55 protein-coding genes and 2 pseudogenes (2 of these 57 running past the window's edge) are annotated in these 57,145 nt (G+C 53.3%); 27 read left to right on the top strand and 30 right to left on the bottom strand.

What is annotated here, in order from left to right; all coding sequences use genetic code 11:
* Nucleotides 1–112: 112 nt before the first annotated feature.
* Nucleotides 113–829, bottom strand: coding sequence for an IclR family transcriptional regulator (locus tag ACRCWW_RS08540; RefSeq protein ID WP_438682024.1), 717 nt, complete (start codon nucleotides 827–829; stop codon nucleotides 113–115).
* A 343-nt stretch (nucleotides 830–1,172) separates the two neighbouring features.
* Nucleotides 1,173–1,265, bottom strand: a pseudogene (locus tag ACRCWW_RS08545) (RNA-guided endonuclease TnpB family protein); the annotation flags it as partial.
* 89 nt (nucleotides 1,266–1,354) lie between these two features.
* Here ACRCWW_RS08545 and ACRCWW_RS08550 point away from each other — a divergent pair.
* The 8 genes from ACRCWW_RS08550 to ACRCWW_RS08585 are packed head-to-tail and all read left to right on the top strand — an operon-like array spanning nucleotide 1,355 to nucleotide 9,690.
* Nucleotides 1,355–2,104 carry a methyltransferase domain-containing protein gene (locus tag ACRCWW_RS08550; RefSeq protein ID WP_438682025.1) on the top strand — a complete coding sequence of 250 codons (750 nt, stop codon included), beginning with the start codon at nucleotides 1,355–1,357 and terminating at the stop codon, nucleotides 2,102–2,104.
* Nucleotides 2,105–2,113: 9 nt separating this feature from the next.
* A complete protein-coding gene (locus ACRCWW_RS08555) occupies nucleotides 2,114–3,025 on the top strand; it encodes a class I SAM-dependent methyltransferase (RefSeq protein WP_438682026.1) in 912 nt (303 codons plus the stop codon).
* Complete coding sequence (locus tag ACRCWW_RS08560; RefSeq protein ID WP_438682027.1) at nucleotides 3,022–4,140, top strand: site-2 protease family protein; 1,119 nt, start codon at nucleotides 3,022–3,024, stop codon at nucleotides 4,138–4,140. Before ACRCWW_RS08555 ends, ACRCWW_RS08560 begins: the two co-directional genes overlap by 4 nt.
* 12 nt (nucleotides 4,141–4,152) lie before the next feature.
* Entirely contained in the window at nucleotides 4,153–4,275 is a 123-nt protein-coding gene (gene tglA, locus ACRCWW_RS08565; protein ID WP_438682028.1) for a 3-thiaglutamate biosynthesis pearlin carrier peptide TglA, read from the top strand.
* A gap of 54 nt (nucleotides 4,276–4,329) precedes the next feature.
* A complete protein-coding gene (locus tag ACRCWW_RS08570; RefSeq protein ID WP_438682081.1) occupies nucleotides 4,330–5,244 on the top strand; it encodes a DUF692 domain-containing protein in 915 nt (304 codons plus the stop codon).
* A complete protein-coding gene (locus ACRCWW_RS08575) occupies nucleotides 5,234–6,019 on the top strand; it encodes a hypothetical protein (protein WP_438682029.1) in 786 nt (261 codons plus the stop codon). Before ACRCWW_RS08570 ends, ACRCWW_RS08575 begins: the two co-directional genes overlap by 11 nt.
* Nucleotides 6,006–8,438, top strand: a complete 2,433-nt coding sequence (locus ACRCWW_RS08580) for a lantibiotic dehydratase (protein ID WP_438682030.1) — start codon at nucleotides 6,006–6,008, stop codon at nucleotides 8,436–8,438. The genes ACRCWW_RS08575 and ACRCWW_RS08580 overlap by 14 nt, the downstream gene beginning before the upstream one ends.
* Nucleotides 8,428–9,690 (top strand): MFS transporter, encoded by a 1,263-nt coding sequence (locus ACRCWW_RS08585; protein ID WP_438682031.1) that lies wholly within the window; start codon nucleotides 8,428–8,430, stop codon nucleotides 9,688–9,690. Before ACRCWW_RS08580 ends, ACRCWW_RS08585 begins: the two co-directional genes overlap by 11 nt.
* Nucleotides 9,691–10,013: 323 nt before the next feature.
* On the opposite strand, the gene ACRCWW_RS08590 is transcribed toward ACRCWW_RS08585, so the two are convergent.
* From ACRCWW_RS08590 to umuD, 5 genes are all read right to left on the bottom strand, one after another.
* Nucleotides 10,014–10,304 carry a hypothetical protein gene (locus ACRCWW_RS08590; protein ID WP_438682032.1) on the bottom strand — a complete coding sequence of 97 codons (291 nt, stop codon included), beginning with the start codon at nucleotides 10,302–10,304 and terminating at the stop codon, nucleotides 10,014–10,016.
* Nucleotides 10,305–10,444: 140 nt separating this feature from the next.
* A complete protein-coding gene (locus ACRCWW_RS08595) occupies nucleotides 10,445–12,721 on the bottom strand; it encodes a DNA cytosine methyltransferase (RefSeq protein WP_438682033.1) in 2,277 nt (758 codons plus the stop codon).
* A gap of 50 nt (nucleotides 12,722–12,771) precedes the next feature.
* Entirely contained in the window at nucleotides 12,772–12,909 is a 138-nt protein-coding gene (locus tag ACRCWW_RS08600) for a Com family DNA-binding transcriptional regulator (protein WP_438682034.1), read from the bottom strand.
* A gap of 356 nt (nucleotides 12,910–13,265) precedes the next feature.
* Entirely contained in the window at nucleotides 13,266–14,522 is a 1,257-nt protein-coding gene (umuC, locus tag ACRCWW_RS08605; protein WP_438682035.1) for a translesion error-prone DNA polymerase V subunit UmuC, read from the bottom strand.
* Nucleotides 14,523–14,529: 7 nt separating this feature from the next.
* A complete protein-coding gene (umuD, locus tag ACRCWW_RS08610) occupies nucleotides 14,530–14,970 on the bottom strand; it encodes a translesion error-prone DNA polymerase V autoproteolytic subunit (protein ID WP_438682082.1) in 441 nt (146 codons plus the stop codon).
* Between the two features lie 603 nt (nucleotides 14,971–15,573).
* Between umuD and ACRCWW_RS08615 the strand changes: the two genes are divergently transcribed.
* On the top strand, nucleotides 15,574–16,005 hold the full coding sequence (locus ACRCWW_RS08615) for a hypothetical protein (protein ID WP_438682036.1): 432 nt from the start codon (nucleotides 15,574–15,576) through the stop codon (nucleotides 16,003–16,005).
* An 88-nt stretch (nucleotides 16,006–16,093) separates the two neighbouring features.
* Here the strand turns inward: ACRCWW_RS08615 and ACRCWW_RS08620 are convergent, their stop codons facing one another.
* From ACRCWW_RS08620 to ACRCWW_RS08715, 20 genes are all read right to left on the bottom strand, one after another.
* Nucleotides 16,094–17,893: a DNA topoisomerase III gene (locus ACRCWW_RS08620; RefSeq protein WP_438682037.1), complete on the bottom strand. Its 1,800-nt coding sequence runs from the start codon at nucleotides 17,891–17,893 to the stop codon at nucleotides 16,094–16,096.
* Nucleotides 17,894–18,048: 155 nt separating this feature from the next.
* On the bottom strand, nucleotides 18,049–18,312 hold the full coding sequence (locus tag ACRCWW_RS08625) for a hypothetical protein (RefSeq protein ID WP_438682038.1): 264 nt from the start codon (nucleotides 18,310–18,312) through the stop codon (nucleotides 18,049–18,051).
* A gap of 116 nt (nucleotides 18,313–18,428) precedes the next feature.
* The gene (locus ACRCWW_RS08630; protein WP_438682039.1) at nucleotides 18,429–20,690 is read right to left on the bottom strand and encodes an SNF2-related protein; all 2,262 of its coding nucleotides are present in this window, start codon (nucleotides 20,688–20,690) and stop codon (nucleotides 18,429–18,431) included.
* A 117-nt stretch (nucleotides 20,691–20,807) separates the two neighbouring features.
* Nucleotides 20,808–21,110, bottom strand: coding sequence for a hypothetical protein (locus ACRCWW_RS08635; RefSeq protein ID WP_438682040.1), 303 nt, complete (start codon nucleotides 21,108–21,110; stop codon nucleotides 20,808–20,810).
* A 35-nt stretch (nucleotides 21,111–21,145) separates the two neighbouring features.
* A complete protein-coding gene (locus ACRCWW_RS08640) occupies nucleotides 21,146–22,249 on the bottom strand; it encodes a DUF6094 domain-containing protein (protein WP_438682041.1) in 1,104 nt (367 codons plus the stop codon).
* Nucleotides 22,250–22,332: 83 nt separating this feature from the next.
* Entirely contained in the window at nucleotides 22,333–22,950 is a 618-nt protein-coding gene (locus ACRCWW_RS08645) for a hypothetical protein (RefSeq protein ID WP_438682042.1), read from the bottom strand.
* On the bottom strand, nucleotides 22,947–23,315 hold the full coding sequence (locus ACRCWW_RS08650) for a hypothetical protein (RefSeq protein WP_438682043.1): 369 nt from the start codon (nucleotides 23,313–23,315) through the stop codon (nucleotides 22,947–22,949). Before ACRCWW_RS08650 ends, ACRCWW_RS08645 begins: the two co-directional genes overlap by 4 nt.
* 76 nt (nucleotides 23,316–23,391) lie before the next feature.
* Nucleotides 23,392–24,045: a DUF3275 family protein gene (locus ACRCWW_RS08655; RefSeq protein WP_438682044.1), complete on the bottom strand. Its 654-nt coding sequence runs from the start codon at nucleotides 24,043–24,045 to the stop codon at nucleotides 23,392–23,394.
* 78 nt (nucleotides 24,046–24,123) lie between these two features.
* Nucleotides 24,124–24,552: a DUF3577 domain-containing protein gene (locus ACRCWW_RS08660; protein ID WP_438682045.1), complete on the bottom strand. Its 429-nt coding sequence runs from the start codon at nucleotides 24,550–24,552 to the stop codon at nucleotides 24,124–24,126.
* A gap of 383 nt (nucleotides 24,553–24,935) precedes the next feature.
* Nucleotides 24,936–25,322 (bottom strand): DUF3085 domain-containing protein, encoded by a 387-nt coding sequence (locus tag ACRCWW_RS08665; protein ID WP_438682046.1) that lies wholly within the window; start codon nucleotides 25,320–25,322, stop codon nucleotides 24,936–24,938.
* Between the two features lie 46 nt (nucleotides 25,323–25,368).
* Entirely contained in the window at nucleotides 25,369–26,019 is a 651-nt protein-coding gene (locus tag ACRCWW_RS08670; RefSeq protein WP_438682047.1) for a hypothetical protein, read from the bottom strand.
* Nucleotides 26,020–26,109: 90 nt separating this feature from the next.
* Nucleotides 26,110–26,331 carry a hypothetical protein gene (locus ACRCWW_RS08675; protein ID WP_438682048.1) on the bottom strand — a complete coding sequence of 74 codons (222 nt, stop codon included), beginning with the start codon at nucleotides 26,329–26,331 and terminating at the stop codon, nucleotides 26,110–26,112.
* A gap of 311 nt (nucleotides 26,332–26,642) precedes the next feature.
* The gene (ssb, locus tag ACRCWW_RS08680; protein WP_438682049.1) at nucleotides 26,643–27,053 is read right to left on the bottom strand and encodes a single-stranded DNA-binding protein; all 411 of its coding nucleotides are present in this window, start codon (nucleotides 27,051–27,053) and stop codon (nucleotides 26,643–26,645) included.
* A gap of 15 nt (nucleotides 27,054–27,068) precedes the next feature.
* The gene (locus ACRCWW_RS08685) at nucleotides 27,069–27,560 is read right to left on the bottom strand and encodes a DUF3158 family protein (protein ID WP_438682050.1); all 492 of its coding nucleotides are present in this window, start codon (nucleotides 27,558–27,560) and stop codon (nucleotides 27,069–27,071) included.
* Complete coding sequence (locus ACRCWW_RS08690; RefSeq protein ID WP_438682051.1) at nucleotides 27,544–28,398, bottom strand: PFL_4669 family integrating conjugative element protein; 855 nt, start codon at nucleotides 28,396–28,398, stop codon at nucleotides 27,544–27,546. The genes ACRCWW_RS08685 and ACRCWW_RS08690 overlap by 17 nt, the downstream gene beginning before the upstream one ends.
* A gap of 554 nt (nucleotides 28,399–28,952) precedes the next feature.
* On the bottom strand, nucleotides 28,953–29,213 hold the full coding sequence (locus ACRCWW_RS08695) for a TraR/DksA family transcriptional regulator (RefSeq protein ID WP_438682052.1): 261 nt from the start codon (nucleotides 29,211–29,213) through the stop codon (nucleotides 28,953–28,955).
* Nucleotides 29,206–29,787, bottom strand: a complete 582-nt coding sequence (locus tag ACRCWW_RS08700; protein WP_438682053.1) for a DUF2857 domain-containing protein — start codon at nucleotides 29,785–29,787, stop codon at nucleotides 29,206–29,208. Before ACRCWW_RS08700 ends, ACRCWW_RS08695 begins: the two co-directional genes overlap by 8 nt.
* The gene (locus ACRCWW_RS08705; RefSeq protein ID WP_438682054.1) at nucleotides 29,772–31,298 is read right to left on the bottom strand and encodes a ParB family protein; all 1,527 of its coding nucleotides are present in this window, start codon (nucleotides 31,296–31,298) and stop codon (nucleotides 29,772–29,774) included. Before ACRCWW_RS08705 ends, ACRCWW_RS08700 begins: the two co-directional genes overlap by 16 nt.
* Nucleotides 31,299–31,337: 39 nt before the next feature.
* A complete protein-coding gene (locus ACRCWW_RS08710) occupies nucleotides 31,338–31,523 on the bottom strand; it encodes an AlpA family transcriptional regulator (RefSeq protein ID WP_438682055.1) in 186 nt (61 codons plus the stop codon).
* Nucleotides 31,524–31,681: 158 nt separating this feature from the next.
* The gene (locus ACRCWW_RS08715; protein ID WP_438682056.1) at nucleotides 31,682–32,101 is read right to left on the bottom strand and encodes a hypothetical protein; all 420 of its coding nucleotides are present in this window, start codon (nucleotides 32,099–32,101) and stop codon (nucleotides 31,682–31,684) included.
* A gap of 688 nt (nucleotides 32,102–32,789) precedes the next feature.
* Here ACRCWW_RS08715 and ACRCWW_RS08720 point away from each other — a divergent pair.
* Nucleotides 32,790–32,834: pseudogene (locus ACRCWW_RS08720) on the top strand (hypothetical protein); the annotation flags it as partial.
* 67 nt (nucleotides 32,835–32,901) lie between these two features.
* On the opposite strand, the gene ACRCWW_RS08725 reads toward ACRCWW_RS08720, so the two are convergent.
* Together ACRCWW_RS08725 and ACRCWW_RS08730 are read right to left on the bottom strand one after the other, a co-directional pair.
* A protein-coding gene (locus ACRCWW_RS08725; protein WP_438682057.1) for an IS3 family transposase occupies nucleotides 32,902–34,130 on the bottom strand; the annotation gives its coding sequence in 2 pieces (ribosomal slippage) (nucleotides 32,902–33,815 and nucleotides 33,815–34,130; 1,230 coding nt in all).
* 205 nt (nucleotides 34,131–34,335) lie between these two features.
* Complete coding sequence (locus tag ACRCWW_RS08730) at nucleotides 34,336–34,905, bottom strand: hypothetical protein (protein ID WP_438682058.1); 570 nt, start codon at nucleotides 34,903–34,905, stop codon at nucleotides 34,336–34,338.
* Nucleotides 34,906–35,764: 859 nt separating this feature from the next.
* Between ACRCWW_RS08730 and ACRCWW_RS08735 the strand changes: the two genes are divergently transcribed.
* The 7 genes from ACRCWW_RS08735 to ACRCWW_RS08765 all read left to right on the top strand — a co-directional run bounded on the left by ACRCWW_RS08735 (nucleotide 35,765) and on the right by ACRCWW_RS08765 (nucleotide 42,764).
* A complete protein-coding gene (locus ACRCWW_RS08735) occupies nucleotides 35,765–36,517 on the top strand; it encodes a FadR/GntR family transcriptional regulator (RefSeq protein WP_438682059.1) in 753 nt (250 codons plus the stop codon).
* A 338-nt stretch (nucleotides 36,518–36,855) separates the two neighbouring features.
* Nucleotides 36,856–37,758 carry an NAD(P)-binding domain-containing protein gene (locus ACRCWW_RS08740; RefSeq protein WP_438682060.1) on the top strand — a complete coding sequence of 301 codons (903 nt, stop codon included), beginning with the start codon at nucleotides 36,856–36,858 and terminating at the stop codon, nucleotides 37,756–37,758.
* Nucleotides 37,759–38,110: 352 nt separating this feature from the next.
* Nucleotides 38,111–39,610, top strand: a complete 1,500-nt coding sequence (locus ACRCWW_RS08745) for a sulfatase-like hydrolase/transferase (protein ID WP_438682061.1) — start codon at nucleotides 38,111–38,113, stop codon at nucleotides 39,608–39,610.
* A gap of 27 nt (nucleotides 39,611–39,637) precedes the next feature.
* Nucleotides 39,638–40,966, top strand: a complete 1,329-nt coding sequence (locus tag ACRCWW_RS08750) for an MFS transporter (RefSeq protein ID WP_438682062.1) — start codon at nucleotides 39,638–39,640, stop codon at nucleotides 40,964–40,966.
* A gap of 103 nt (nucleotides 40,967–41,069) precedes the next feature.
* Nucleotides 41,070–41,975, top strand: coding sequence for a hypothetical protein (locus tag ACRCWW_RS08755; RefSeq protein ID WP_438682063.1), 906 nt, complete (start codon nucleotides 41,070–41,072; stop codon nucleotides 41,973–41,975).
* A gap of 139 nt (nucleotides 41,976–42,114) precedes the next feature.
* Entirely contained in the window at nucleotides 42,115–42,504 is a 390-nt protein-coding gene (locus ACRCWW_RS08760) for a YidH family protein (RefSeq protein WP_438682064.1), read from the top strand.
* Complete coding sequence (locus ACRCWW_RS08765) at nucleotides 42,504–42,764, top strand: DUF202 domain-containing protein (RefSeq protein WP_438682065.1); 261 nt, start codon at nucleotides 42,504–42,506, stop codon at nucleotides 42,762–42,764. Before ACRCWW_RS08760 ends, ACRCWW_RS08765 begins: the two co-directional genes overlap by 1 nt.
* Before the next feature lie 102 nt (nucleotides 42,765–42,866).
* Here ACRCWW_RS08765 and ACRCWW_RS08770 read toward each other — a convergent pair whose 3' ends face one another.
* Nucleotides 42,867–44,768, bottom strand: a complete 1,902-nt coding sequence (locus tag ACRCWW_RS08770) for an aryl-sulfate sulfotransferase (protein ID WP_438682066.1) — start codon at nucleotides 44,766–44,768, stop codon at nucleotides 42,867–42,869.
* Between the two features lie 363 nt (nucleotides 44,769–45,131).
* Between ACRCWW_RS08770 and ACRCWW_RS08775 the strand changes: the two genes are divergently transcribed.
* Nucleotides 45,132–46,859: an FAD-binding protein gene (locus ACRCWW_RS08775; protein ID WP_438682067.1), complete on the top strand. Its 1,728-nt coding sequence runs from the start codon at nucleotides 45,132–45,134 to the stop codon at nucleotides 46,857–46,859.
* Between the two features lie 522 nt (nucleotides 46,860–47,381).
* The gene (tssB, locus tag ACRCWW_RS08780; protein ID WP_438682068.1) at nucleotides 47,382–47,879 is read left to right on the top strand and encodes a type VI secretion system contractile sheath small subunit; all 498 of its coding nucleotides are present in this window, start codon (nucleotides 47,382–47,384) and stop codon (nucleotides 47,877–47,879) included.
* A 56-nt stretch (nucleotides 47,880–47,935) separates the two neighbouring features.
* On the top strand, nucleotides 47,936–49,486 hold the full coding sequence (tssC, locus tag ACRCWW_RS08785) for a type VI secretion system contractile sheath large subunit (RefSeq protein ID WP_438682069.1): 1,551 nt from the start codon (nucleotides 47,936–47,938) through the stop codon (nucleotides 49,484–49,486).
* 16 nt (nucleotides 49,487–49,502) lie between these two features.
* Nucleotides 49,503–50,840 (top strand): type VI secretion system baseplate subunit TssK, encoded by a 1,338-nt coding sequence (gene tssK, locus ACRCWW_RS08790; protein WP_438682070.1) that lies wholly within the window; start codon nucleotides 49,503–49,505, stop codon nucleotides 50,838–50,840.
* The gene (gene tssL, locus ACRCWW_RS08795) at nucleotides 50,837–51,490 is read left to right on the top strand and encodes a type VI secretion system protein TssL, short form (protein WP_438682071.1); all 654 of its coding nucleotides are present in this window, start codon (nucleotides 50,837–50,839) and stop codon (nucleotides 51,488–51,490) included. The genes tssK and tssL overlap by 4 nt, the downstream gene beginning before the upstream one ends.
* Nucleotides 51,491–51,493: 3 nt before the next feature.
* Nucleotides 51,494–53,218 carry an OmpA family protein gene (locus ACRCWW_RS08800; RefSeq protein WP_438682072.1) on the top strand — a complete coding sequence of 575 codons (1,725 nt, stop codon included), beginning with the start codon at nucleotides 51,494–51,496 and terminating at the stop codon, nucleotides 53,216–53,218.
* 4 nt (nucleotides 53,219–53,222) lie between these two features.
* Nucleotides 53,223–53,714, top strand: a complete 492-nt coding sequence (gene hcp, locus ACRCWW_RS08805) for a type VI secretion system effector Hcp (protein WP_045781831.1) — start codon at nucleotides 53,223–53,225, stop codon at nucleotides 53,712–53,714.
* 177 nt (nucleotides 53,715–53,891) lie between these two features.
* Complete coding sequence (gene tssH, locus ACRCWW_RS08810; protein ID WP_438682073.1) at nucleotides 53,892–56,540, top strand: type VI secretion system ATPase TssH; 2,649 nt, start codon at nucleotides 53,892–53,894, stop codon at nucleotides 56,538–56,540.
* Nucleotide 56,541: 1 nt separating this feature from the next.
* A protein-coding gene (locus ACRCWW_RS08815; protein ID WP_438682074.1) for a DUF2778 domain-containing protein crosses the window boundary here: on the top strand, nucleotides 56,542–57,145 show its 5' portion. Its footprint extends 2 nt past the window's final position; only the first 604 of its 606 coding nucleotides appear in the window; the start codon lies at nucleotides 56,542–56,544; only part of the stop codon is in view: it crosses the right edge, with 1 base visible at nucleotide 57,145.
* Nucleotides 57,144–57,145, top strand: a 2-nt sliver of a protein-coding gene (locus ACRCWW_RS08820; protein WP_075183683.1) for a hypothetical protein. The gene runs 226 nt beyond the window's last position; just 2 of its 228 coding nucleotides fall inside the window; the start codon is cut by the window's right edge — 2 of its three bases fall inside, at nucleotides 57,144–57,145; its stop codon lies beyond the right edge, outside the window. Before ACRCWW_RS08815 ends, ACRCWW_RS08820 begins: the two co-directional genes overlap by 4 nt.

Below are 57,145 nucleotides of genomic sequence, written 5' to 3' on the forward strand. Positions count from 1 at the left end.
ATACCAGAGTGGCTCTCAATGGAGCCTGCCGGAATATCTGAAGCCATATCAGTCCCCTGTCAGAGTTTTATTTTTATGCTTTCCCCTCCTGAGACGGGTAACAGCGTATTGACTACATCACATTTTTTAACTGTTTCGCGGCTGTCAGCAGCAGTTCTTTATAAACGGTAAGCGCTTCCCGCTGGCTGGATGCAGCGATGCATAAAGAACCGGCAGCCTGTTCCTGCTGGTTAAAGAGCGGGACAGAAATCCCCTGGGTATGTGGCTGCCATGCCTCACTTGAGCTAGCAAAACCCTGCTCAGCCCAACACGTCAGTTTTTCTTGCAGCTCGTTATCGGCCTGAAGACAGTGACGTTCTAAATAGGCCTGCTGCTCTTCATCGGACATAAACGCCAGCGTGATTTGGGTAAAAGGTGCCTGATGCAGATAAATCCTGTCCCCCACTGTCGCGGTAAAGCGAATATGCTTCTGGCTTTCGAGGATGAAACTACAGACCGAAAAATCATCCCGGCGGCGATAGATGAAAACGGTCTCTCCGCACTCTTCCACAACAGGTCGAAGGCACTGCTCAGCAACATGTGAAAACGACAATGTTGCATTGGCTAACTGACCCAGTTCGATACAGCGATAACCCAGCTGATAGGTACGGCTGAGCGTGTTTTTTAGCAGGAACCCTTCCTGCTCCAGCACATTAATCGCCCGCTGAATGACCGACGGGCTGCGATTCATTTCACGGGCCAGCTCCCTGACTCCCCACGAAGGTTTTTGCAGGGTGAAATAATTCAGCAGTGAAAATACCACCCCGGTAGATTGCAACACGTTGGTCATCAGGATTCTCTTAACGGGTTATAAATTGATGTTCCATATATCGGCACATCGTTCCATATAATGTATTTATATGAGTATCAGGAACTGCCAGCGCTGCAAAAACAATCAGATCAAAAATGCAACATATGTCACAATGCCAAAACAAAAACACAACTATCACAGGCGTAATGCCTTTGCACAGCAATCAATATGTCGTGTGGCAGACAGGAAAAAGCGAAAGGGCAAAGTGGTGTTGTGCTGTTGGATGCGTAAAACGAAACGATCAGGAAGAAGGCTCATTAAGTCGCTTCAGAGCGAGGAGCAGAAGTTAGAACTTATCGGCTGGTAATTAAAATTGCGACAACTTTTTCTTGCGCGATAGTGCCTTTTGCTTTCGACGCAGATTGCGACTTGCGTTTATAAGGTGGCGTGGGTTGGCAATCTTTTTGCCGCTCGACTAAAAATTGTCATTGCTTATGCGAATTTAAACTGATAAACAATTACCGATGATTTTTAACAATTTATTAACCTCATTACGGAGGCGTCATGGCAGGCATGGAGAGTACGGTTGAAACATCTTTAGACAGCGTCGGTGATGGCATAGATTCATTAAATGCGGCCTGGAGTTTTGGCGGTAACACCCCAAAAAATTTTGACTCCCATGTATCAAAATCAGTGCCTAAGTATAAAGACGGGCACGATATCATTCTCTCTTTGAGTGATTTCTTTATTAATAAACAGTCCACCGTTTATGAATTAGGCAGCTCAACCGGGTCATTAACCCGCAAGCTGGCCGAGCGTCATGTTCACGGCGGTAAGTTTATTGGAATAGATATTGAAGAGGCGATGACGCAGCAGGCTACGACGCAGCTCAGCGCTCATCCGGCTCATAAAAATATCACCTTCCTGACCGATGACATTCTCAATTTCCCCTATGACAAAAGTGACTTTATCGTCGCCTACTACACCGTGCAGTTTATCCCGCCTCGGGTTCGCCAGCAGCTCTTTGATCATATCTATCAGAGTCTTAACTGGGGCGGCGCTTTTGTCTTATTTGAAAAAGTGCGCGGTCCGGATGCCCGTTTTCAGGACATCATCAGCAGCCTGTACGTCGACTACAAGTTTGAGCAGGGCTATGCCGCCCACGAGATCCTGGCGAAGTCCCGCTCGCTGAAAGGCGTGCTGGAACCCTTCTCTACGGCTGGAAATCTGGACATGCTCAATCGTGCCGGATTTGTTGATGTGATGACTATTTTTAAGCACATCTGTTTTGAAGGATTCTTCTGCATTAAATAATGGGGACCTATGGATTCAAAATCTGTTCGCCACTACCTGAGCTTATTGCAAATGGACCCGGCATATCCGGCGACGTCTATAGACTGCGAGATTTGCGATTCAAATAATAAACTAACGTTATTATCTTGCGTTCAGGGGCCACATGACAGCCAGGTCGAATTGCCCGTGATGGGATGCAGGCAATGCGGGCATATTTATCAGTCATATCGTTTTAGCGGTCAGTTTTATCAGGACTACTACGATAAGTTTTATCGACTGAATTTGTTTGGCGACAGCGAACCCGAAAAAAGTTTCTTTCTCGATCAGATTAAACGCGGGGATTACCTTTATAAAAGCTTGGCCGCCTGGCTGCCTGAAAAAGGCCAACTGATCGATGTGGGATGTTCTGCCGGCGGATTAATGATCCCCTTTGCGAAAAGAGGCTGGCGGGTAAAGGGTAACGATCCGGACGTGGCCTATGCGCATTACGGCAAAACGCTGGGATTAAATATCGATACGGTCAGCGCAGAAGAAATGGAGACGGACGAACCCGCGGACCTGATTATTATCAACGGCTCACTGGAGCATGTTTATGACGTCAATAAGGTGCTGGAAAAATGTCGGCTGATGGCCTCAGAGCAGGGCCTGCTGCTGATCGAAGGCCGTGCGCTGGGTCACGGCATGCAGCAGGGCTATTTGACTCATAATCATCGGCGCTTCCTGACTCCACAAAGCATTGAACTGCTGATGATTAAGCATGGCTGGACGCCATTCCTGACCACCGAAGAGCCGTTGTGTGGACCCACGCGACCGGGGGCCGTGTTCGTGCTCGCACGGGCGACACAGGTTGATGATACCGCCTTCGAAACGCTTTGTGCGACGGGGCGTGACAGGCTCGAACAGGTTTATCGCCCGTGGTTTGACGCTGTGGTGAACGCATGAGCGAAAGCGTTTTACCCATCGCCGCAGACACCAGTCTGGTCCGATACCGTTCGGAGCTGGTTTGTGAGCCTGTCGATAGCGGAGCAAAGCCGAAATTTCGTATCTACGATCCCGGCACCGACATCGCCTATGAGCTCGGCCAGGCCGAACTAGCGTTGGCGCGACTTTTCGACGGCAAGCGTTCGCTGGAACAGGTTCAGCTGTCGGCCAAAACCGAGCTGCGGGCGATCGTCAGCCTGCCAAAACTGGCCGCGTTTCAGGCCCGGCTGTTGCAATTGGGGCTGCTGACCCAACACGGACTAGAGGGCGGTCTGAAGCGGGATCCTGCCACAGGTATCACCTATGGCCCTTTAAAGCGTTTCCTGCTGATCAATTTGGTCAAGATGAACCCTCAGTCCGGGCTGGATCGTCTGTATCAGCTGGCTCCCTGGCTGTGTGCTCCGCTAATTAACGGCGTTCTGCTCCTCGCGGCAGGCGTTGCCTTTAGCTATTTATTCCTTCACTGGCAGGCGTTTAGCCACGATGTGGCCGCTACTTATACTCAAAGCTGGGCGTGGCTGGGGTGGCATTACCCGGTGATCCTCAGCTCAATAGCGATTCATGAGCTGGGGCATGCTCTGAGCTGCCGCCACTATCGTGTGCGCGTAACAGACTTTGGCATTGGCGTTTACACCCTGCTGGCAACCGGCTGGGTCAGGCCTGAACAACGAGCCTGGTCCTCTCTCAGCGCCGGAAAACGAGCGATAACCATTTTGATGGGCCCGACCGCCAGCCTGTACTACGCCGCGGTAGGGATCGCCGTCTGGGCTTCCATGCCGGTCAGTTCTGGCTTCCACGATTTAGGCGTGGTGATGGTGGTGGCTTCCTGCCTGTCGCTCATCCCTACCCTGCTGCCGGTGTTTAACGGCGATACCTATCTGGCGCTAACTGAATTCTTTAATCAGCCCCGATTGCGTCAGCGCGCCCTACGCTACTGCCGTTTGCGCCTTACGGGGAAACACCCGGAAGAGGAGCAGAATCACCGTCTTTACTGGCTTGTCAGCCTGTTAACCGTGTCCGGCTGGGCTCTTGCCTGGTGCGGAATTGCCATGATGATCGCCCGATTATTACCCTGAGGAGAGAATGTGATGACACCTGAAGTACCAGAAGAAAACCAGCCAGTCCAGGCAGCTGAAGAGCAAGCCGACACGCTGTTTGAAGAGTTCGATCTCGACGATATCGAAGTCATCGAGAGCAAAGTTTTTGCTTAACAGACACTGCCCTGGAAACAGGGCATTTTTATCCTGAAGGGGATAGTGGACGATATGACAGTGATGGCAAAACCCGCTACGGTAGGCGTCGGTATTCAATATAACCCAGAGATCCTGGACTGGTTTCCCTTCGAAACGCTACATGTCGACCTGCTGGAAATTCTGCTCGACAACATCATGGCCCCGCTTGACGGACCGCATATCGTCCGCCCGGAAGTGAAAGCCACGCTGGAGAAACTCGGCGAGCGCTTCACGCTGCTGGCGCACTCCAACTACGGCTGCGACTTTGGCTTTAATCCGCTGGAAAGCACCGCTGCCGTGCAACGCCACATTCCACTGGCGAAGATGATCGGCAGCCCGTGGGTGGCCAACCACTGTTTTTACGGCGATGACTCCTGGCTTGATATCTGGAGCAGCCCGCTGCAATTTTCTCAGTCTGAGGTGATCCGCTGCGCCGACCGCGCCGCCGAACTGCAGCAGCGCTACGGCATGCCGCTGGCTCATGAAAATGCAGCCTACTATCTGCCCTGCCCTGGAGCTGAAATGCGGGAAGCCGAGTTTCTGGCACGTTTAGTCCAGCGCTCCGGTTCTTTTTTACATCTCGACCTGCACAACATCTATACCAACTCAATCAACCTGCCGAATTTCGATCTGGCTGATTATCTTGATACTTTGCCATTGGAACGGGTGATTTCTGTGCATCTGGCCGGAGGAAGCTGGGCGGATGGCCTATATCACGACTGGCATGACTCCGCCGTGCCTGAGCCCGTCTGGGATCTGTATGAAGATCTGCTTTCCCGGACGCTGCCCTCCGCCATTGTGCTGGAATATCAGGGCCAAGCGCACCACGCCCTGACCAGGGTGATGGAAGCCAGCGATGAATCGATGATTGTCAAAGACGTCAAACGAGCCCAGGCCATCTGGCAGCGCGCGCTGAACGAGCGAAAGGTGGTGAACAATGGACGCTAAAATTGCCTGGCACACCTGGCGCAAGATCCTGCGCAATGAAGCGCTGCAACAGCAGCTTTTCGACCACCGCTGGCAGGCCGGAGAGTGTGAGGATTTCACGCCAGAAGAACAGGAAGTGATCGCTACCTATGCCGAAAACATCGACCGCGCCAAATGGTTTATCGAGAACTACCAGTTCCGCCTGGTAAATTCATTCATCAACGCACTGGAAAATGGCGCCCCGCTGACGCTGCGCGCTTTGCTCAATAGCGGCGTCGATATCTCAACGCTTTCCCGCGCCTTCCTGAAAGCACATCAGTGGCATGATTACGGCCCGCAGGTGTACAGCTACTGTCGGGACATTCTGCTATGGCTGCGTTCAGAACCTCTGCCGCTGGCACTTCCCGAGCCGGTGCTGGACTTAATGGGCCTGGAAGGTGAAGGCGTGGCACTGTATTTGTCGTTAAAAGAGGGGATTCCCGACTCAGGCTCAGATGACGGTTATACGCAGACCGGCATGGCTCGCCTGTATCAGAGCCGTTTTCGCCTGTCGCAGTGGCTGCGGGATAAGAAAAGCCTCGGGCTAACGATGCCGCCTGAAGGAAAAGAGTCGCTGCTGATCGCACTTCCCGATATCACCAGCCGCCATAAATACCTGCTGTTGCCGGAGCGGAGCGCCACGCTGTTTGCTCAACCGGAACTGGCTGGTCAATCAGAAGGGGATCCTTTGCATCTGGCGCGGCTGGTTGCCGCTAATGCTCTGAAACTGAGGGAGCAAACCGATGCAGTGCGCTAATTACTTTTGGCTCCGGTCGGCGGGTTTCCCGGCGGAGAGTCTGCTTCATGCCGCGCCGTTTAGTCAAAATCCGGCCCTGAACACCCTGCTGGATTTCTACCAGCGCCGCACGCAGCTAGGGCAGCACTTTGGGCGGCATATTACCGCCGTCGGCGAAGAGCACTGCCGGAAGTTCGTCCGCAAGCTGAACGAACAGCAGCCCGTCAGCGTCAGTGATTTGCCGCTGGCGCTGCGTGAGGTGTTAGCGCAACCCCTGGCCGAATGGCAGCAGCTGACGTTAACCATCGCCGAACAGGAAGACCTGCTGCGCCCGGAGTTTGCGGAATTCAGCGAACAGACCCGTCAGCAGCTCATTGATTTCCTGCTTCAGGATGAAGTGGCAGAAGCCATTTTTATTTCGAACCCGGATGCGGCAGAGCGAATCGAGGCATTAATCGCCGAACGCCATGCGCCAAATGACAGCCGTAAAAAACAGAAAATTCGCCTGGGCTGGAGCTACGCCCAACGATTCTGCACCAAAAACGATACCTGCAGCTTTTTTGGCCCGATAGCCTGGGGACGCTTCGATCCGCAACAAGCCGAGCTGGTTCAGATCCATCGCCATGAAGGACACTGGCTGTCACAGCGGGAGACTTTTTTTGAAAGCTGGGTCATGCAGCGGTTGACAGCGCAGATTAACCAGCAATGCCCGACGCCCGAACATCTGCCCTTGATCCTGAACCCGGGCTGTCACCTGCACGGCGAGACATTGCACTATCCGCTGAATAAATCACGACAGCTCAACGGCACGCTGCTTGAGATAGTCGGCATGCTCGCGCGCAGGCACAGCAGCGAAAACGCCTTGTGCGAACATCTGAACAGCAACGTCAAGGCAGCGATTGAACACCTGGTGGCAAGCGGGATTGTGCAGCGTGGTTTTGCCCTCTCCCCGCGCGATCCTGATGCGCTCAACACCTTATTACAGAGTATGCGAGCCACGAAGCTGCCCGCTGACTTTATCGCGCTGTGGTCGGAACGATTTTCTCATCTGGAAGCCCTGCGGGAAACCTACGCAGGCGGCGATTTACCACAGCGCCAGCGGGCTCTGGCAGCCCTTAATGAAGCGCTGAGAGCGGCGGGCGTGTCCTTGCAGCGCGAAAGCGGAAAAATGTACGTCGGACGCTACCCGGTCTATGAGGACTGTGCCCGCAGCAGCAGCGTCACCTTTAGCCGCGACTTACAGCGCCAGCTGGATAGCGATTTAGCCCCGCTAATGGCGCTTTACCAATGGCTGACGCGTAGCTGTGCCTTCCTGCTACATCAGGCATGGCTGACGATTTATCAGGAACTCGCCGCGGCAAAACAACAGAACGCCATCAGCCTGTTGGCTTTTTTGCACGCTCTTCAGCCGCGTCAGGCCGCCACCCAGCAACAGATCTGTTCGCAGATCCGCGCCATGCTGGATGAGGCCTGGCAGCCGTTGCTGACCAGTATGCGGGACGAAGAACTGCGGCTGACTCCGGAGCCACTGACGCAGGTGCTGAGAGCCTTGCAGCAGCAGAGCACCGCAGCCGCTGCGTTTCAGGTATTTGGCGATAACTTCCACTCACCGGACCTGATGCTGTCGGCCGCCAGCCAGGCCGCGCTAAACCGGGGCGAGTATCAGATTGTGTTGGGAGAAACTCACCCCGGCGTGCACACCCTCAGCCAGCCCGTCGCCGCGCCGTTTTGCCCATTCACCAGGGAAATTGAAGCGGCGCTCAACGAGCTGCTGGGCCGCGAACGCATGATGCTGGCCGATTCCCCTGAAGGCTACCAGCGCTCCCATATCGACTGGCCGCTGGTCAGCAACTACGCACAGCTGATTTTACCCGGCGGGGGCGGCACCGTTGCCACCTCCCGGCGTTATCCCGTCGGGCGCGCGCTGCTGTTTTGCCGCGAAGGACGCCTGATCGTGGGCGACAGAGAAGAACGGTTTGAAGAGGACCTGCTGTGCGTTAACGCCACCGCACTGCATCAGCTGCTGTTCACGCTGGCGGGCGACGTCGTTCCTCGCCACGATCCGCGCCGCATACTGCTCAATCGCTGCGTATTAAAACGCCGAACCTGGGTATTCCACGGCGAAGGCTGGCCGGAAAGCGCTGCCGACGAATTTGCCAGCTTCCTGCAATGGCAATGCTGGCGACAGCAAAACCAGCTGCCACGCTGGATATTTGTGAAATGTGACAGTGAGCCAAAACCGCTGTTTGCCGATTTCGACAACCCGCTGTCACTCGATGCGCTGGCGACCGCGTTAAAGAAAGCGAAAACGATTAACGTATCAGAAATGCTGCCCGCGCCGGACGCCCTCTGGCTCGAGGATCAGCGGGGTCGGGTTTGCTGCGAGATCCGTACTACTTTCTCACCCAAAAGCCAGGAGATTGCTGAGAATGTCGAATGAACCGATTTCAGTCGCGGCCGTACAGGAAGCGAAAAAAAGCTTTGGCATGCTGTTCTTAACCATTTTTATTCCGTTCGGGATGGGGCATTTCATCTCTTACCTGTATCGCACGGTTAACGCGGTGATTTATAACGATCTGGCCACCGAGCTGCATCTGCCGGCAGAGAGCCTGGGAGTGTTAACCGGGGTCTATTTCCTGACCTTTGCGGCGGCGCAGCTGCCGTTAGGCGTCATGCTCGACCGCTACGGCCCCCGCTCGGTGCAGAGCCCGATGCTGCTGATTGCCGCACTGGGCTCGGTGATATTTGCCCTTTCGCACAGCGAAGCCGGACTGCTGATTGGCCGGGGATTGATTGGCCTGGGAGTTGCGGGCTCGCTGATGAGCGCCATCAAAGCCTGCTCCATCTGGCTCCCGGTGGAGAGACTACCACTGAGCACGGCCTGCCTGCTGTCGGTGGGCGGCCTGGGCGCGATGGCCTCCACCTCGCCGCTGCATGCCGCCCTGCACTGGATCAGCTGGCGCGAAGCGTTCCTGATCCTGGCGGGATTAACCGTGGCCATCAGCGCAGTCATTCACTTCTCCGTGCGCGGCCCCTTCACTCCGAAGAACACCCGCTTCAGCGACATGTGCCGCGAAGTGGGACGTCTGTATCGTTCGTGGACATTCTGGCGCTTAGGGCTCTATTCGGTGTTTGCTCACGCAACCTACATGGCGATTCTGGCCTTGTGGATGGGCCCGTGGCTGCACGATGTTGCAGGCCTCAGCAGCTCGCAAATGGCGACCGCGCTGATGGCGGGAACCGTGGCAATGGTCGCAGGTTCGCTCTTTTTTGGCTGGCTGACTGACTACCTGCGCCGCTACGGCGTGCAGCCAATCATGATCTGCGGCGGTGGCGTGGCGATTTTCGTGCTGTTGCAGGTGCTGATGCTAAGCGGCATTGCGGTATCTCCGCTGGCGATCACCATGGGGTTCAGCTTCTTTGGCACCGCCGCAACCATGAACTATGCCATCGTGGCGCAGTCCGTTGAGCCGACGCTGGCAGGCCGGGTAAGCGCCTCGTTCAACCTGCTAGTGTTCGTGCTAGCCTTCGTAGTGCAGTGGCTGATGGGCGCGGTGATCAGCCACTGGGGCAGCACTGACGGGCATTTCCCGGTAGTCGCTTATCAGTGGTCGCTGGGGCTGTTGATTGCCTTGCAGGTGCCGGGGCTGCTGCTTTGGCTGACGTTCAGGCCCTGGAAGCGCGTCGCTTAACAAAGGCGCAGGCTTTCCTGGCCTGCGAGCTTAGCATAAGACGTTGATTTTGTAGGTCTGATAGGTGAAGCACCCTTAAGCAAAAGCTTTGGTGAGGGGTTTGTCATCAGTCTCAGCCCCGCTACACCCCGGGGCTATTGCCATCTAATTAGATAACGGTGTTATAGCTGACTGAAGTGGTTTACTGAATTTAGCCGCCTGAATAGAGAGACAAAATGTCCGCCTCTGGCACATAGCCGCCATTAATACTATCTTCAGTGACAAGATATGTCCGCAAAGCCTCACAGCCCTTTGAGGCTACGATCAGAAGAAGCGGATCTGGATTACTGATACCACCAGGTCCCAAATCCCTCTGCAAAATCAAATGCATCCTGATAATGAAGGCCAAAGTTACGTCTGTCGTAGCCCTCAGCCGTGGCATAATTCACAACACACTCGCCATTACGGTACTCCAGCATCGCGGCGCTTGCGTTATACACAGATGCCAGTAGCAACAGGTCATTAAGCTGAAAACCGTGTTCAAGCGCCGTCAGCAGCATCCCCTGCACTGCCTGTTTCTCCGCGTTATGCAAAAAGCTGAGCTGCAGCTGTATATCTGTATTCTCATCTATCATTTTATTCTCCGGTAGCAAAACGCCTGCGGCCAACAGCAGGACACTGTTGCAGTAGAGCAAAGCGGGTCGCTGCTGATGAGGGATAACTCAGTTTGCAAAACAGAAGAAAAACCGCCTGTGGCACGCAGACGGTTGTGACACTACCGATGTGGAAAACAGGCCTGACTTATCCGTTCGCCTAGCCAGCGCACCACCGGCACCGCCATCGAATTACCCAGAGCCTTGTAGCGCGGGCCATCCGGACAATCGATGTCACATTTACCGCGCCAGGGGATTTGCGTATATCCTTTTCGCAGTTCAAGGGTGAACGCCCATCCTGGCGGCAGGCGCACAGACGTCGGGAAAAGTGAGGTCACAATCGTTGCCACCAGACTGAACAGGTCAGGCAAATCTGATACTGTGGGCCGGTGTTGCTTTTGTTTTCGGGCCGCAGCGGTGAGCGCCTTTTTCACTCTTTCCGCCAACATACTGTTGTCGCAGGACACCCAGGCCTTCGTTGCCCCGTTCAGTGCTGCGCTATAGTGGTCAGCGCAACGGCACAACGTGATATCAGCATCGGTCAGCACGACTTCGGCATTATCCGTCAGCGCCACCTCTGCCACCGACAGCATGACCGCAATCAACCTCACCAGATCGCCCATAGGTACAACTGATGGGTACTCACTGTTCGTGTCGGCAAAAGGTATCGTCAGGCACTCTCCTCCCAATGGGTACACGCTCAACACCTTCAGCTCTGCATCAATGCTCAGATGCATCAGCACCGGTAGCGGCATTACTGATTCAGGGTCAATCTCTGACGACATCTGCGTAATGGTACAAGTCTGGTTTGCAGGAGGAAATCCCTGAAGCCGCTCGCACTCCAGCGGGATAAGGCGGCGGACCGCCATATCCACGCCACACCAGTGGGTGGTCTGTTTTACACCAGACACCGCACAGACAGCTCCGGCAATCTGTCCGTCGCCCCCCAGCACTCTCACTTCATTGCGGGTATTCTGTGCAAAAGCGGAGCCCTGCAACAGTTCTGTCGCCTGTATCAACGCAGCAGGAGCCAGACAGGAGCCACTGATGGCGCTGGTCAGCGTCGGGGACTGCTCCACCGCAAAACCGATACTGCGGGCTTTTGCGCCTTGCCCGGCTTTGAAAGCACAGGCCACGCCGTGTCGGTCTGTTTTCGTCTGGCACGGAGAAAGGTTTACCATTGGTGCAGTGGCATTGCCGCCGTTTTCCGGTGAGCGACCAATCCAGTTGCCCGGAATGCCGTATGTTGTCTCTGCCCCACGATGTTCAGACACCACCATCAGGTCGGTCGCCCCCCTGCCATCACGGGCCTTGCAGGTGGAAGCTGTTTCATCGTTGCTGTATTCGCCAAAAGACAGCATCCTGTACGTGCTGATGATCGGCGTTCCCCGGCCCGTGCCGTCTTCACTGGCACCCTTTGCCGTTGCCGTCAGCGCATGCGCGATATCGCCTCTGACGGACGAACAGGCCACTGCCCCCTCAAAGCCCCCGCTCCCGTGTGCCTTAAGCGTTCCGAATAACTCATCGCCGACATTGTGCTCTTCATCAATACCGAGGCTCGCCATCACTATCCCGGCCCCGCGCTGGCTGAAGAGCTCCTGCCCGGACTGACCGATACCGCCAGTATTAAACGCCTGACTCAGGGTTGGATGGGGGAGGTCTGCACCATCCCAGTGGCTACAAAGCGCAGTGCCTGCTCCAGACGCTCCGGAAGCGTCTTGCCCCGCTTTTCGGCACGGCGGAGAATGCCGGCGCACGCCACCGGACTCAAAAAGTATTTCGACGGGACTGATGTCTGTTCGAGCACTTGCGATAACAAACAGACGCCGGCGTCGTTGTGCCAGACGGAAAAATTGTGCATCGAGCAGTCTCCAGGCAACAGTGCGCGCGGGGCCAGACACAATACCTGCGTCTGACCAGCGCTTCCCTGGAGACTGTAATGGAACGCTTTCGCCGGCAAGTGCGCCCGTAAAGCAGCCAAATGCGTTGTCACGGGAGCACAGAACACCGGGGACGTTTTCCCAGAGGATAATGCAGGCGGGTTCTCCGCGTTCGCGGCGTTTTTCATCAATGGCATCGGCAAGCTCCACAAAAGCAAGGGTCAGTTGTCCGCGCAGATCACCAAGACCCTGACGCAGACCGGCAATGCTGAAGGACTGGCAAGGGGTTCCCCCGACGAGAATATCGGGAGCGGAGATAGCCCCTTTCGCTATCTGCGCTGCAAGCAACGTCATATCGCCAGGGTTGGGCACAGTCGGCCAGTGCTGCGCCAGCACCGCAGACGGGAACGCCTCGATTTCACTGAACCAGACGGGCCTGAATGGCAAATTTCGCCAGGCCACGCTGACGGCTTCAATGCCGCTACAGACGGAACCATAGGTTAAAATTTTTTGGGTCACGATTCCCCTCCCGGAAGGCGGGGATGCTCAGAGGCATTCGGTCAGGCAGCTCAGTGGCTGTGGGTGAAGTTGTTCAGGGTTTTACAGCGTGGGCATTTGATGTGCAGGGTGGTAAACGTACCGGCTATCGCCAGCAGTCGCTGGCAATGGCCGCAGCGCAGCGGCTGTTCAGCTTTTTTGTCGGGCATGGCACCTCTCGTCTCTCGCAGGGAACATCCGGGCAGCATGATGCTTCGTCGCCCAGGCGCAAACCGAAAACTCAGATAAGAGAAGAAAAGGAAAGCGCCGCATAACGACGCTTGCAGGCACAGCCTGAACGTATGAAAAATCAGTAGAGACAATTCCCTGGTATGACCGTCAGGCCAGACCGATCCGCTTACGGGAATACGGATCCATAGCATGGCGCTTTCGCACAAAAGGCTCCGTTTGGTTGCCGGTCGGCACCGGCGCAGGGCAAAATTGCATAAGCCATGTCCGGCTATTTTGACTGAAAACTCCGGACAGAAAAAAATAAACTCAATACCGCATGCTGAAGAAAAACGAGCTACTTAACCGTGGCAACCGGCAGCGCTTTCCAGTTGGTGGTGTACGCCGGTGAAAGCCATTCTCGTTTCATCTTCCAGTCCTTGCTGATGCCCTGCCCGGCGAACCAGACCTGATTGCCATACCGGTTGAGTCTGTCCAGCGTTTGCATCAGCGCTTCACTGTTGGCCTGTGGAGGTGTGTCGTCGAACAGGTCGATTTGCCCGGCTCTGTCGGTAAAATCGTTCAGCATGATGCCTCCCTTCTGATAGCGATAGCCATCACGCCAGATCTCATCCAGTCCACGCATCGCCGCGGCAATAATATCGCGGGTATCCTGTGTGGCAGTCATCAGCGTTTTGCTGGCAGCATTGCTGTAATAAGGATCGCCAGAAAAAGGACTGGTCCGGATAAACACCGTGATATGTCGGCAATAGCGGCGCTCACCGCGAAGTTTTTGTGCAGCCCTTTCGGCATACTGGCAAATGGCTTCATGCATCTGTTGTTTATCGGTAATGCGCTCACCAAAGCTGCGGCTCGAAATGATCTGCTCTTTTGCCGGCAGGCTTTCGACAGAGATACAGGATATGCCGTTAAGCTCTCTGACTGTTCGCTCCACCGTCACACCGAAAGTTTTGCGGACAAACGGCAGATGCGTATCCGCGAGGTCGAGCGCTGTTTTGATACCCATCGCCTCAAGCCTGGCGCTAAGTTTACGCCCAATACCCCAGACTTCAGAGACCGGAAGCAGCGACATCAGTTTCCTCTGTCGCTGGCGTTCAGTCAGCACCACGATACCTCTGGTGCCAGGCCAGGTCTTTGCTGCATGGTTGGCAAGCTTTGCAAGCGTATGAGTCTGGCTCACCCCAATACCGCAGGTCAGCCCCGTGTGCTGAAATACCGTGTCACGTACCCGCATACCGAATGACTCAAACGATTCACAGGCATCGATACCATCCACCCTCAAAAAAGATTCGTCTATACTGTAAACAGTTAATTCCGGGGCCAGGCTCTCCAGCACGGCACTGACTCTCTGACTTAAGTCGCCGTACAGGGCATAATTCGAGCTGAACACCGCCACATTATGCTGTTTAATCAGGCCACTGACCTGAAAGTACGGCACCCCACGTTTGATCCCCACAGCCTTTGCCTGCGCGTTTAACGCCACGCAGGCGCCATCGTTATTCGACAGGACGACAACAGGTTTTCCTTTGAGATCAGGGCGAAACAACTGCTCGCAACTGGCATACATCGCATTGATATCACAGAGTAGGTACATGGCTGATTTACTGAAAGCTGTGGACGCTGTGCGTCACCACGCCAAAAATATCCAGCTCATCGGTGTCGTTGATGTAAATGGGGCTGTAAGCCGGATTCATGGGCATCAGCGCGGGCCTCGGGTGCAGCACCAGCTTTTTAACGGTGAACTCGTTATCAATAGCAGCGATCACGATGCTGCCATGCACCGGTTTCACCGCTCTGTCCACCACCAGCAGATCGCCGGAGAGGATCCCTCCTTCCGACATGGAATCACCGGACGCCCGTACAAAATACGACGCAGAAGGATGCCGGATGCAGTAAGTATTTAAATCCAGCGTTGCTTCAACGTAGTCCGCCGCCGGGCTCGGGAACCCTGCCGCACAGGTATGTCCAAAGAGAGGTAATGCGATAGTAGTTGCCAGTTCCGGCACAAAACCACTTACCCCTTCACGGTCAGAGGCATACATCAGGGATTTGTTGGCAGGATCCATACACAACTCCAGGTTACAATTAATACTGTTCATGCATACAGTATAATTATCAGAATACGTTTTTCAATCTTCATGACAAAGATCCAGAACAAAAACCATATCCATCTGATCGGGCTACGATTTCTGTTACCTCCTTGAAACGAGTCATCAGAATATAAAGGCAGGGCAAACCTCAGTTTTCGCGATGAAGAAAAGCTGCCCCACAGCGACGAAGGGCAGCCTGAGTATTTCCCGGAGACGTGGTTTTACTACGATCCTGCCTGTGCGCCGGGACGATTACTGTTGAGGTGTTGCGGGGTACGGTTGTGCTCTCTGAGCAGCCGCCTGTTTTCACAGGTAATGCCCCCAGGCCCAGCGGGCCTGCCATCGGCATGGAACATGCTCATAGTGAAACAATGTAATAACGGGCGTAATGGTAAACTCAAATTCACTTAACCATATTTATTTCACTTTGACCGCAACAAATCGCTGTATTTATAAAGCACAGTCAGCAACCAGTCAGAAATGATAGACTCTACAGTCATCCTGAACCCTTCATGTAGTCACATGAGAAATGCAAACAATACGACTGGAGAAAAAATGGACCTGCTACCTAAAATATCTGATATAAAAAACCTGAAAGATTTATGCAAAGTGATTGTCTTACCCCTGCTCTGCGCTTGTTATATTGTTCAGAGCCCATTTTCATTAGATTTTGATGGCCACGTATTATCACTGCATGCAGATGATAATGAAGCATTAAAAATAATAAAAACAGTCATAATCTTTGCCGGAAAAACGTTCTTTGCCACAGCGACTGCATTTATTATCTATTTCCTGCTTGCTCTCCTGCAGGCCGGGACAAATGAATTCATCACCCTGGTCAGCATAGTATTACTCCTGACCTTCGGGTTCACCGGGATTTTTGCCGGAGACCGAATGTCGTCAGTTATTCATATTGAAGCAATATGGTATTATGCCAGCTTTGTTACCGCATTTTTCTTACTCTCTGTACTGGAAAAGAATAAATAGAGCCCTGTGTGCCAGATGAATATCCGGCACACGCCTTTCGTAGACAGAAGTAATATTCAGGAAACGACGGACTATCAGCAACCACGTCTCAGATGTTCTGTGACACCATCGCTCCTATCCAGGTGGACTGTTTTTGCAGGAATATGGCCAGAGGTAATTTTCCGACAGCAACATCATCCAATGCCTGTTCCCACAGTGCAGTCATACCGGGATCTTTGATGATAGCCGGCAGCATGTCCATCAGCGTTCTGGCGCTGTCCGTCGCCACTAAATGGCGCTTCTGTTTACGAATATAACCCCGTCTGAGGAGTGTCTCGATAATCCCCGCCCGGGTTGCTTCGGTGCCAAGCCCGGCGCTTTCTTTCAGCCGCTGTTTAAGCCGTTCATCGGTCACAAAGCGAGAGGCATTCTTCATCGCCGCAATCAGTGTTCCTTCGGTGTAATGCTCCGGCGGGCGGGTCTGCAATGGCGTGATGGTCACTCCGCTGACAGCGCACTGTTCTCCCTTCACCAGCGCGGGTAGCACCTGTGTGTCATCACCGGCGGCATCATTATCGCCAAACGCCTGTTTCCAGCCCGGTACAATGACCACGTTCCCCTGCGCCAGCAGCTGCTGAATGCCACAACTCAGCTGTATCCGGGTTTTATCCGCTTCATGGAGTGGCAAAAACTGCGCGAGATAGTGCCGACAGATAAGGTCGTATACCCGGCGCTCATCGTCACTCATCCTGCTGGTATCAGCAGATTGCATCGTGGGAATAATGCCGTGGTGCGCGGTGATTTTACTGTCATTCCAGGCCCGGCTCTTTTGTTGCAGATTGCAGGCGGCAAGTAACCGGGTAAAAGCCGGGACACTCGCCGATAAAGCACGGAGCACCTGTGGTACGTCAGCGAGCATCGACAGTGGCAGATAGCCGCAGTCTGTGCGCGGGTAGGTCGTGGCTTTGTGGGTCTCGTACAGGCTCTGGGCAATATCCAGCACCTGCTGTGCGCCCATGCCCCACTTTTTCGAGCAATGCTGCTGCAGGGTACCGAGGTCAAATGGCAGCGGCGCGGCAGTTTTCACACGCTTTGTTTCCGTGGCGGTTACGATGGCCTGCCCGCTCTGTTTTATTTCACGGGCAGCCTGCTGTGCCACCGCCTCACGAATACAGCGCCCTTCTTCATCGCTGGCACTTTCCGGTGCCAGCCACTGCGCCTGAAACCCGCTGTTTTTGCCACGCAGCTGCACCACCAGCGTCCAGTAATCGTGAGGCACAAAGTTCGCTATTTCCCGGTCCCTGTCCACAATCAGCCTGAGCGTCGGTGTCTGAACACGCCCGACAGAGTACACGCCTTTTTCACCGGGTTTGCGGCCTTTGAGCGTAAACAAGCGGGTCAGATTCATGCCACACAGCCAGTCGGCTCGCGCACGTCCCAGACCAGCCTGATACAGCGCTTCGGTGCTCTCACCGGGTCGGAGTGTCGCCAGTCCCTTGCGGATACTGGCTTCATCCAAAGCAGATAGCCACAGGCGGGAAAGTGGCCCCCGATACTGGCAGGCATCCAGAATTTCACGGGCAATCATTTCCCCCTCACGGTCAGCATCCGTGGCAATCACCACCGCCTGTGCTTTTTTGAGGTGCCTGCGGATAACCGCAAACTGCTTTTTCGCCTCAGGTTTAACGGCCAGTTGCCATTGCGCCGGAATAACGGGTAAATCACTCAGCGTCCATTTTTTATATTTCGCGTCGTAATATTCAGGCGGAACCATTTCCATCAGATGACCAAAGCCCCAGGTCACGATTATTTCGTTACCACTCAGGCATCCTTCGCCTTTTTTTGTTGCCCCCAGCACACGGGCAATATCACGCCCCTGTGAGGGTTTCTCACATAAAAACAGTTTCATCGACACTCCGGTAAAAAAACGGGCATCAGAAGATGATGCCCGAACGGGTTGAGAGCCCATGTATGACGGGAGAGAAATACCGCGCCATCATAGAAAGTGGGTGTCGAAAGAAATACCGTAAACTCTGTTATGAAGTGAGAGATTAAATACTCGCTTCAGATATGGGTCCATGCCACCTTACGGGCAAATGCCACCAGCGACGGGTGATATAAATGGCGCGCCATAGCGCCGACTTCAGGCCAGCGAAAGCGCTTGATTTCGCCTTCATCATAACCGCAGTCCACCATCCAGAATGTCACCAGTTCATCAAAGTCCGTAATCAGTTCGTCAATAATATACGACTGGTATTCAGCCAGTATTTTATTACGTTCACGCCCATCGTTCATTGCATCAGGCTGGTTAACATGATGAGTCTGCATAATAATGCCTCGTAAAAGTAAAGGTGGGTGAAGGAGGTTTCTGCTGTCGCAGAAACCTCCCGTTGAGTTGGAAATAAAAGAAGGAAGTAAGAAAGAAAGTCAGGAGTGCGAGGGGACTACGCGACCAGTTGTTTAGCCAGCGCGATTTCCACCGAATCTCCGTCTGAGTTGAGAATGTCCAGCCCCGATTCCGGCACATCGCCGGCGGTGCTCTGGGCTACAGCGATTTTGCGTGCCATCAGATCCAGGCAGGTCATCTGTGAACTTCCGGCATAACCGAGATAGATAACCCTGACCGCTTCCGTCTGACCAATGCGCCAGGAACGGCGCGCCGCCTGTAACAGCGTAAAGACGTTGTAGCCCGTCTGCATAAACACGATGGTCGGAAACTCCAGCAGATCAAGCCCGGTTTTAACCAGTTCAGGGTTGGTGACAATGACGTCCACGCCCTGCTCCAGTTGCTCAGCCACCCAGTCCTCCCGTTGCTCCGGGGGAACGCTGGCACGCAGTACGGCAGTTCGAAGCCCGGCCTGTGTCAGCAACGCTTTCAGGCGTGAAGTGGTGTCACGGGTCCCGCTGTAAGTGGAGTACGCCAGCACCTTACGGCCTGCGGCTTTCTCCTCCAGACACAGCGTGGTCAGCTCCTCTTCCTTCGGCGTCGCCTGCATGTCGTCAAACAATGCAGGAACAAAAGCCAGCAATTCACGGGTACGCGGGTGCTTCACGGTTTCATTGCGAAAACAACACTCGGGCCAGGCGAGCAGCGCATTGAGCACCACTCCGGTCAGGGTGTTATCCCGTTTCGCCAGCGCCTGTCGCAGTGTCGTTGTCAGCGTCTGCGTCAGTTCGCCGTATGCCGTCTGCTGCGCATCCGTCATCGCCACTTCCCGGAACTCTTCCTCGTAAGGCGGCAGAATGCCGCTGCCAAGATCGGCGAGTTTGAGAAACACCGTGAACGGCAACAGACAGCGCAGCACACCAACCGGCCCAAAGCCCGGTGCCTTTGATACGCGTACCGACATCTTCTTACCTTTCGCTGTCTTATGCGCATCACCGCTGCGTTCGGAAAACACTTCCCGCAGCACGCCGTGATCGCGCATAAACTGCATGGCAGCAGTGTTCAGACTGCCGTTGCGCCCCGGCTGATACCCGTCTTCCAGCATGCGTGCAGTAAGAATACGAAACAGCAGGAAGAACAGATCATCACCATAGCCCCCCATCAGCGTGCCGGTCAGCAACAGTACTTTGCGGGCCTGTGAAGCCAGAACCCCCATCGCCTGCCCCTGTGCCGAACTGCCACCTTTGTATTCATGGCCTTCATCCACCACCATGAGATCAAAGGTGTTTCGGGGGAGATAGCGCTTGATGAACTCACTGGCCTGATAAGCCCCTTCACCAAATCCGAACTCCATGTTTGCCATTGCGCGCTCCATGCGCTGTGCCTGGCGGTCGGAGAACACCATTTCACCGTGCCCGTCCATCAGGTTGATGAACTCATAGAGGTTATCGCCCAGCATGGACGCGAGGAACGTATCACCAAAGGTGGATTTAAGCCGCTTTGCCGTGGCGTCACCGACCGTTGGAATACGCTTCAGCGCTTTACTGACCATTGCTGACTGCAAATCACCCGACACGGCTGTCGGTCGCATCAGCGTCCACAGTGGCGTATTGCACGCCGTACACTTGCGGGGTCTGTCTTCGTGACGAAGCACCTCGGCCGTCATCCAGTTACCGTCTGCATCCTGAATGCGGGTACCGCAGTCAGGGCAGACACCAAAGTGAAAACCGCCATGCTGGCGTAGCGCAAACGCCGGCTGCCAGTGATACCCCATCCGCATGCGTACCCGCCCCAGAATATAAAACTCGGGACCGGTGGCCGGCAGATGAAGCTGTTCACGCAGCAACATCAGTTTGAGCAGGGTATCGGGGCCGTTCAGCACCCAGACCCGGGCCTCGGGAACCGTCTGCATAATTTCACGTCGCCACTTATAGACCAGGTGAGGCGGCGAGAGCACCAGCGTGCGCCGGTAACCTTCATGGTAGAGAACTGCCGCGGTGGCAATGGCTAACAGTGTTTTGCCGCAGCCCATTTCGCCGTTGACGATGGCAGCATGCTCGTTACGTTCAATGAGCAGTTTTGTCACCGCCTGCACCACTTCCGCCTGTGCGGGGAAGGGTTTACGTGAGAGTGAGTCCATGATGACCTGACGCCGCAGATCCGGTGTGCCGTCATACACTGGCGGCAGCGCACTGTTCAGGTTGTCCAGCAGGCTGCTGCCAAACTCGTCGATAAACGCGTTCAGCGACATATCGCCCGCGGCAATGTCCGGGAAAGCGTCGGTTTCTGGTTCAGTGAGAACAACAGTTTCATCAGTCATGGTCGTATTCCTTAAAAAAGGGACAGACCTGCCCCGGTGGGAGGTTGTCCCACGAGGGTGATGAAGCGAGTAAGGTGATTTATGCCAGTCGCAGCATAATCATGAGGGTGCTGCTGATCAGGAGCCGAGGTGCCGGTAACGAAGTCGGCGATCGGTGAGTTCATCCGACAGTTTCAGCGTGGTTGACCCACTCAGTGTCTCTATCAGAAGCGTGGTACAGGGTGTGACGAGGTACGCCGAGCGGATGTGTTTTCCATGGCGAATCGCATGGTGGTTCGCCACCTTCTGCTCAGTGCCAATGTTTCCCCAGTCCCCCAGGGTATGACGTTGCAGAAAAGGCATCAGTTTCATGCCACGGCGGATCAGCGCGTGAATACCCGGCGTCACATACAGGCAGCCCGGTGAAAATAGTGGTGTCATCAGTATTTCCTCAGTTGAAAATTACGCAGTAACGCTCAGCGAATGGACAGCAGTTCGCCGTAGGTCTTTGCATCAGGCGTCATGTCCCAGGCAGAAATCGCCGGTACAAAGCGGTCGGTCATCGTGATGACTTCAGTGATGTTGCCCTCGTCATCTTCGGTGAAGTCGGTCTTGCGCTGTTTTACCTTCCAGGTCGTGCCACGGACAACCAGCGTGCGACCAGAAGGTGAAGTGATAACTCCGCTGACAGCACCAGCCGCCAGGGCCAGCGCCAGATGCCAGCGCGATAAGCGACGGGCTGGCGGTCTGGGTACCTGCGGGGCGATACTCAGAAGCGTTGTAAAGGAAGGCCAGAGCCCCTGAATTTGCTGAATATCTTCAGCAAGCTGAACAGGATCGGGGGTGACCCGGTAGAAGTGTTTCAGCTCCTGGCGAACAGAAGGGATACGGTAAGGTGCAGACCAGCATTCAGGCAGTGATACCGCTTTTTCATCCCCTTTACCGACTGCGAAAAGGGTCTGAAATACGCTCTGTACTGCCGCCATTTTTTGCTGATGCCGGCGCACACGCCGACCCATGAACACGACCTGTTTAAACTGTTCGGTGGCCGCTGAGAACAACTGCACATCGGTGAAGCTGTTGGCAAGCCAGCCGCAGAAGGCTTTATCCAGGGTGTAAAACGGCACAATCAGGATGAGGATCCCGTCATACATCAGGGTGTCCACGGTGCGCTGATAAAAGAGCTTCTCCAGACGCTGGCGTCCGCTTTTCTCTTCAGAGGGAGCATCATCCTTCACCTGGTCGCCATAGGGCGGGTTCAGGAACAGCAGCGAAAAGCTCTGCTGCGAGATGACGGTATCCATCAGATCAGCGTGCAGTGACACATCAACGAGCGTCGCGCAATGCGCCGCTCGTTCAGCATCAAACTCAACAGCGTACGCCTGTGCCCGCTCACCGAGATGGCAGGCAAACTCCGTCACCGCCACACCTTCACCCGCACAGGGATCAAGCAGGCGGATTGGGCCGTTGCCATCGTCAGGATCGAGCGCGCCGAGAAGATGCTCCAGCGTCACTTCATCGGTAGGGAAATAGCCGTTGCGGACAAAATTACGCGCAAGGCGGGGAAACATCAGGGACATAGCGAGTACTCCTGAACAGAGTGAATAAAGAAAGGTGTACCCGGTAACCGGGTACTGCCTTTGGGAGGGGTTGAGGATGGCGGTCAGGCGGCATAGCGTGATGACACCACGGCACTGTTCTGCCCCGAGTCCACTGTGAGGATCCCGGCCACAATAGCCTTGCGGATCTGCTCTGTGAGCCGTGGGGTATCCAGTGCCAGCTGCCAGCCCGACACATCGCCGTAGCCGCCAACCGGGGTCAGCATGTCGCCTGTCTGCAACATCTCAAGAATGACACCCTGCCAGTGCGGCAGCAGCGGCAGCGAGGAGGTCTCCTGAAGCAGTACCCAGACGCGCTCGCGCCAGTGCGGGTCATCGCGTTTAAGCAGCAAAAAAGCGAGACCATTAGCCCGGTCAGGCTCAAGACAGCGTTTGTCGAACAGCCAGAGGTTGATAAGCTCGCCAAAACGGGTGCGTGGATGACGTGAGGAGCGTTTATCGAGACTATCGCCCGGAAACAGCAGGTGTTCATGAAGTGCGTCACTGACAAGCGTCAGCTGGCTCAGTCCCTCTTCATTTTTCAGCGTCAGACGGGCGAGCAGTTCCTGGATAGCAGTATCCCGTCCCCAGAGAGAGAGGAAAAGCAACCCGCGGCGCTCATCGCAGAGATAGCCATCGGACATGATGTGCGGGATGTCAGTGAGTTTCAGCAGCGTGTTCATGACTGTGCTCCCTGCGCTAAATGATACAAACGCACCCGGGTACGCCACAGTGTGGACATCGCGTGCGTCCGCTCAAGATAGTCCAGTGGACAGTCGAAATGGCGGAGTTCATTCGCTTCGATGAAGCTCTGATTACCCCACATCCCTGCGGATTGCAGCAGTAAATCACAGAAGATAAACGTCGCTGACAGCCCGGCAGAACGCTCGGGTGTATCAATCAGCATGGTTACCCGAACAAGAGACCACAGCACATCACCTTGCAGCGAGTGCGCCAGGGGCTGGTGAAGACTGTCCCCGTCACATGTTGGCCGGTTCAGAGCCCGAATCAATTCCTCGCGGGATGAATATTGGAAGTCACCGTTCATAGAAAACTCCTTCATTAAATGGCGAGTTTTCCCTGTCGGGAAAACCCGACAGTGGGTGAGTTAAATGTCGAAAAGATCAGTGCAGAACGGGTTCTGCTGTTTTCACAAACTGCTGTTCCTGGGCGTTGAAGTCATAACCCAGTTGTGTCAGACGGGCTTTCTGCTGGCGCAGCACCTGTCGGGGAGAAGTGGCATCAAGTTTCACCATCTCGCCCAGCGGCCAGAGTTCACCGAAGAGTGCCTTATCGCCAGCATCCTGCTCAGCAGGTGACGGGACGGTAAACTGTGGGCGTAGTGCTTCACCTGATGTCGCTTTCGCAGCAGGCGTTGTGGGTGCCTTTTCAGGCGCTGGCTCAGGCATCGCTGCAGACGTAACTGACACAGCAGCATCGCCTTCTTCATCCAGCGGATCGTTGACCGGCGGTGAAAGTTTCTGCTCATCGCCAGGGTTCAGCGCATCGTTGGTCTCGATACACATTTCATCAAGCCGGGCCCGAATTTCCGTACCGGAATTCGCGCCGTAGCTCCATGAATGCATAAAGATACGCCCGATAATGAACTGTCCCTGGTAGACGCCAGCGGTGTACTGCTCAAGCTCCCTGTCCTTGACAGAAAAGCTCCCGATGGCGGTTTCCAGCAGGCCCACGTTAAATTCACCGTTACGCCCGTTGATGGTTTTGATAACCAGTTTGCCGGTCACAATGACCGGAGAGTGTGTGGAAGGATTCATGTTGATATTCCTGAGTGGGGGTAAGAGGCGGAGAAAAGAGCCTGGCGGCCCTGTTCTCCGTTACGATAATGAAAAAAATCAGGCATCAGCCTCAGCAGGCTGAGGCTCCTGTGGCTCCTGCGTTTTTTCGTTGTAGACCTCGTGCCCGTCAATTTTGACAAGAGAGATTCGGATCAGACGGCCCTTAATACTGCAGCCTGCCTTCCCTTTTTTATCGCCCTTCTCATAGGTGAAACATTCGGGGTAAATATCGCCAACGGTAAATGCGATAAGGACCTTTTGCTTATTGCCCAGCGCTTCCTGGCATTGTTCAAGCAGCACGCAGGCTTTGTCGTTATACACACGGACATCGATGTACGTGTATTCCGCTTCATCGGCATTGCCGCGAAGCGCTGCAATCGTACAGGCCATAAAAGGATTGCCCTTATTTGGCGTGACAGTGCGCAGACGATTAACGTAGCCAATGCCGCGGGTATGCAGGTCGAAATAACGTTGTTCAGTATTCATGATGTGTCTCCATCAGAAAATAATGGCGGAGACAACCCGGACGGGAATGTCTCCCGCAGGGGTGAAGTGCAATGTGATATCAGTGAAGGTCAACGACGTTGTGCCGGAGCACAGTACCTGATTACAGTCGTTACAGGCATCTAAGGGAAGGCATGGCACCAGAAGTGCGGATCGCTTTCAGCCCGGCGATCATAAGGCCCATCACACGGATGGATATTGCAGGTTCAGTGAACACCATCAGAAAGCGATAAAACAGGGGAAACTGATAATGCCGAAAAAAGGAAAAATGCGGTGAAAGATGAACTTCATGAAAGTCGGCATGCCTGATTTCATGACGACAGGTACAAAAAAATCCCCCGCCAGACTGCACAGGGGATTTAACGTTATGTTTGTTCTTCTTTGGGTTTATCCGGTATGACCGGCGTCACCAGAAATGACGATGCGGTAAATTCAACCCGAAGGTTAACGCTGTTATTCACTACCCTGTCAAAGAGCGGTGAATCCGCCTCCAGCGTTTCGACAAAATCATCACCGCCGCAGATATCATGCAGCGGGTGATACCACTCATCAAACACCACAAGCGACGGGTCAAAGCCTTCAGCATAGGCCACCAGACGACGCCGCGTTGCCGGGTTTATCGGCCCTTTTTCAGACAGCATATACAGCCCGTCATCTTTGACGAGTGCAATATTACAGCCGTGCTGACGGGCTTCCTGAATAACAGGCACCAGGAGTGCTGCTTTAAAAAGCACACTATTTTTATGAGACATCGTTAATTCCTCAATGGTTTTGGGTCAGGGATAAAAATGACGGGAGTTAGCATGCGCGGTATAACTGAAACTCAGCCTCTGCTATCGCTTCCCAGCGGTCCTGGGACAAATCGATACCCAGACTCAGCGTCAGACTGTGTGTCATCAGTTGTTCGACAAGCCAGGCATGCCTGTGGGTAAACGCCTGTGAATATCTCACCTTGTCGGGCGCAACCCAGCCGCAAAAATCAGGGGTATGCATGTTCAGCAACGCCAGCGGCAGCCCCCATGAACAGGCGCTTGCTGTGGAATGCACCTGAAAATATTCGCCACACACATTGTGCAGCGCCAGTAAGACCTGTCGGGTAAACAAATCTACCGACATCTGGTGCTCTGAAACGATGATGTCTGCATCCAGGGTGTCGCACCGATTTTCACGGGTTATTGTGATAATCCGCGCAGCACAGCCTTCATCCGGCAAACCTCTGAACACCAGTTCATCAGACGACGAGCCTGAACCACCAGGAGCAAAAAGGCCAAATACCCCGGTCCGTTTATTCCCGCAACGGGGATTAACCGGGCGAAAGCAGAATGGCAACCGGTGGTAAATATTCGCCACTGACGAGATAAACATATTCCACGCTTCGGGCGGAACGGTACGTATCTGCTCGATGGTATATTCGACGTTGTAGTCATCGGATAAATAGCGGGAAGTCATAGGGTTATCCTCTTAATCAGAAATGAAAAAGGGATTTATCCCGCCGGGAGTAAATCCCCTGCAGGGTGGTGTCATATTCAAAGAAAAATATTAATCTGAGAAAATCAGATCCATTTCCCATATCTGTCGATGGATTTCATGGCACTGACTGGTGGCCTGTCGTAATAACTGTCCGGCCAGTGCCTTTAATAAATCATCGCTGTTCCAGCGATACTTCTTTTCAAGTGCCAGACATTGTTTATACAGCGCCTCAGCGGCATTATTGAGGCAGGCAATATCCTGCCGTAATTCTTCATTACCGGAATAGTTCATAGAGACAATCCTGTTTGTTTCACGTGTAGAGGAAACGGCTGTGCAATCAACGTTGCACCATCTGATTTCAGCCGTTACAGATGTCAAAGGGCTCAGGCATCGCAAGTGTATTGCGGGTAATTTGCAGCCTGTATTACCGGGCGCCATAAAGGCCATCGTGCCCGGCCATCAAATAAGAAACAGTTTCACCGGGAAAGCGTTAACTCTTTTTCAGTAATGAAGATTTAATTAACGGAAAAAATAAAAATGGCGCAGGGGTCATCTGCGCCATTGGGCTATGAATAATACAATATTAAGGGGCAAGCGATATTTTACTCAGACGTTCCGGTTTCCCCCTCCGTCTCAGTCGGTTCTGCAGACTTATCTGCAACAGGTTTACTGCCAAGCAATTGCAGCATGCCGTTCATGTCCACCACCACTTCGGTGGACTGACGTTCAGCACCCAGATTGTCGGTCCATTTTCGGGTTTGCAGTCTCCCCTCCAGATAGACCTGCGTGCCCTTCTTCAGATGGGCTGCCGCCACTTCCGCCAGCTTGTTGTACACCACAATCCGGTGCCACTGCGTTTTCTCCTTCGTCTCACCGCTCTCCTTATCCTTCCACGACTCCCCTGTCGCCACCGAAAAGACCACCACCGGATTTTTGTCCTGGGTATAGCGTACTTCCGGATCCTGTCCGACATGACCAATCAGACAAATTTTATTCAGACCGCGCTGGGCCATAATGCGTACCTCCGGTTACTGGGTTGTTGCAGGGAAAACCGATGCGGCAATGAGTCTGGCATCGGTGAGTTTTTCGGCGCATTCGCGGGTCTGGCGCAGAAGATACGTCATCACGGACATCTGCATGTTGAACATCACCCTGTCCCGCTCAATGACAAGCAGCGCATCCCGCACCGCCTGCGGTTGTGAGGTGTCCTGCACCAGCGCCTGCCAGGCCGCCAGACCTGAAAGGTTCAGCGGATAACTGCGCCAGCGCAGATAAACTGCACCAGAGCGGGCTGGCCCACGACAGAGCATCAGAGGAAGGTGTTGCAGGGGCCAGCGCCAGGATCGATGAAGTAACAACGTCATTATCTGGTGCAGGGTCGCCTCCGCCTCTGCCGCATACCGCGTCAGAGCCTGCGGCTCCCTTACCCTTAAAAGGCCTTTTAGCGAGCTTTCGTAAGCAAGCCAGTCTTTAGAGCAAAGTGGCCGGTAACCCGGCCCGGCATCAGGTGGCTGATTCATCTTCTTCTTCCCCGTCATCCACCGTAGAGCTGGTGTCATCCTCCAGCGCCAGAGCTTGCCCATTGCCGATGGACACCGGTATCACCACTGATGCGTCCTCTTCAGTTTCGGTTGTGGATTTTGTGGCGTCCTCGCCATCGACTGTCGGTTCTTCATCAGGCTGGCGCAGCGGCGGGGCATAAGATGAACGGCGGGTGCCATCAAAGATATCGTCCGGCACGACGCCCACCAGTGCTTCCGCTTCCTTTGCCCGTCCGTTGCCATTGCGAATATCCTGCCGGGTCACCGGGAGACGGCGATACACCTGCGCCCGGGTCAGCACACTGCGGATGATGCGTCCCGCCTGCACGCGCAGTTCATTCTTCTGTGTACTGGTCAGCAGCGCCATATGATGGGCCAGCAACGCCTTACGGAGCAGCGTGTCGTAATCCGTCAGCATGTAGACCGCAATAAAGCCCAGCGGCGTTGACGCGAACACAGGAAAACGGGCCGGCTGAATACTGACGGTGCCTTCCACGGTCATCATCTCCGGCAACTGGCTGAACACGGTCTCCATAGCGGCAACCAGAACATTGAGTTCATCGCGGGCCGCCAGTAGGCGCTCTTCCATATGCAGCATCCACATATCGGCATAGGGGTTATCCGCCAGCGCATCCAGACGCAGCGTGTTCATCAGGGAAATAAAACGGGGAAACCCGATGATGTACTGAATATTTTCATCCGGTCGACCCTTACGCCCGGTCCATATTCGTGTGGCGTGGTGGGTATGAAGTTCAATGATGACGGTACTGCGCAGCGGACCGCTGTTGAAGCGGTATTGTGAGTCGGTATCACTCATGGTATATACACTCCGGTTGTTTTGCCTGGAGCGGAAAGAATGATAAGAAGCCCACGGGCCAACAACCGGAAACCAGAATCTGCGGATGAACGTTAATACCAGGAAGAGTTGCAACCTTATTGATAGTTAAAACCTATCAATGGTGATTAATCAATAGGCATCACTCCAATCCTTCCCGACCTCGGGAAAAATCAGACGAACACCTATCAATCAAAAAAACTTAATAGATAAAAACTATCAATAAAGTTATAAGTACCCCCTCTGAAAGGCGCTATCAATATTACTCACTGATAATCAATACGTTATAAATATGATGTGCAGCGAACAAAGCAAATTACTACAGACCAGGGTTGAATGGTTATAGGGTGAACAGAAAAGCGATGCCAGCGGCGGGGGGGCGCGAATGATAAAATGAGAGAGTGTTATTCTATTCTGATCCCGGAAGCATCGCCGAAGATAGAACGTCCGGGGGTATTTATTGGGGAGCAGGACCAGCCGTTTGCGGACATACTGCAGTGATCAGCCTGAAAAATACCGATCACCGCAGGTCAGGGTTAAAAATGAACGCCGGTACCAATGCGCATAGTAAAACCGCGCACTGGTGTGTCGGAGGGCTTACCATGTTCTACCCGACACTGGCAATCAATGCACAGGAACACGCCCGGTATCAGTTGCTGCCGCTTTTCAGGAATGTCTGCGCCACACACCTGACAGGTGGCACGCGAGGCCGCGTGCCGGATAGCCGAACGATTTCGGGCAATCATCGTCTCAAGCAACAGGTCATTGCCGGCCTGGTCACGATCAATTTCATCCATTAATAACCCTCCCCGGACGATGGCCCTCGTTTAGCACAATGCGGTTCCAGACAACATTCAACAGGATCACTGCTTCCCGGTCAGCAGACAGTCCCTCGGTGATATCCATCATCACGTCAATGGCTTCCATCGTATCCAGCGCCCCCGGATGCCGTGCCTGCCATAACTGCCAGATTTGCGTATCCGTTTCTTCATCCGGCATCGGGTTCCGGCCCTGGGCGACATTCAAACCGACAAAGCGCCTGCGAGAACACACCTCCCCCGATGACAGGCCAAAAAACTGGCTCAGCATCTCAATAGAACCTCCGAGCGCAACAGCGCGGGAGATTCGAATTTGCCATTCGGTCTCATCACGTACCTTGCTCAGCAACCGACGTAACGTATCGTGATCGATATGAATATTCAGGAAGCCTGCGGAATCCCGGCACAGCTGAAAAAGCGCCTCCAGCGACAGATTGTTAATGGTCTCAAGTTCGGTGTATGTAAACCCCATCGCTTCACAGCGGCGAATTTCACCGTCTTTCAGGGCATTCAGGGCTTCGGTTAAAAAGGCATAATTCAGTGACTTGAACATGTGCTCTCTTCCTCATTTCGTTTTACATACAGACGACGAATGCTGCGAATAAGCAGAAAAAGCTGCTCCAGTGAGGTATCGCTGAACCCCGCCGGGGCATTCTCAGAGCCCAGCAGCATCTGACGCCAGACAATGGCGCGGCCAGGGAGTTTGCCGGCCAGAAAGGCCAGCATCTGCCAGTAGAGTTTTCCTTCGTTAGTCAGCTCCTCTTCTGGACCAGCAATATCAAACACACCGGATTCCGTCTGGGTCACCAAAAACTCCAGACCAGCGTGCCCAGCCAGTTCCCAGGCGGTTTGGTCGATAATGGAAGCCAGTGATTCAGGTGTATCAAACTGCGGATCGTTATCGGGATAAAAACCATGAGCCCCGGCTAACAGAGGCCGGGTGGAGGGTTGGCGGGAGGAAACCGTATCGGATCCGGCAGAGAAAGACAGCTTGTCATTCACTACCTGACCAGGCTCACCACCAGACGATGCTCCCGTAACCTCATCGACAAGAAAGGTGTCGGTACTTCCCGGTTCTTCTTGCGGGAGAATACCGTCGCTGGAGTGGTTTTCTGTTGTACCTGCAGGCGCAGCTTTTTCAGCATTCGCAGGTTTGCTCTGGTATTTGGGTTCAACATGTCGCTGCTCACTGTAGGGGGGGATCACCATCTCAGCCTCCCCCATCATCTCAATCCGCTTCTGGCTTTTCAGGTCCGTTTCCAGTGTCACCAGGTTGAAACTCACATTGAGTTGCTGACTGACCACATGGCTGACTTCATCCTGTAACAGCCTCAGCGAGAAAGCCGGATCCAGGCCACCAAAGGGCAACAGCGCCAGTGAAAACACATCGTCAAATAACGGGAGCCGTTGCTCTTCCTCGGGTGGCAGCTCACGGCAGTGCTTTTCCCAGAATTTATTAGCCGCAGATCGAACTGCCAGTATTTGCTCTACCGTTTTACGTGACAATCCGCCATAGAGCAGTTCAGGAATATGGGGCAGCAAATAGCTAATGGCCGACAGCATAGAACTCAGCACGTTTTTAGATATTGCATACCCCTCTTCTTCAAACATCCGAAGCAATGTCTGTTGATTACAAGCCGGCTGAATCCCCTGATAAATATCGGCAGCACTCTGAACGCCCAAAGCCCGTTCGATAAATGTCAGTGAGCCCCGCTGTTCGTTCTCAACAAGATGCCCCAACAGACAGTGCAAATCGCCCTCCTCGACACTTTTGCTCTCCTCCCATGGCCGGTAGATGCAGACCAGATCCCAGTATTTTTTATCGTGTGTCTCAAGCCACAAATCATTCATAACAGCCAGACGGGTATTGCCGCCACTGGCGATGACATAAAACGCATCGCCGGGCCTTTTGGTAATCTGCAACAGATGCTCCAGACCACGCTGGCGAACAGATTCCTTGATCGCGTCATAATTTCTGTTTTGGGTAAGTCGGGGATTCAGTCCAAATGCACGCAGTTGATCCAGCGTGACGGGCATGAGAACGCCCTGTTGTTCCGCTTTCATAATGACAACCTCGTTTGTGTAGTAAAAGAAAGTCCCGACTCAGCGCCGGTCTGATTTATGACGGATCCAGTCATCTATTTCCGACTCCAGCCAGGCCACAGATGCAGGCCCGATTTTGATGGATTTCGGAAAGGTTCCCTTTTTCATATAAAGGTAAATCTGTGAACGTCCGATCCCGGTTTTCCCGATAACCTGACGCAGCCGCAGTAATTTATCGCCACTCATCACATTCCCCTGTATTAGCCAGCCTGACAGCGGTGCAATATGCGAGAACCCGCTGATGCAGAAGCGAAGCCATTTTTCAGGTGACGCAATATCAGTGCGATAAAAAACTCAATATGTGCAAAAAAAGGTTATTTTGGGTAAACAGACTGAAGTATTTATTAGCCCTGTAAAATAGGCTCAGTGTCGAGATGAAGGCGGCGAAACCCGCGTCGGGTCCAATACGGGCTCTCGACGTAAAGAAAGGATAAATCGGGGAAGAGAGCAACAATAGAATATCGCCCTGAACTGGCGGAGAAATACACCATTAGCAGCAAAACGGAAGAAGAGTGAAACAGCAACGTCGTCAACGGTGAATAAAATGTATAGGCATAAACAATATCCGGATGTGACAATACGTTTTCAACCAGACTGTAAGCACTTTTAAAGCCTACAGAAAGTAGCATCAGCACCGCCATCACGCTGAAAAGCATCCACCACCAGACCGACAATTGTCGGGAGTGACAGTACCGCTCCGATACCACTTTTTGACCTGTATCAGCGACATCACGTTTTAATCGCCTGGTATTGCGATAAGTCATATCCTTACTCTTGGGTTACAGGGTGGAGTTAGTGTCTGTCGCGGGGCCGACCGTGCCTGCCCGTTACAGCTGTGCTTATCTGTTTCTGGCTGATTGCAGACAGCAAACCTTTACAACCTGTTGCTTACGTTTGAAGCTATCAACTCAATTTATTAAAACCTATAGTCAACTAATTAAATATCACCAATAGTAACCACACAAAATCTGCGCCAAATCGCATAAACACATACTTACATAAGCATAAATGAGAACCTCCTCACTAATTACTCTTTTTCCACCAATATAATTGCCCTCCTGTTTTATGAGCCAGATTTAACTAAAACACGGAAATATCGCTTCCGCTTTACATTCAGTTACCCATGTTAAAATCACAAAAGTAAATCATTATTTACCGCCACCGACACATAAACAAAGCACAATTATTGAATATTCCCGTTCAGCAACATTTGCATCCGGGCAGGTTTTGTCGTTTATTTTCATTGACTCAGACTGTCGGGTGCTTTAAATATATACAGGATGACTCTTCATCTTTGCCTGTCGCTAATATCTGAGAGCACAGATATTCCTGTACGAATGATAATTCCACCTGCAAACACCACCCGGAGTAAAAATGAAAACGAAGATGGATTACGTGCGCCAGCTGCGTCGCCTGAGCGACGCATTCAATCTGGAAAAGGTGATTGAACATATGACTGAGAAATTATCAAGGGAGGAGAGCTATACCCTGCACGAAGCCGCCGATCACCGGCGGGCTGAAATGGCGATGAACCGCTATTTTGATAAAGTGCCTGGATTTGCCCCTATATTTCCATACACCTTTTATCATTTAACTTATTACTGGGCCGACGCCGCAGATATTCCCGTGGCGAGCGATATCCCAGTGCACTGTGCGGATGCCATTCGTTGTAATGTTCGAACGCCATCGCAAGGTTCTTTACTGCTGTCAGACCATCAGGCTTCGGCATGACGCTGATGTAATCTCGTTTCATCGTCTTCACGAAGCTCTCTGCCATTCCGTTACTTTCAGGGCTACGCACCGCTGTCGTTTTTGGCTCCAGACCCAGCATCCTCGCGAACGTCCGTGTTTCATGCGCACGATACGCTGAACCATTATCTGTCAGCCACTCCACCGGCGAGGAAGGGAGTGTACTCCCGAAGCGCCGCTCCACTGCGCCCAGCATTACATCCTGAACGGTTTCACTGTCGAACCCACCTGTACCGGCTGCCCAGTACAGAGCTTCACGATCACAACAGTCCAGTGCGAACGTGACCCGCAGTTTTTCGCCATTATCGCAGCGGAACTCGAACCCATCGGAGCACCATCGCTGGTTGCTTTCACCCACAGCCACTTTACCTGTATGTGCCCGCTGTAAAGGCGTCAGAACAGGTTTCCTGCCCAGCAATAACCCATGCTGTCGCATGATCCTGTAGACACGTTTGGCATTGATAACTGCCAGCCCTTTATTTTCCGATTGCCTGCGTAACAGGGCCCATATCCGGCGATAACCGTAGGTTGGCAAGTCTCCGGCGACGTCCCGGATACGTTCGAGAGCTTCACTATCATCGGATTTAAGACTGCACCGGCGATCCCGCCAGTGGTGAGTCCGTCGGGCAAGCGCGTGAAGATGCGCACGTGACACACGCAGGCAGCGACTGACGAGACTTACTCGCCATCCTCCGGCAATAAGGGCACGTGCGCTGTCCACTTTTTTTGGCGACCATATTCAACGGCTTCTTTTAGCAGCTCATTTTCCATGGTTTTCTTGCCCAACAGGCGCTGAAGCTCTTTTATCTGCTTCATTGCTGATGCCAGCTCAGAGGCTGGAACGACTTGCTCACCCGCAGCTACTGCGGTGAGACTGCCGTCCTGATACTGCTTACGCCAAAGGAACAGTTGGCTTGCTGCCACACCGTACTGGCGGGCAACCATTGAGACAGTCATACCCGGTTCAAAGCTCTGCTGAACCATAGTGATCTTTTCCTGCACGGTACGCCGTCTGCGCTTTTCAGGGCCTAAGACATCAATCATCTGAACTCCTACGACTAGCCTAAAAACTAGTATTAAGACTATCACCTATTTAAGTGATGCCAGATGTCTGGAGATTCAGGGGGCCAGTCTAGTGCCGAAAGAAGCCTGGCGGTATGTCAGATAAGACTTACCGGAGTGTTGTGGCTGAGCGTCGCCTGTCGTGATGCAGGCAGGCCCATCATTTATGATGAGCCTCCCAAGTGGTTCAGTGAGCGAAAGTACGTTCCCCGCCGCAGCACAGACAAATCATCGGCGCATTATCATCGTCACTGAGATGATGGCGCGAACAATCCCCCAGTACCAGACTGATTTCCCATGCCACCTCAGTGAGGGTATCAAGATGAACTTTCATCTTCTCCTCAGAACGTTGGGATATTTCGTCAACGAACCCCATCATTATCCTGTTATACCCTGCTACCTGCCCTGTCCGTTCAGGGGTATTTTCAAAAACAGGCCTTTCGTGCTCAAAGGCAGCCTGTTTGCTCGCTGAATCGCAATGGCAGGGCGGATTTTCTCTGGCCTTTCGCTGGTCGGCGAGAAAACCATTTACGCATTTATCCAGAACATCGCTGATTTCACAGGTAATACTGAGCAAAACCGGCACGTACTCCTTCAGCGGATCATGCCTGCGCAGGTTGAGGGTATACACACACTCCAGCAGGGTGGAAATAAATTCGGTCGCCCGGATCGCCCGCGTGGGTGATTCGATCGTCACCAGCGGATCCGGAAAAACGCAACGTCTGTCGATAACCGGGAGAGGAAGCGTGTTATCCATGAGACACCTCCGTGCTCCACTGGAACATAAAACACGGAAATCCGCGATCTTCGGGACGAGTTTGGGTATGCTGTTTCTCAGCCATAACAGTTAGTCTCCTTAACGGTTTGTGGTCAGGCCCCTGGTGTGTGCTACCACATCAGTGGGCCGTCTGTTTTGTGGTATCAGTCCACAATGAACGCCTAATAACTAACCACTCTCTGCTCTGACGTCAACCCTTTCCCGACATCTTTCCCGTATACGATCACGGTTTCGCAAATGGCCGACAGCTCTTTAGCTTAATCGCTTCAGCCAGAAACGTCCGTGCCACCTGCCCTGAGCACAATATGAGCAAAATATCGCTGATTTTTTCTCAGCGGCAAGCTCGTGGCTTCTCCGCTACGATTTTCGTTTACCCTTCTTCCGGTTTCTGACTTCACCGTAAAGAGTGCCGAAAGAACAAGCAACTCCCACACAGGGGTGTACCCAATGAAACCACTTCCACGAGTATGAAAATGATTAATTTATAATACATATCAATACATTAACTAACGCACGTCCTGCTTCGCAGCACCGATACAACAAATTAAAACCGAGACATTCATCACGAATAACAACATGCCATGTTGCGGATAACATAACTATTAACTTACCTTTACCGTGGTTGTTCGAACAACAAGAAAAGAAATAATGGAACCTGTCCATTCCGGGCGGTGGCAGGGGAAATACAGGGTTTTGTTTCTCACCGGGAGTGTTCTCTCGTCCTGTATTTCCCGCTTTTTACAAGGCACACTTCAGCTAATAACCGGTAGAAAACGCGGTACGGTGCTTTCAGGTCTTTGATTTCTGTGGTGCCGTCGCTTTTACCTGCTGGTGTTAAATGCTATACAGTGAAGGATCACTGACATGGCACTGGATGGGTGTTTTGAACGCACGATACAAAAACGAAGAAAGCGCGCCGGGCAAGGCTTACCGGCAAATGCGGGAACTTTTACTTAACGGGGGCTGGCCTCCGGGGTTCGTGCTCCCCGGTGAAAACGTTCTGAAGGACATGCTGGATGTAGGCAGGCCCGCGCTTCGTGAAGCGATGATACATATAGAACTGTACGGTGCGCTGATAAAGGTGCACGGGCACAAAACGGTCATCGCCCCTGATTTTAAACCAGAGATGCTCCGGACCAATCCGTTTGCAACGGGTCCACTCAGCCCGAAGGAGTTCCAGGACATGCAGGTTTTCAGGCAGATTGTCGAAGTAAAATGTGCAGAGCTGGCGGCTACAAATGTGACGGCGACGAACCTGGAAGCGCTGGAGCGGGCGCTAAATGCCATGACGGAAAACGTGAATGATCTGCAACAGTTTTCCGCGGCAGACTGTGAATTTCATTTCACCCTAATCAAAGCAAGCGGCAATATCGCATTTATCGCAGCAGGCCATGCACTCAGGGGAATGTATGAGTCATACCTGAACGAAATAAACCAGAGTTGTACGTCCCTGCCTGAATGTGTGACCGCACATGCTCAGGTCTACACCGCCATTAAAAATGGCGATCCGGATGCGGCTGGCAGGGCGATGACATCCCTGATAGCGATGTCTTTGCAGCAAACGCATAAGCAACCAGGCGATAGCGAGTAACCATCAGCCAGTAACATCAGTGAGAGAAGTGGGGATATGCCTGTATCCCCGGAAAAGGGCATAAGGGGCGAATATACGTGCATTCGCCAGATAAACAGCCTGTTGATGAATTCAGGCCCGATGTCGATTTTATCTTTACGTGTAAATACCATGAGTAAAGAACAGCCGGATAAATAATTCAGCAAGCTCAAACCTGAAGTGACGTTATCAATTCCGTGGCTATGTTATGGCACCAGAAACCATAGCACTGGCTTTTCGCGCCATGAATAATTTCAGCCACGCAATAAAATAATGTCACGACCTACATTCATATTCATGAACAATACACAGGAGCAGGTATGGAAATCGTATTTATTGGCTTTGGCGATACCGCCAGTCATATTGCCAACGACCTGAAGGTGAATCACTCGCTCAGACTTGGGGCATTTGACACTGATTACGACCATCCGCTGCGCGGACAGCAACTTCATACCCGTTCACTGATCGCTGGCGTGCGGTTATATCGAAAGCTGTCAGATGCTGTGGCCACCGCACGCTACATCATCTGCCTGACTCCCGGCAGCCGCGCATTAGCAGTGGCGCAGCAGGTTCTCCCGCTTCTGGGCAAGGGCCAGTATTACATTGATATGACCTCCGCCTCTCCCGCTGTCAAACAGGCCATTAACATCCTGCCGCGAGCCAGCGACGTTGGTTTCTGTGATGCCGCCATTATGGGCTCCACACCTGAGCAGGGTCATCAGGTACCGCTTATTCTGGCTGGCAATGCAGCTCAACAATTTACGGATGACCTTACGCCTTACGGAATGGTCTTTACTGTGCTGGAGGCTGAGCCAGGTGTCGCCTCCACTATACGGACGCTACGCAATATCGTGGTGATGGGGCTACCACAGTTACTGCTGGAAGCCCTCTGTGCTGCCGAAAAAATTGGCGCAAAGGATATTCTGATCAGTTCACTTGGACATACTCTCAAGGGCAAAACTGTTGAACAACTGGCGGAAACCTTCTGTACCGAAGCAGTGGTTCACGCCGCCCAGTATTGCGGTGACATGGCCAGCACCGTTGCCACATTGCGGGCGATTGATGCGGATGCAACCATGTCGGTGGCAACCCTGACAAAGCTGCATTCACTGGTCAACAGTGGCCTGTCAGCAGCAATCGCCGAAAAAGAACCTCTCCCGAATTTCAGGGAAGCTGTCAAATTACTGACCTTCCATAGCGAAGAGAAACACAACTATCACTGAGCACAACCCTCTGCAGAGTGGCTATCGCTGAACAAATAACGAATTTATTTATCAAGGCCATGGCATCTGATATTGAATAAGTCCTTTTTAAATACCCCTGCACATAAATAGCCAGTAAAGCACAAAGGATGTATAAATTTTCATATCAGAAAAGATTGCGCCATATATTTAATGAAGGAGGTAAAAAACCAGCAAATAAATGAATAACGACAATTGTCTGCGATGCACCTACGCAGTATTCACTACATCGCACTTTAGTCACTTTTGAAAAGAAACTGTCGCAACTGTGATGCTGAATTGCCATCACAGGAAACAGCTTTTGTATTTTTAGAGCAACTGATGAGACTACGTTATGAATCAGAAAAATAAGAATCAGAATAACCGTCCCAACGTGTTATTTATTTCCGTGGATCAGTGGCCTGCGCACCTGTTCGGCTGCGCCGGGAATGAGGTGATTGAAACCCCGACAATCGACAGTCTGGCAAAGGCGGGGATCCGCTATACCTCCGCCTTTACCGAGTGCCCCATTTGCATTCCTGCTCGTCGCAGCATGATGACCGGCACCTCGCCTCGCACCCACGGTGACCGCATTTTCCAGCCCGCCCTGCCCATGCCAGCATTCCCGACGCTTGCCGGCGCATTTACCGCAGCGGGCTACCAGACTCAGGCCATCGGCAAGCTACATGCCTATCCGCCCCGCGCCCGCATCGGTTTTGAGGAAGCAATGATTGCCGAAGAAGGTCGCAGCCATCTCGGCGGCGTGGACGACTATGAAATCTTCCTCGCCGAAAATGGTCAGGCCGGGCAGCAGTTTATGCACGGCATGAGCAACAACCAGTACATCTGGCGCACCTGGCATCTTGATGAGCGACTGCACGTGACAAACTGGACAACCGCAACGGCGGCAAAGAGCATTCGTCGCCGCGACCCCACCCGCCCGGCATTCTGGCATGTCTCCTACACCCACCCTCACCCACCGATTACCCCGCTAACATCTTATCTTGATCGCTATCGCTCGCGTACCATGGACACTCCCGCAGTCAGCGAATGGTCACAACGGGTGTCCACGCCGTGGGCTGTTCAGGCTGCACAGCATCTATGGGGTGAACTCACCGACGAACAGTATGCCGATATGCGCCGCGCCTTTTACGCGCAATGTACCCACGTTGACCACCAGATCCGTCTGCTGATTGGCTCCCTGCGTGAAGAAGGGATCCTCGACAATACCATCATCCTGTTTGTCAGCGATCACGGCGACATGCTGGGCGATCACGGTATGTATGCCAAACGTTTCCTCTATCAGGGCTCGGTCAAAGTGCCGATGATCCTGGTCAACCGTACCGGGGTGGATGAGCACCGCCAGGACTCTGTCGATGAACGACTGGTTGCCCTGCAGGACATCATGCCAACGCTGTTGACGATGTGTGACATTGAGGTTCCTGATTCCTGTGACGGGCTTTCCATGCTCGGGGAAGCAAAACGCGACACCCTGTACTGTGAAGCGATGGAAGGCCCACGTGCCACACGCATGGTCACAGACGGACGCTACAAACTGTTCTGGTATCCGGCGGGTAATCAGTTCCAGCTTTTCGACCTGACTCACGATCCTCGCGAGTTGCATGACCTTTTTTATGACCCTGACATGTTACCGGTAACTCACCTATTGCACGCGCAATTGCTGAAAGAGCTGTATGGCAGCGATCTGGAATGGATTGCTGACGGCACGTTTGTGGGCTGCGAAGCGCCCGATCAGATGGCTCCGGCAAACCGTGACCTCTCAGGGCAGCGAGGGATTCACTTTCCGCCGCTCGCCACCGCTACCGATCCGGGCCACGTTGTCGGCTTTGGCTGATTCATCCCCTTATTACGGAGACTAACCATGAATAATGAATCTCTGCTTTCGCAACCTCAGTCCATCACCGACGAAAAAACAACAAGTGATGCGGTGTTTAAAAAGGTCGCTTTCCGGCTGCTACCGCTGCTGGTGCTGTGCTATTTCGCCGCCTTTCTTGACCGGGTGAATGTCGGCTTTGCGGCCCTGACCATGCGGGATGATATCGGGCTGTCTGCCACTGCCTACGGGCTTGGCAGCGGGATTTTCTTTCTCAGCTACTTCATCTTTGAAGTACCGAGTAACCTGCTGCTAGCCCGTTTTGGTGCCCGGCGCTGGATAGCCCGCATCATGATAACCTGGGCAGTTATCTCGGCCTGCACGGCGTTTGTGCAGGGAAGCACGTCGTTCCTGTTCTTCCGTTTTCTTTTGGGAGCGGCAGAAGCCGGTTTCTATCCGGGGATCCTCTATTACCTGAGTACCTGGTTCCCCAACCGTAAACGGGCGCAGATTATCTCGCTGCTGCTGCTCTCCAACCCCTTTGCGACCATTATCGGCGCTCCGCTGTCGGGCTTTATCCTCTCGATGAATCCACATGGTGGGCTGCATGACTGGCAGTGGCTGTTCCTGCTCGAAGCCATTCCGTCGATGGTGCTCGGCGTGCTGGTACTGTTCCTGTTGCCGGAAAAAGTCGCAGATGTTCGCTGGCTGACACCACACGAGAAGGCGGTGGTGAAACAGGAGCTGGATGCGGACATCGCACAGCGTAAGAGCAAAACCACCATGAAGGTCTCCGGGATATTCCACCATCCGTGGATCCTCGGGCTGGCACTGGTGTTCCTCGGCATTGCCATGACCAACGCCACCATCAACTTCTGGTTGCCCCAGATTATCCATCGCTCCGGCTTCTCCATCATGGCGACCGGGTTTATCTCAATGATCCCCTATATCGCCGCCGTTATCGCCCTGTTGTGGTGGGGGAAACGCAGCGACAGGAAGAATGAGCGCTTTTTCCACATGATAGCCCCGCTGGTCGTTGCCATCATCGGGATAAGCCTTACCGCGCTCAGCAGCCAGCAGTTGCTGCAAATCACCGGACTGACAATGGCCTCTGCCGGGCTGTTTGCGCTGCTACCTGTGTTCTGGTCGCTGCCTCCGATGTTTATGACGGGTGCCGCGGCAGCAGGCGGTATTGCGGTGATCAACTCCATCGGCAATTTGGGGGGATTTTTTGGTCCCTCAGCAATGGGATTTATCAAGGATTTGACGGGCAGTTTCTCTGCAGGATTGCTTGTTAACATCACGATGCTGTCTGTCAGCCTTCTCACCATCGTGATTTTTGCGACCAGAACGACGCTGGGGAAACGGGAAACCTGATAGCAGAATCTGTTACTCCTGATTATGGTCAGGTCATATTCACGACCAGACCATAATTTTAAAGTTGTTTGCTCAGAGTGATGCTGTCAACAGATGCTCAAATATGCTAAACAGACTAACGGGCAGGAAGCAAGGTAATCCAAATAATCGTTTTCAATTGCATATCGGGGTGATGGCTATGTCTCACGATAATAGTGTTAAAAAAATAGAAGATGCTGTATTTACAACCAAAGTTTCGTTGAGGGATAACGTACCTGCAGGTCAATATCCATTAACATGGCTGGATGCAAGAAATGCTTTCCAGCGTGTCTCATTTAATTCAATTGATGACATTTCATTGTGTACCATGCTTTATCAAAAACTCATTATGGAAGAAATCCCTCAATGTAAACATTACCAGGAATGCCTGGATGCTTTCACACACTTTCTGTATTCCACAGATGAAGACAAGTCTCAAAACAATATAATAAGACAGCGAGCAGAATTAGCCACCTCAATTTTTGAGAGCTACAATAAAATCAGGAGTTATTTAATCACAGAGGGCTTCATCTGTGTACAGACCGATAACAGAATCGAGCTTGGCAGCAAGGGAATCACCCTTAAAGCACAAAAAAACATTCCACCTGTTAGTCGTGAAAGAGCCAACGAACTTCTGAACAAAGTCAAAGACCGAGCAAGAATGATAAATGGTGATGACCTGTCACCTTACTTTGTTAAAAGCATTCATGTTTATGGTAGTTTTCTGACAGAGAAACTATTACTTGGAGACCTTGATTTAGCATTTGAACTTAGCAGAAAAGGAAAAGTAAATGAAAGCAGGGACGTCATTCGCAAAAATGAACTGGCTTTTAACAAAAAACATGGTGTTAAAGATAGTCTCAAGGCGATATATAAAATACTTCGTATTAATAACAGTATCTCATTATGTGAAATAGAAAGTTTGAAAGAATTAATTGAGACAGGCAAAGCTAAAAGTCTTTGCGTATATCAGCTTCACCTCCCCGAGTAACACAACGTCTGATGTATCAGGTTGAGGAACTCTCATATCCCGCTGCTTTAGCCGTTTTTCATATTGGAACTTTTCGGCACAGAGTATGCACGACAGCACATCAATCAGACTGAATTACCGATAAAAGAAAGGATTAAACGTGAGCCTACAGGATAATACTCAGCCAACGCGTACGAAGGGTAAGTGGTGGCTTGCGGGCAAAACCCCCGATTACCGTTTTACACTCGCCAATGAACGTACATTTCTGGCCTGGATACGCACAGCGCTGGCACTGATGGCTGGCGCTGTAGGGATTGACCAGTTCTCTCCTCAACTGTCATCTGCAACATTGCGTATCAGCATATCAACATTATTGCTCCTCGCCGCTTCCTCCATGGGGTTTATGGCCTGGCGACGCTGGCGGAGTAATGAATATGCCATGCGCCTTGAAAATAATTTACCCTACACCCGCGCGCTGGTTATTCTGGCGGTATTTATGGTCGCTCTCGCAGTATTGCTGGGAATACTACTCTGGCAGGGTCAGCCATAATGCAAAGGGATAGAGGGTTACAACCAGAGCGGACATATCTGTCCTGGCACAGAACCGGCTGGTCGATGCTGGTACCGGGACTGCTCTGCCTGCGTGGCTGGAGCCATTCCGGGGAGATTCTTTACGCTGTAGCTGGCGGGTTGTTACTCTGTGGATCTTTAACATTATTTTGTGGTGCAGGATATCAACGGCATCAATTCATATCATTACTGATTGTCATCAGTAGCTTATTACTAATAATGGCCCCAATGACCGCCTGATTTGTCCCTTCAATACTGAAGCAATAATGTTAAATACATAAATGCCCCGGTGATAATAACATCACCGGAGCACCGGATGCTCTTCAGAGGCGAGTGACTGGCTTAGCTGTAGAGTGACATTTTATAAGCGCGGAACGAATACAGATCGACGCGACGGATATCGGTTTCATCACCATCCGGCAACTTGTAAGCACCAGACGTTAGCTCGATCTCAAACAGCGGTGTCGTTGTCGTCAAATCAATTTCCTGCAAAATCATCCTCCCCTGGAATGTTTCGGGCAAATCATCTGCCGGATCAATCCGATCAGAATATCCCGGCTCCAGAGTGACCGGCAACCCGGTCGGGTAATCCGCATTCTGCTGGAAATTACTGCCGCCAAAGTTCGCCAGCAAACGCGATGCAGCACTGTCTTCCTGAAAATTGAAGAAATCGGCTGTTGAGACATACGGGCTGTAACCTGTAGCGCCGACCTCAGATTCACCGTATTCGAACAGTTTTCGGACTTCCCGGCTGTCCAGATCCACCTGATAGCGGGCGCAGCGGGAGGCATTTTCAGACGCCACCACGCCATGAGACATATCGCGGGTTCTGAAATTACCGTTGTTGAAAATGGAAAACTCAATGATGCCGGAGCCTGCGGCTGAATTTGTCACCTGAACATTGTGCTGTCCCCAGGTCCAGAATGTTCTGTTGGCTTCAGCTTTTTGTACCGGTTCGCTCAAATCATACGGTAGCCCGGTATCGGAATTGACTGGTGTCAGCAGTAAATCAGACCAGTCGGTGGTGATGTCGCCTGTTTCTGTTTCCTGCCAGTCATCATGGTTTGCTGAAATGAAGCGCAGTTCACCGGTTTCACGCTCAATCCCAACGACAGCGCCCTGATGGCGGCAGGAGGCAATCAGCAGTCCGGTGTTATTGTCGAATACCACCTGATTCAGATGCACCCAGTCATAGGTGTTCGGGATGGACAAATCCAGTGGCACCGGGGTACGCCAGAAATTCATGATGATGCGCAAGTCGTAATAGACGCTCTCAAACCCGGTCGCCAGGTTCAGAATGGCGATGCAGTCCTCTGAGGTTGGTCCCTGATTAGCATTATCAGGGTTTGGGCCCTCACCACTGTGGCGGGTACTGATGTAATCAGACGCATAGAGCAGCGCATTTTCACCCGGCAGTTCATACAGAGAATGATGTGCCCTGTCGCGAATAAAATAGATACCGTGGACACGGCCGGTCATATCAAAACGCCAGAGTTCACGCTGCCCCAGCGGTTCATCCAGAGCCAGATCAGCTGGCGTGTAGTATTGCTGAAGATGATCGTCGGAGCCGATAAAGGTGCCATCAGACAGGCGCACAGTGTTGTAGGTCGGCAGGCATAATTCAGGGGCATTATCCGGATCGCCCGCCAGCACATACCAGCGGACATAGGCCTGCCGATCAAATGCGATAAAAGCGCGTGACGGAGAAACAACTGAGAAGTACAGAGCATCCCCTACATCGGCCTGCTCTGCGGTCTGATTAACCTGAATCTCCGGGAAGCCGTTGGTAATGCCGGCTTCAGTGTCTGTTGGTGGGAGTGCCGCGATAGTTACCGATGTTTCGAAAGTATTGATACCGTCCGTCACTGAGACCTGACATTCGGTGGTCACAGATGCCCTGGCCACAAATCCCAGCACCGGCAGCGTGATCACCTGCTCCACCGCGAGGTCTGCCCAGGTCTTCGAAATAGCGGGAGCAGACGGTACATCGGTGGAAGAAACCGTCACCGTCACCTGAGCACTGGTGTTCCAGAAGCCGATAAGCCCGCTCAATGGGGCGCGGCTGAACACATCCAGCCCAAATTGCTCGGCCCCACTGCCCAGTGTGGTTGTCGCATCCAGCGAGGCCACAAAGGCATCACAGAGCAGGTTGTCGCGGGTGACGGGCTCAATCTCTGTCTGCAGCCCCGGATTGTAGCTGCCATCGCCAGGATCACGGTGACCAATATGTGTTGGTATAGCCATATTCAGTATCCTTTTACAGGTTAAAATGATGATTGATGCTCACAAACACAATCCCTGTTGCTGCATCGGTCTCGGTGACTATTTCACTGCGTGATTAAATCCCGCGAACTGATACGGCTTATTCCCTCCCCTGAAAGGTACGCAATGCCACTACCGCACCGTCACCATTAACTCAAACTCCGTTCCGGAAGATTTATGCTTTTCGCTCTGTCGATATCAGCTTTCCTTTTAAGCCGCTTTTGAGTTTTGGCTGTACGCCAAAGCCGCTCCCCCTGAATACTCCACTCGCCCGAAAACTGTTTCGGCACAGAGCTATTCACCGCAAGGCTCTGCAACGTTGATTTTCAAGAGATGGAGAACCACATGACTGTGATTTCTGTTGGTAATACAGATCCGAGACATTCAACACTTCAGAAAGGCTTTAATCTGCGCTGGCCTGTCGACAATATTCAGGGGCAGTCATCACTCAGTGGTGCGGATAATATTTTTTTGTGCTCATCGATTGAGGACATCATCAACGCCGCAGCAACCGGCCTGAAAGATGGCGGACGTATTACCGTAAGGAGCGGCGGACACTGCTACGAAGGGTTTGTCTCAAATAAACTGAGCGGTGAGAGTGAAACTTTCGCGATTATTGATATCAGCCTGCTTACGGGCGTGCAGTACAGCGACACTCTCAGCATCGGCTCTGATTTCACCTCAGATGAAAAGTACCGTTTTAAAATGCTGGCAGGCAGTCAGAACTGGGACAATTATGCCGAACTGTATAAAGTGACCGGAAAAACCATTCCCGGTGGTTCCTGCTATTCGGTCGGTGCCGGTGGGCATATTTGCGGCGGTGGTTACGGGTATCTGTCGCGTAAATATGGTCTGAGCAGTGACTTGCTCTCGGGTGTGGATATTCTGGTTCCTGATGCCCTGGGTACAGGTCTGGAAGGCATCCATATTTCGCGCCACAACCTGCCGGATATTGCAGAGATTGATGATAACGGCTATCTGTTCCTGGCATGCTGCGGAGGTGGTGGCGGACAGTTTGGTATAATCACCGCCTACTATTTTGATGACCTCCCCACTGCGCCGCCAGAAGTGCTCTGGACAGTACTCGAATGGCAGCAAAGCGATATCACAAAGACCGATTTTGACACGTTCCTCAACGCGTACTATTCATGGTTCGCACTCAACGACAGTGATCCTGATACCTGGGGACTTTTCACCAAGCTGGATCTGCGGCATTTCAATTCCGGCCCCCTCAATCTGGGGATCCACTTTATCGACAGCAATAATGGCGTGACGGATACCACGGTGCTGGAGGATTTTTATACTAACGTGGTTGCCACCCTGCCAGGTGCGCGCATATCACTCTCAGCATTTCCGGTGACACATGCATCTTCAAACAACTTATCCGTAATGAAAGTCAATTCCTGGTCTGAGTTCGAGAGCCATACCCGCAGAATGGACTGGTTGTATTTCACCCAGAATGTGAATGCATCGGGGGATAACAAGAAGGGGCGATATAAATCGGCATATCAAAAAGGTGGTGCGGACAGCTTTGCGTCTGTACCAGCCAACGCGTTATGGAATGCTATCACGGTTGACGATCCACAATCGCTGTTAACCAACAGCGGTATTCAGATCCAGTCGTTCGGTGGGCAAATTAACCAGGCCGGCAACACTGCGGTGGGTGATTACTCCGCACTGGCACAGCGCGATTCGGTACTGAAATGGCAACCCAGGGCATACTGGTATGACACCCAGAACATGAATCAGGATGATATTGAGGCACTTGATCAAAGCTACGCGGTATGGCTAAGAACGCTGTACAGCGATGCCTTCCCTGCCACACTCTCCGGACAGGTTGAGCCGGGCGTTCCCGTTAATGATTATTTCGACGGCTGCTACTTCAACTATCCCGACCTGGATATGAAGTATCAAAACGGCAATGCCAATGGTAATGACCCGGTAAACGCGCAATGGCGAACGATTTATTTTCCACGCGGGAAGGAAACCATGTTACGTCAGGCTAAAGCGATATGGGATCCGCTGAATATCTTCCGCCATGAGATGTCGGTCCTGCCGGCAGTAGCGGAGTAAAAGGCATCCGGCCTGCGGGCCGGATGATTACCGGCTACAGCAATCATTTTTCGCTCTGGCATGACCATTCATACACCAGGTGAATTGTTTACCACAACCCATTCTCAGCATGTATTTATTAAGTTTCAAACACACTGAATTTAATAACACTTAAATATAACATCACGGTTTAAATGAAATTAAAATGGTTTACCTGGTAAATTTTCACCAATGCATGTTTTGATGATGTAATTCTTAGTGACATTTGTCACGAAATCAAATTCACAGTGTATTAATTTGTTTAATAGTGTATTCCGTTTATTTTAAATCTTTGAAAGAGAATTTGCACCAGCCCTCGCTACGCCTTGCTCTCAGAGGTTTTCCTTGTATTGTTTGAGACCGCACGAATAATCAATTCAGTTTCGTCCGGTTTACGGACTGTTCGATATAGTGTAAAAATGAACGGCCTGCCGTTATATATTAAATCAACGTGCAGTTGTTGAGGCAGGAAGACACTCAATTTAAATCTAAGGATATTTCAATATGTCAGATTCCTTCCAGTCAGAGATACCGAAGGCGCGCGTCAATATCAAGCTCGATCTCTTCACTAATGGCGCCAAAAAAGCCACAGAGCTTCCATTAAAATTAGTAACGGTAGGTGACTACAGCAATGGAAAGGCGGAAGGCACCCTCTCAGAACGCGAAAAAATCAACATCAATAAAAACAACTTTGACAGCGTTCTCAGTGAGTTATCACCTGAAGTCAATCTGACCGTCAAGAATACCCTCGCTAACGACGGAAGTGAAGAAAATGTTCATCTGACTTTCCAGAACATGAAAGATTTTGAGCCAGAGCAGGTTGCCCGGAGTATACCGCAATTACGTGCAATGTTGGCCATGCGTAATTTGCTGCGCGATTTGAAATCGAATCTCCTGGATAACGTGTCGTTTCGTAAAGAACTGGAAAAGGTACTTCTTGATCCTGCGCTCAGCGAAGAACTGCGTAACGAGCTGAATGCACTCGCCCCGACTCAGGATTAATTACCAAAGTCTTTAAGGTAATTACTGGAAACGCTAACGGAATATAAACGAGAAAAATGCTCATGTCAGTCAATAATGGATCTCAGAATCAAAGTACAGGCGCAACAATTGAAAAAACACTGCCGACAGGCGGTGTCTACGCGTCACTGTTCGACAAAATTAATTTAACGCCGGTAACAAAAATCGGTGATCTGGATGGCTTTGAAGATAATACCGTGATGGCAGAAACCTCTGCTGATGCACGTGTTACCGCAGCGGTTCAGGTCTTTATGCAGTGCCTGCAGAAATCAGGTCAGAAGGTTGAGAAACTCGATAAAACTCTTTTAGATCATCATATTGCAGAAATTGATTTTCAATTGAGTAAGCAGCTTGATGAAATTATGCACAATGAAGAATTTCAGCACGTAGAAAGCATCTGGCGTGGGCTGAAGGGGTTGGTGGACAAGACTGATTTTCGTCAAAATGTGAAAATCGAACTACTGGACCTTTCCAAAGAAGAGCTGCGTCAGGACTTTGAGGACTGCCCGGAAATCATTCAGAGCGGGTTATACAAACAAACTTATATCGCTGAATACGACACCCCAGGCGGTGAACCTATTGCCGCCGTCATCTCTGCGTATGAGTTCGATGCCTCAGCCCAGGATGTGGCGCTGATGCGTAATATATCAAAAGTTTCCGCCGCTGCCCATATGCCGTTTATCGGTTCTGCAGGTCCGAAGTTCTTTTTAAAGGACAACATGGAGCAGGTTGCCGCCATCAAGGATATTGGTAACTACTTCGATCGCGCCGAGTACATCAAATGGCAGAGTTTCAGGCAGACGGACGACTCCCGTTATATGGGGCTTGTGATGCCACGTGTACTGGGTCGTCTGCCATATGGCCCGGATACTGTACCGGTGCGTAGCTTCAACTATATCGAAGAAGTGAAAGGTCCGGATCACGACAAATACCTGTGGACCAACGCCTCATTTGCCTTTGCTGCCAACATGGTAAAAAGCTTCATCAACAATGGCTGGTGCGTACAAATTCGTGGCCCACAGGCCGGTGGAGCAGTGCAGGACTTGCCAATCCATCTGTACGACCTCGGCACCGGCAACCAGGTGAAAATTCCGTCGGAAGTGATGATCCCGGAAACCCGCGAATTTGAATTCGCCAACCTCGGCTTCATTCCCCTGTCCTACTACAAGGGACGCGACTACAGCTGCTTTTTCTCGGCGAACTCCACGCAGAAACCTGCGTTGTACGATACCGCCGATGCCACAGCTAACAGCCGCATCAACGCACGTCTGCCGTACATCTTCCTGCTGTCGCGTATCGCTCACTATCTGAAGCTTATTCAGCGCGAAAACATCGGTACCACCAAAGACCGTCGACTGCTGGAGCTGGAATTGAACACGTGGGTCAAATCCCTGGTGACGGAAATGACGGATGCTGGCGATGAGCTGCAGGCTTCTCACCCGCTGCGCGATGCGAAAGTGGTGGTGGAAGACATTGAGGATAACCCGGGCTTCTTCCGCGTGAAACTCTATGCCGTCCCGCATTTCCAGGTGGAGGGCATGGACATTAACCTCTCACTGGTTTCCCAGATGCCGAAAGCCAAATCATAACAGAGGGAAGTCAGGGATGAAAATTTTTCGCCCACTCTGGGAGGACGGGGCCGCTGTGGCCCCGCAACAATTCCAGCAACAAGATCGCTGGCATTCACGCGTTGACGACATGATGGGTAAAATGACGATTGCCCATCCCTGGGGCGTGGCAGTGGCTGAGTTTGATGACGCAGCCCTTGCCCTCTCCCGTCTGAATGCTACCTGCCTGGTGCTGCGCTTTCAGGACGGCACTGTTGTTGATACGGAGCTGGCGGACAATCTCCCGCCGGTTTGCGACTTATCCTCTGCTGCTGGCAGTGAGTCCGTTGAGGTCGTCGCTGCATTACCCATGCTGAGTGCCAGCGGTGGCAACCTTGATAACGGTCAGGACAGTGAACGCCCACGCCGCTGGAAAGGTGAGCGCGTTGTCGTGCAGGAGCTGTCAGGGCATGAAAGTGGTGAGCTGACAATTCTGCGTCACGCCGTCACATTGCGCCTGTCCACGCAGGAAAACACAGCATACCAGACCTGCCCGGTAGCCCGTCTGGTACGTAATACTCAGGGTCTGTGGTGCCGGGATGCTTCATTTATTCCCCCGATGATTTCGATGTCTGCCAGCCCATTACTGGTCACTGCACTGGGAGACCTGCTGGTTCGTCTGCAGGCCCGTCTCCGCCGTCTTATGGCCATGCGTCGTGAAAGCAACGAGCGAATGGCTGATTTTGCGGTCGCCGATGTCTCCCTGTTCTGGCTGCTCAATGCCCTTAACAGTGCGAAACCCGCACTGACGGAGTTGTTTAACGCTCCTGCCCTCCATCCGGAAATGCTTTACCGTGAACTGGCCCGACTTGCGGCCAGCCTGCTGACCTTTTCACTGGAGCACGATGATGATGATATTCCGGGCTACCAGCATGACGCGCCAGAGCAGGTCTTCCCGCCGTTACTGGCACTGCTCGACAAACTGATGGAAGCGAGTCTGCCATCCCGTGTGGTCAGCATTGAACTGAAGCATGACGATCAGATCTGGAAAGGTGCCCTGCACGACGCTCGCCTGCGTGAAGGAGCAGACTTCTACCTCTCCGTACGCTCCTCCATGCCGAACCATGAACTTCAGACGAAATTCCCGATGTTGTGCAAGGCAGGCAGCTTTGAGGATGTCTCTGATGTGGTGAACGTGGCCCTGAGCGGCATGGTTATCAAGCCACTGGCCCATGTTCCGGCCGCTATCCCGTTACGTCTTGAGAACCAGTATTTCTCGCTGGATCTGAGTACTGAGGCGGCTCGCGCAATGCTTGAGATGGGCAGCTGCACCTTCTACACCCCGCGCTCACTGGGGGATGTGAAACTTGAACTCTTTGCGGTGCTGCGCTCATGAATAAATCCGAACTCGGCCAGATAGAACGCATTTTCTACCCGGGCTGGCTGATGGCCAGCCAACTGCGCGGCGGGCAGGAAGTCCGGGACGGGGAAGGGCTCTATCGCCGGGCCTGCCGTCTGGTGCAGGAGGCGAAAGCGGCGCTCACGGAGGCCGGTTACAGCGACATCAGCCGTGACCATATGGTGTATGCCCTGTGCGCACTGCTTGATGAGAGCGTGATGAACCGCGGAACCACCGATGACGGTTACCTGACGTGGCGTCGTGATCCGTTGCAGGCTCACTTCTTTGGCACCCTCAATGCCGGTGAGGAGCTGTGGGAACGGATCCGCAACCTGCTGAAAGAAACAGCCCCTGACGCCGCCGTCCTGACCTGCATGTACCGGACTCTACAGCTGGGGTTCGTCGGTCAGTATCGTGCCCAGGATGATGAGCGCCGGGAAGATATCGTTCGCGCGCTCGCGGAACGGGTGCCGGCCTTCACGCTGGCACAGGACGCCCCCATTGTTGCCCGGGCATCACGCCTGCGCAGTGGTCGTCGCTGGTACTGGCTGACCTGGGTTGTGGCCGCTGTCGCCCTGGTGGCGCTCTGGTTCTTCCTTTCGTCTTCGCTTACCGACCTGGTAAGCCAGACTGTCAGGCCGGGGTAAGCGATGCGGGATGCGTACCGAAGTCTGTTAACTGCCCTGGGTGCCGTGCTGGCACTGTGGCTCATTCTGGGATTCTGGCCACTGTCCACGGGCAGCCGTGTGGCACTCAGCCTGCTGGTTATTCTGGTATCAGGCGTGATGTTCTGGCGTCAGCGTCGGGCTTCGCAGGCGCGGGCGACCGCTGTCCGGGAAATTGTGGATGAAAACCTGCCGCCGGAAGATTTTCAGGGGGCGGTTATCCTCGTCTGTGGCGACAACGCCCCGCTGTTTGTGTCCGGCTCCCGTCACCGGGAAACCCGTCAGGGCTGGTATCTGTGGGTGAAGGATGCGGAACAACTGCCACTGCTGGCACAGCACCTGAGCCTGGTGCGCCCGGCCCTGGTGTCGCAAATCTCCGTCATGCTGGCGGTGGTGCCTGAACAGCACACCTCCGGTGATGATTTTACCCAGTCTCTGCGGGGCTGGCAGCGGGCTGTCGTCCAGTGCCGTGCGGCATTTGGCACGCTCCCTCCGCTGTGGACTGTGACCTGGGTATCGCCCTCTGTGGCCTGCGCGGAGGCGGAGCCCGCCTGGTTTACCACGGTCAGCCAGCGAAGCGGAATTCAGGTGTTTCTGCCTGGTCAGGGCAATGTGTCACTGACGGAGTGGACCCGGGAGCCCGGCTCAGACGGGCGTCTTTCACGTCTGAGTCAGGGCCTGTGGCTGGATAGTCTGCTTGCCTGGCAGAACAGCGCGGTGACTAACCTGCTGTCGGTACGGCAAGGCGAACTGCCGGTGATGAAGCCCTGCGTGCAGGGCATGTGTATGGTGCCGGTGAGCGGTATCACGGGCAATCTCTGGCAACAGCACATCACTTCCGTGACGGCGCTGCCACCGGATGCTGTTGTCACTACCGAGCCACTGCCGCTGCCTGAACTGCTGCTGCCGGCGCTACCACGCCGACGTGGTGTCAGCCGCAGAATGGTGTTCTGGCGCTATGCCGGATTACTGGGCGGGATTTTCCTGGCTCTTGCCATGCTGGCGTCCTGGATGAACAACCAGCGTCTCATTCGTAATGTTGGCGATCACCTGGCGTTATATCACCAGCTGACGGGGAAGCCTGTTGCCCCGAAGCTGCGTGCGCAACAGCGCCTGCGGGCCGATGGCGCACTGCTGGACGACTGGGCGCGTCGCGGAGAGCCACTGCGTTATCGCCTGGGGCTGTATCAGGGGCTGCGTCTGGTTCCACCTGTTGAGGCTGCCGTCAGTGACTGGGCACCACCGCCACCGCCTCCACCGGTCATTAAGAAAATCATCCAGGGTCCGAAAACCATTCGCCTCGACAGCATGTCGTTGTTCGATTCGGGCAAATCGGCGCTGAAAGCCGGCTCCACCAAAATGCTGGTCAATTCGCTGGTCGGTGTTAAGGCGAAGCCGGGCTGGCTGATTGTCGTTTCCGGCCATACCGATAACACCGGTAACCCGAAGCTTAATCAGACGCTGTCCCTGAAACGTGCCGAAGCGGTACGCGACTGGATGCGTGACACCGGTGATGTGCCGGAAAGCTGTTTTGCGGTGCAGGGCTATGGCGAAAGCCGTCCGATCGCAACTAACGACACCCCGGATGGGCGCGCGCTCAACCGCCGTGTCGAAATCAGTCTGGTACCGCAGGCCAATGCCTGCCAGATACCGGGCCACACCCAGGCGTCATCGCAGGATGATGGCGCATCACAACACAATGGAGAGTAATTCCATGGCAATTCCTGTTTATCTTTGGCTGAAAGACGACGGCGGCGCGGACATTAAAGGTTCTGTGGACGTTCAGGATCGTGAAGGCAGCATCGAAGTTGTCGCTCAGGAGCATAACCTGTACATCCCGACCGACAACAACACTGGCAAGCTGACCGGTACCCGTATCCACACCCCGTTCCTGTTCACCAAGGAAATCGACTCGTCCAGCCCGTACCTGTACAAGGCGGTGACCACCGGTCAGACCCTCAAGTCTGCGGAATTCAAGTGGTACAAAATCAACGACGCGGGTCAGGAAGTTGAGTACTTCAACACCAAACTCGAGAACGTCAAAGTGGTGAAAGTGAATCCGGTGATGCACGACGTCAAGGATCCTTCTTTCGAGAAGCATAACCACCTCGAGCAGATCGAGCTGCGTTACGAAAAAATCACCTGGACCTACAAAGACGGCAACATCATTCATTCCGATTCCTGGAACGAACGCGCCACCGCGTAAGTCACAAGCGGACAGTCCCCTCTGTCCGCTTTTTTTGTCTTTGCTGAACGTCTGCCTGTACGGGCGTTGAGCAAAGAAACCCACAAACTGCCAGCCCGACCGTATGCGCTTTGGTCCCCTTCACGGGAAACAGCGATGGGCGGTAGCGTGTCCAGGAACCGACAAAGAGAGAACTTCATGGAAAATCCAGCCATCCTGCTGCGACGTCTGAACCCTTATTGTGCCCGTGCGATGGAAGGTGCAGCCTCTCTGTGCCAGACCCGCGCACACGCTGAAATCCTGCCGGAGCACTGGCTGCTGAAACTGCTGGAACAGGGTGAAGGTGACCTGACGGTACTGGCGCGCCGTTACGAGTGGGACATGGATGCGCTGTGGCAGGATTTGCTCGGCTGGCTGGATAATCAACCACGCTCGGTACGCAGCCGCCCGCAGTTATCTGCGGATATTCAGAAACTGTTGCAGGAAGCCTGGATGCTGGCTTCCCTCAATGGTGAAGAGCAAATCCGCAGTGTGCATCTGCTGATGGCGCTGGTTGATAAACCTAAACTGGCGCGTTGCGATGGTCTGTGGCCACTGCTGACCCTCGGTCAGAGCCAGTTGGAGCGCCTGCGCCCGCTGCTGGACGCGCAGTCAGACGAGCGTCCGGACGTTCAGCAGGAAGAAGAGCTGGCACAAAACCACGGTGGTGAAGTGGAATTTGTGGGTCGTCCGGTCGGTGCAGAGCTGAAAGACGGTGAGCTGAATCCGGCGCTGCAGAACGCGCTGGATAAATTCACCCTCGATATCACCGCCAAAGCCAGAGAGGGCAAGATTGACCCGGTGTTTGGCCGTGACACCGAAATCCGCCAGATGGTGGATATTCTCTCACGTCGTCGCAAGAACAACCCGATCCTGGTCGGTGAACCGGGTGTCGGTAAAACGGCGCTGGTCGAAGGCCTGGCGCTGCGCATTGCCGAGGGCAACGTGCCGGAATCTCTCAAGCCGGTTAGCCTGCGCACCCTTGACCTCGGCCTGTTGCAGGCGGGCGCAGGTGTGAAAGGCGAGTTCGAACAGCGCCTGAAAAACGTCATTGACGCGGTGCAGCAGTCACCGGTACCGATTCTGCTGTTTATCGACGAAGCCCACACCATCATCGGAGCCGGTAACCAGGCGGGTGGCGCGGATGCGGCTAACCTGCTGAAGCCGGCACTCGCGCGCGGCGAACTGCGCACCATCGCCGCCACCACCTGGAGCGAGTACAAACAGTACTTCGAGCGCGATGCCGCGCTGGAACGTCGCTTCCAGATGGTGAAGGTCGACGAGCCGGACGATGACACCGCGTGCCTGATGCTCAGAGGCCTCAAATCCCGCTATGCCGAACACCACAACGTGCACATCACTGACGATGCGGTGCGTGCCGCAGTCACGCTGTCCCGCCGCTACCTGACCGGTCGCCAGTTGCCGGACAAGGCCGTTGACCTGCTGGATACCGCTGCTGCACGTGTCCGCATGAGTCTTGATACGGTGCCGGAACAAATTGTGCGCCTGAAAGCACTGCTGACCGCGCTAGAGCTGGAAGAACAGGCTCTGCTGGAAGATATCGCCGCCGGCAGCAACTGCCATGGTGACCGCCTGGGTGCCATTGAGCAGCAACGCGCTGAGCTGGAAAACACCCTGCAGCAGCTGGAAACCCGCTTTACCGATGAAAAGCTGCTGGCACAACAACTGATGGCAAGTCGTCAGGACATCAGTCATCAGGCCGAAATCAGCAAACTTCAGCAGCAGCTTGAGCACGAACAGCAGGGTGATGCGCTGGTTCAGGTGGATGTGGATACCCGCACGGTGGCGAACGTGATTGCCGACTGGACCGGTGTGCCGCTCTCTTCCCTGATGAAAGATGAGCAGACGGAACTGCTGACGCTGGAAAACGAAATCGGCAGCCGTGTTGTCGGTCAGGATGTTTCTCTTGAGGCTATCGCCCAGCGCCTGCGCGCGGCGAAGACCGGACTGACGTCAGAGAATGGCCCGCAGGGCGTGTTCCTGCTGGTCGGCCCGAGTGGTGTCGGGAAAACGGAAACCGCGCTGGCGCTGGCTGATGTGCTGTACGGCGGAGAGAAGTCACTTATCACCATCAACCTGTCCGAGTACCAGGAGCCGCACACGGTGTCGCAGCTGAAAGGCTCACCGCCGGGCTACGTCGGTTATGGTCAGGGTGGCATTCTCACCGAAGCCGTACGCAAGCGCCCGTACAGCGTGGTGCTGCTGGATGAAGTCGAAAAGGCGCATCGCGACGTGATGAACCTGTTCTACCAGGTCTTTGACCGCGGCTTTATGCGTGACGGCGAAGGGCGTGAAATCGACTTCCGTAACACCGTCATCCTGATGACCTCTAACCTCGGCAGCGACCACCTGATGCAGCTGCTTGATGAGCAGCCGGAGGCCACTGAAGCCGACCTGCACGAACTGCTGCGCCCGATCCTGCGCGACCACTTCCAGCCGGCGCTGCTGGCCCGCTTCCAGACCGTGATTTACCGCCCGCTGAATGAGACCGCCATGCGTACCATCGTGGAGATGAAGCTCGCCCAAGTGAGTAAGCGTCTGCACCGTCACTACGGTTTGACCACGAACATTGATGAAAGCCTGTATGACGCGCTGACTGCCGCCTGCCTGCTGCCGGACACCGGTGCACGTAACGTCGACAGCCTGCTCAATCAGCAAATTCTGCCGGTGCTGAGTCAGCAGCTGCTGACCCACATGGCCGCGAAACAGAAACCCCACTCCCTGACGCTCGGCTGGAGTGAGGAAGAAGGGATTGTGCTGGCGTTTAATGAGGCGCACGGAGGCTGAAATGCAGATTTGCATGATGGATTACGGCAACCTGTCGGCAGATGGCAAAACGGCGTACCTGAAATGCTACGGCATCGGGACGTTTGAAGTGCTGTCGGGGATTGAGCTCTATATGAATAACCCTGACTGCGCCGACCATGAAAAAGCCGCTATACCTGTCGGGACCTACTGGGTCACTGACCGGCCTGCCGGCAGTCTCTACAACCGGGTTCGTGCAGAAGCGATCGATGCCTGGCATCACTACCGCAACCATCACAGCGACTGGTTTGCGCTGTTCAGCGACAAAACCAAGAAAGACAGTCTGAATGTGAATGGCCTGAACCGGACCGGATTCCGCCTTCATCCGCTGAACAGCGACGGAACCGGTGTTTCATGGGGCTGTATCACCCTGCGTCGCTACAGCGACTTCCAGCATCTGCGCCGCCTGTTACTGAGCCGCGGTACGTTTCCGGTTCCGGGTGGCAACGGCCTGATGGCCTATGCCCGTATTGATGTACGCGGTACCCCGGATTTCAGCCAGTGCGAGGCAGAGGTCAGGGAGAAGGAAGACGCTGACAAGCGTCGTGCACAACAGGCCCTGAAGAAACGCACGGAGAGCGCAGAAT

It is taken from the genome of Scandinavium sp., assembly GCF_051650185.1.
Classification (GTDB): domain Bacteria; phylum Pseudomonadota; class Gammaproteobacteria; order Enterobacterales; family Enterobacteriaceae; genus Scandinavium.

Excerpts from the sequence above, each read along its gene's own strand:
- ACRCWW_RS08540 (WP_438682024.1), bottom strand. The coding sequence starts at position 829 with ATGACCAACGTGTTGCAATCTACCGGGGTGGTATTTTCACTGCTGAAT.
- ACRCWW_RS08550 (WP_438682025.1), top strand. The coding sequence starts at position 1,355 with ATGGCAGGCATGGAGAGTACGGTTGAAACATCTTTAGACAGCGTCGGT.
- ACRCWW_RS08555 (WP_438682026.1), top strand. The coding sequence starts at position 2,114 with ATGGATTCAAAATCTGTTCGCCACTACCTGAGCTTATTGCAAATGGAC.
- ACRCWW_RS08560 (WP_438682027.1), top strand. The coding sequence starts at position 3,022 with ATGAGCGAAAGCGTTTTACCCATCGCCGCAGACACCAGTCTGGTCCGA.
- tglA (WP_438682028.1), top strand. The coding sequence starts at position 4,153 with ATGACACCTGAAGTACCAGAAGAAAACCAGCCAGTCCAGGCAGCTGAA.
- ACRCWW_RS08570 (WP_438682081.1), top strand. The coding sequence starts at position 4,330 with ATGACAGTGATGGCAAAACCCGCTACGGTAGGCGTCGGTATTCAATAT.
- ACRCWW_RS08575 (WP_438682029.1), top strand. The coding sequence starts at position 5,234 with ATGGACGCTAAAATTGCCTGGCACACCTGGCGCAAGATCCTGCGCAAT.
- ACRCWW_RS08580 (WP_438682030.1), top strand. The coding sequence starts at position 6,006 with ATGCAGTGCGCTAATTACTTTTGGCTCCGGTCGGCGGGTTTCCCGGCG.
- ACRCWW_RS08585 (WP_438682031.1), top strand. The coding sequence starts at position 8,428 with ATGTCGAATGAACCGATTTCAGTCGCGGCCGTACAGGAAGCGAAAAAA.
- ACRCWW_RS08590 (WP_438682032.1), bottom strand. The coding sequence starts at position 10,304 with ATGATAGATGAGAATACAGATATACAGCTGCAGCTCAGCTTTTTGCAT.
- ACRCWW_RS08600 (WP_438682034.1), bottom strand. The coding sequence starts at position 12,909 with ATGCCCGACAAAAAAGCTGAACAGCCGCTGCGCTGCGGCCATTGCCAG.
- umuC (WP_438682035.1), bottom strand. The coding sequence starts at position 14,522 with ATGTACCTACTCTGTGATATCAATGCGATGTATGCCAGTTGCGAGCAG.
- umuD (WP_438682082.1), bottom strand. The coding sequence starts at position 14,970 with ATGTATGCCTCTGACCGTGAAGGGGTAAGTGGTTTTGTGCCGGAACTG.
- ACRCWW_RS08615 (WP_438682036.1), top strand. The coding sequence starts at position 15,574 with ATGGACCTGCTACCTAAAATATCTGATATAAAAAACCTGAAAGATTTA.
- ACRCWW_RS08620 (WP_438682037.1), bottom strand. The coding sequence starts at position 17,893 with ATGAAACTGTTTTTATGTGAGAAACCCTCACAGGGGCGTGATATTGCC.
- ACRCWW_RS08625 (WP_438682038.1), bottom strand. The coding sequence starts at position 18,312 with ATGCAGACTCATCATGTTAACCAGCCTGATGCAATGAACGATGGGCGT.
- ACRCWW_RS08630 (WP_438682039.1), bottom strand. The coding sequence starts at position 20,690 with ATGACTGATGAAACTGTTGTTCTCACTGAACCAGAAACCGACGCTTTC.
- ACRCWW_RS08635 (WP_438682040.1), bottom strand. The coding sequence starts at position 21,110 with ATGACACCACTATTTTCACCGGGCTGCCTGTATGTGACGCCGGGTATT.
- ACRCWW_RS08640 (WP_438682041.1), bottom strand. The coding sequence starts at position 22,249 with ATGTCCCTGATGTTTCCCCGCCTTGCGCGTAATTTTGTCCGCAACGGC.
- ACRCWW_RS08645 (WP_438682042.1), bottom strand. The coding sequence starts at position 22,950 with ATGAACACGCTGCTGAAACTCACTGACATCCCGCACATCATGTCCGAT.
- ACRCWW_RS08650 (WP_438682043.1), bottom strand. The coding sequence starts at position 23,315 with ATGAACGGTGACTTCCAATATTCATCCCGCGAGGAATTGATTCGGGCT.
- ACRCWW_RS08655 (WP_438682044.1), bottom strand. The coding sequence starts at position 24,045 with ATGAATCCTTCCACACACTCTCCGGTCATTGTGACCGGCAAACTGGTT.
- ACRCWW_RS08660 (WP_438682045.1), bottom strand. The coding sequence starts at position 24,552 with ATGAATACTGAACAACGTTATTTCGACCTGCATACCCGCGGCATTGGC.
- ACRCWW_RS08665 (WP_438682046.1), bottom strand. The coding sequence starts at position 25,322 with ATGTCTCATAAAAATAGTGTGCTTTTTAAAGCAGCACTCCTGGTGCCT.
- ACRCWW_RS08670 (WP_438682047.1), bottom strand. The coding sequence starts at position 26,019 with ATGACTTCCCGCTATTTATCCGATGACTACAACGTCGAATATACCATC.
- ACRCWW_RS08675 (WP_438682048.1), bottom strand. The coding sequence starts at position 26,331 with ATGAACTATTCCGGTAATGAAGAATTACGGCAGGATATTGCCTGCCTC.
- ssb (WP_438682049.1), bottom strand. The coding sequence starts at position 27,053 with ATGGCCCAGCGCGGTCTGAATAAAATTTGTCTGATTGGTCATGTCGGA.
- ACRCWW_RS08685 (WP_438682050.1), bottom strand. The coding sequence starts at position 27,560 with ATGAATCAGCCACCTGATGCCGGGCCGGGTTACCGGCCACTTTGCTCT.
- ACRCWW_RS08690 (WP_438682051.1), bottom strand. The coding sequence starts at position 28,398 with ATGAGTGATACCGACTCACAATACCGCTTCAACAGCGGTCCGCTGCGC.
- ACRCWW_RS08695 (WP_438682052.1), bottom strand. The coding sequence starts at position 29,213 with ATGGATGAAATTGATCGTGACCAGGCCGGCAATGACCTGTTGCTTGAG.
- ACRCWW_RS08700 (WP_438682053.1), bottom strand. The coding sequence starts at position 29,787 with ATGTTCAAGTCACTGAATTATGCCTTTTTAACCGAAGCCCTGAATGCC.
- ACRCWW_RS08705 (WP_438682054.1), bottom strand. The coding sequence starts at position 31,298 with ATGAAAGCGGAACAACAGGGCGTTCTCATGCCCGTCACGCTGGATCAA.
- ACRCWW_RS08710 (WP_438682055.1), bottom strand. The coding sequence starts at position 31,523 with ATGAGTGGCGATAAATTACTGCGGCTGCGTCAGGTTATCGGGAAAACC.
- ACRCWW_RS08715 (WP_438682056.1), bottom strand. The coding sequence starts at position 32,101 with ATGACTTATCGCAATACCAGGCGATTAAAACGTGATGTCGCTGATACA.
- ACRCWW_RS08730 (WP_438682058.1), bottom strand. The coding sequence starts at position 34,905 with ATGGATAACACGCTTCCTCTCCCGGTTATCGACAGACGTTGCGTTTTT.
- ACRCWW_RS08735 (WP_438682059.1), top strand. The coding sequence starts at position 35,765 with ATGCTATACAGTGAAGGATCACTGACATGGCACTGGATGGGTGTTTTG.
- ACRCWW_RS08740 (WP_438682060.1), top strand. The coding sequence starts at position 36,856 with ATGGAAATCGTATTTATTGGCTTTGGCGATACCGCCAGTCATATTGCC.
- ACRCWW_RS08745 (WP_438682061.1), top strand. The coding sequence starts at position 38,111 with ATGAATCAGAAAAATAAGAATCAGAATAACCGTCCCAACGTGTTATTT.
- ACRCWW_RS08750 (WP_438682062.1), top strand. The coding sequence starts at position 39,638 with ATGAATAATGAATCTCTGCTTTCGCAACCTCAGTCCATCACCGACGAA.
- ACRCWW_RS08755 (WP_438682063.1), top strand. The coding sequence starts at position 41,070 with ATGCTAAACAGACTAACGGGCAGGAAGCAAGGTAATCCAAATAATCGT.
- ACRCWW_RS08765 (WP_438682065.1), top strand. The coding sequence starts at position 42,504 with ATGCAAAGGGATAGAGGGTTACAACCAGAGCGGACATATCTGTCCTGG.
- ACRCWW_RS08770 (WP_438682066.1), bottom strand. The coding sequence starts at position 44,768 with ATGGCTATACCAACACATATTGGTCACCGTGATCCTGGCGATGGCAGC.
- ACRCWW_RS08775 (WP_438682067.1), top strand. The coding sequence starts at position 45,132 with ATGACTGTGATTTCTGTTGGTAATACAGATCCGAGACATTCAACACTT.
- tssB (WP_438682068.1), top strand. The coding sequence starts at position 47,382 with ATGTCAGATTCCTTCCAGTCAGAGATACCGAAGGCGCGCGTCAATATC.
- tssC (WP_438682069.1), top strand. The coding sequence starts at position 47,936 with ATGCTCATGTCAGTCAATAATGGATCTCAGAATCAAAGTACAGGCGCA.
- tssK (WP_438682070.1), top strand. The coding sequence starts at position 49,503 with ATGAAAATTTTTCGCCCACTCTGGGAGGACGGGGCCGCTGTGGCCCCG.
- tssL (WP_438682071.1), top strand. The coding sequence starts at position 50,837 with ATGAATAAATCCGAACTCGGCCAGATAGAACGCATTTTCTACCCGGGC.
- ACRCWW_RS08800 (WP_438682072.1), top strand. The coding sequence starts at position 51,494 with ATGCGGGATGCGTACCGAAGTCTGTTAACTGCCCTGGGTGCCGTGCTG.
- hcp (WP_045781831.1), top strand. The coding sequence starts at position 53,223 with ATGGCAATTCCTGTTTATCTTTGGCTGAAAGACGACGGCGGCGCGGAC.
- tssH (WP_438682073.1), top strand. The coding sequence starts at position 53,892 with ATGGAAAATCCAGCCATCCTGCTGCGACGTCTGAACCCTTATTGTGCC.